The following is a 52,728-nucleotide window of genomic DNA, read 5'->3' as shown; positions in this document are numbered from 1 at the left end:
GGGCTGGGCGTTTTTTTTACCCGCTCGCGGGCTTCCAGCGTCAAACAACCACTCACGCGCTGCCAAGTGCCATCGGCGGTCCACTTGCCGAAATAATAGTACACCGTAGGCCAGGGAGGAAAGTCTGCCGGCACGTCGCGCCACACACAACCGTTTTTGAGCACGTAGAAGATGCCATTCACCACCGCGCGCAGCGGCCACTTACTCGTGCGCTGCACCACGAATAAGGGCGCTAACTTCCTCCACTGACGCTCCGTTAAGTCTGAACTATACCGCTTCTGCTGCATCAAGCAAAGCTAATCCCAGCTGATTAACTTAAACAGCTTCTTAGAGCCTGTAACTTTCACTTCATATCATTTCAGTATGCATAAACTTTTACTTTCATTTGTGGCTGCCTCATCATTGGTTGCGGCTACTACCAATGCCCAACAACATCGTGTCTACCCTGTAACTGGCAATGCTCCACATCCCGCACAAGCGGGGGGGGGGGGGTGGGGGGGCACACTGCCTTCACCTGCTGTCTTTGACGCTCAAATGCGGAAGTGGGCTTTTCTGCCTGTTGGTCTGAGCTTTTCCAATCCCAAACAGGTCTTTCCCATCCCGAATGCACCCAATACTAACAGCCTAATTGCGGTTTGTTGGAGAAACACCTGAGGTTTTTCCTTTCCCTTTGAATCCAGAATCTTTGTTACTTAATGACATTGCTTTAGCGGCTTCATTAGGGTCTGATTATTTTGCTCAGCCAAGCTCCCTCTTCCAAACATTCAGAATTACACTTGTTCTAACAAACGAGTGCGGCGATTCTCAGCCATTTGTAGGTTACTTCAAACCTATATCGGATATGTACAGGAATACAAATTCCTCCGTTTATCCCAACCCAGTGGAAGGAGACAAAAGCTTTATCACGTATAACCTACCCCGAGCGCAAAAAGTAACTATCCGCATCCTAGATGCGCTTACAGGACAAGAGAAGATGAAATTAGTAGATAACAGTGAACAATCCGCAGGCAAACATATCATACCCTTTGACGCCTCCTCATTACGGAGTGGTACTTATATCTATCAGGTTATTTCAGATAAGGTTTCTACCGGGAGAATAACATAGACGGAATAACCATTTATCCTGCCCAATTCAACCCGTCCAATGATAAGAAAACTATTCCTCCCCATTCTGCCCGGTTTGTTCTCGCTGCCGGGGCTTGCGCAGCCTACGCTTACGACCCTGCAGCCCAGCGCTGCCCCCATCGGCACGACTGTAACCATCACGGGCACGGGCTTCGCACCTGCTCCCGCCCAAAACCGGGTGTTTTTCGGGCCGGTAGCTGCTACTGTCACGGCCGCTACCGCCACGCAGCTTACCGTGGCGGTGCCGGCGGGCGCTACCTCCGGCGCGGCCGTCACGGTCACCAACCTAAGCACCCGGCGTACCGTTTCCTCACTCACGTCGGGCACACCTGCCTTTCGGGTGACCTTCGCGGGCGGCACCATCCGGGCTACCGGCTACCGCCGGACCGACGTGGCAGCCGGCTTCGCGCCCGAACAACTGGCCGTGGGCGACTTCAACCGCGACGGCCGGCCCGACGTGGCGGCTACCTCGCGCACCCAAGGCACTAGCCGCCTCGCCGTACTCTACAACCAGGGCAGCCGCACCTTCTCGGCCCCGCAGCTCGTGGATGCCAACATTGTGCCGGTAGGTGTGGCTACCGCCGACCTCAACGGCGACGGCAACCTGGACCTGGTAGCCACCAACGACCTGAGCCGCGACGTGTCGGTGATACTGGGCGACGGGCAGGGCGGCTTCGCCACGCCCACCAATTATGCGCTAACCAGCCGGGGCCGGGGCGAGCTGCTGCTGGCCGATGCCAACGGCGACGCGCAGCCCGATATTCTCACCATTGATGGCAACCAGGCCGTGGTGCTGCTCAACCAAGGCAACGGGCAGTTTTCAGCTCCCGGCCAGCTAAGTGCCGCGTCGGCCTCCGGCAGCCCGCTCAGCTTCACGGCCGCCGACTTCAACGCCGATGGCCGGCTGGACGTGGCTTACACGGATGTGCGTGGCGGGCAGGCGGGCGCGGTTGTCCGGACCCGGTTGGCGGCCGGTACCTACCAGGATGTGTTTCTGGCGGCACCCACGCCGTTTCCGCTCGCAAACCTGCGTGCCGCCGACCTGAACAACGACGGCCGCGCTGACCTGCTGGCCAATGATGCCGGGGGTCTGCTGGTCTGGCTGCGCAACGCTGCCAACACCGGCTTTGCCGCACCGGTCAGCACCTCCCTCGTACCTTTTCAGCGCACCGATGTGGCCTGCACCGACCTGGACGGCGACGGCACCCTGGACCTGCTGACCACTGCCGGCAACTCGCCCATCGAGCTGCTACGGGGCCTGGGCACGGGCGCTTTCGCCCAGCCCGGCACGGCGGTTGCCAACCCCAATGGCTCCCGCGCCCTGGCCCTGGGCGACGTGGATGCCGACGGCTACGCCGATTTTCTGACGGCCAACGACTTCAACGCGGGCTTTTCGCTGTTTACTTATCTGCCCGGCACTACCGGCACCACCAACCCGCCTACGCTGGACTTCATTCCTGACCAGACCGCCGACCGTACCCGCCCCGTGCAGACGGTGGCGCTGACCGGCATCAGCGGCGGGGGCGGCGTGGGCCAGTTTATCACAGTAACGGCCACGAGCAGCAATCCGGCTCTGGTAACGCCGCCTACCGTGGCCTACGCCAGCCCGGCGGCCACCGGTAGCCTCTCCTACACCGTGAGTGCCACGCAGGGAGGCACGGCCACCATCACCGTGACGGTGAGCAACGGCCAGACCACCAACGGCACCTTTAGCCGCAGCTTTCTGGTAACGGTGCCGGGCACGCTGGGTACCAGTCCGGCCAAGGGTGCGGTGGCCCTGGCCCTCTACCCAAACCCTTCCCTGGACGGCTGGTTCCGGGTAGATGCCAGCCGACTGCAAGCCGCTGGTACCCTTACCGTGCTGGACCTGACGGGCCGGCTGGTGCTGTCCCGCCCCGTTGAGCCGCGCCGGGAGCCGGTACCGGTGCAGCTGCCAGCAGCCAGCGCCGCCGGTGTGTATGTAGTGCGCCTGGTAGCCGCGGGCCAGACCTGGACCACCCGCCTTATTCTGAGCCGATAATTTCTCTTTTTCCGCTGTATAGTCTGCTATGAAAACACTGTTGCGCCTGCTTGCTCTTGCCCTGCTGCTGGGAGCCGACTACGCACCTGCGGCACTGGCCCAGACGGTGCTGCCTGCCAAGCGCTGGGACCGGCGCTTTGGGGGTACTTACTATGATGGATTGGTCAGTGCCATTCCTACCGCCGACGGCGGCTATTTGCTCCTTGGCTTTTCTGCTTCCCCGACCGGGGGCGATAAGTCGCAGCCTATTATTGGTACACTCGGGGATTTTTGGGTGGTGAAGCTGGATGCGGCCGGCACCAGGCAGTGGGACCGGACCATTGGGGGCTTGGGCGAAGACATGCCCGAACGAGCCATACAGACTCCGGATGGTAGCTTTGTGCTGGTCGGCTCTACCTCCTCCGGCCCCGGCAACGACGTAAGCCAGCCCGGCCGGGGCTTTACGGACTACTGGATGGTAAAGCTGGACGCTACCGGCACCAGACTCTGGGACCGGCGCTTCGGCGGCAGCGGCACCGATCAGCTGGCCGATGGCATCCAGACTGCTGACGGCGGTTTTCTGCTGCTTGGCACGTCCGATTCGGGCGCCGGGGACGACAAAACGCAGGCCTCGCAAGGGGGCGAAGACTACTGGCTGGTGAAGACCGATGCCACGGGCACCAAACAGTGGGACCGGCGCTTCGGGGGAGCCGGTTCCGACGGCGCGGCCTGCGTCCGGCAGACGCCGGACGGCGGCTTTCTGCTGGGCGGAACTTCTAGCTCAACCGTTTCCGGCGACAAAACCCAGCCACTTACTCCCGGCTCCCTCAGCCCCGACGCGCTGGATTTCTGGGTTCTGAAGCTGGACGCGGCTGGTACCAAGCAGTGGGACCGGACCATTGGCGGTACCTCTGACGACGGATGTGAGCTGCTAGCCCTTACCGCCGATGGCGGCTATCTGGTAGCAGGCTCTTCCTTTTCCGGCGCGACCGGCGACTTCACGCAGCCCCCTCGGGGCCAAGTGGACTGCCGGATAGTGAAGCTGTCGGCCCAGGGAGTACCCCAATGGAATGCCTGCTTCGGCACAACCGCTACGGAATACCCTACCGACCTTATCGCAACCGCCGAGGGTGGCTTCCTGCTCCTGCTGTCAACCAACGGCGGAGCCGACGGGGATAAATCGCAGCCTTCCTTGGGCGGCTCCAGTGATTACTGGATGGTGAAGCTGAACGCGGCCGGTACCAAGCAGTGGGACCAGACTTTAGGAGGAAGCGGAGAGGATAAGCCCGTATCCATTCAGCAGCTGGCGGACGGGGGGTTCTTCGTAGCCGGTAGCTCCAACTCCGGTATCAGCGGCGATAAGTCGCAGGCCAGCTGGGGAGAAGAGGATTACTGGGTACTGCGCCTTGGGCCGGCCGGGCCGCTCAGCAACACGGCTCCTTCCTGGGCCGCCGAGCTAAGCATCTATCCCAATCCCGCGCACGAAACCTGCACCGTGAAACTTCCCAGCAGCCTCAGCACATCGTCATGCACCATTTCGGTGCTTGATATCTTGGGCCGGCCACTCAGCAAACAAGCAGTCACTGCCGCCGGCCGCCGGGAGGTGGTGCTGCCTTTGCACGGGCTAGCAGCCGGCAGCTACATCGTGCGCGTAGAAGCTGCCACCGGCAGCGTAGCACACAAAAAACTTACGATTCGTTAGATGTCGGTTTAGTCTCTCGGGTTTCATAGTTACCTACTTTAAAAGCAGATTAGCTAAGGCTATAATACAAACGGGCCGCGAGCTACGCCAAATGGCACTGCTCGCGGCCCGTGATACGCCCGGGGCGGGGTATACTCTCTCCCTATTCCCTACACGCCGGGGGCGTATACCTTTAGCGCATCCTTCAATTCCTTGCGGGCAATATGGATGCGGTTTTTGACGGTTCCGATTGGGATTTGCAGCTTTTCCGCAATTTCCAGGTACTTGTAGCCGATGTAGTACATCATAAACGGCGTCCGGTAGTCGGCCGACAAACCGGCAATAGCCTGGTTGATGTCGGTTACTACGAAGTCGGAGGTTGCTCCGTTGTGCGTAATGTAGTTTTCATCGGTATTGAAGTACTGGAAGTACTCGGTACTGTCGATGTTACTGTTGCGCTTCGTTATCTTATTGTAATTGTTGATAAACGTGTTGCGCATGATGGTGTACAACCAGGCCTTCAGGTTGGTACCGGCTTTGAACTTGTCCTTGTTGAGCAATGCCTTGAGCAGGGTTTCCTGCACCAAATCTTTAGCATCGTCAGCGTCGCGGGTCAGGTTCATCGCCACTGGCTTCAGCGAGTAGGAAATCTTCTGTACTTGATTGGTGAATTCCAAAGAGGTCATGCTGTTTAGCTTTTCGTGGCAAAAAGTTAAACAAATATACGAGGGTTTTCGAAAGTAGACCGATTGTGCCCCAAGTATTTTTTGACTTATTCTAAACAACTCCTAAGGCCCGACATCCCACTACGAATCAGTTGATTATCAGGGCTGTTTTACCCCGATGCCATTCGGTGCACGCCCCCAAACGCACGGTGAACTATGCCTTTTGCCCGTTCAAAAATATCGGGAATTATGCGGCTGGCGGGACATTATGTATGTACAAACATCAATAAGCACGGCAAACCATTGTGCCCGGCCTGTTTAAGCCGGCACTGCCATGCTCACCCGCATCTGGTCGGCGAGCATGAGGAAGTCTGTAATCAGCTGCAGGCGCACTGTGTTGGGCGGCAACACCAGGGCTTCGTGCTGCGCCACTGGCCCGCTCAGAATCACCGTTGTGTCGGGGCAGCAACGGCATAGTTCGTCTACAAACGGCTGGAGCTTCTCCCGCTCCGGGGTGGCAGTCAGCACCGTACAGATGGCATAGGGCCGGTAGGCGGCACACACCTGCTTCAGTTCGGCCACCGGCAGGTTCTGGCCCAGGTACAATACATGATGGCCACGTGCCCGCAGCGCGTAGTTCATAAACAGCAGCGCCAGCTCGTGCATCTCGCCTTCCGGCAGAAACAGTACCCACCGCCGCGCAGCCGTAGCCGACACAGCCGGCAGCCCATCAGTAGCCGCCATCATCTTCTGGCGCAACAGATGCGTCACCAGGTGCTCGTGCGCCGGATTGATAATACCAACCTGCCACATTACCCCAATCCGCTGCAGAAAAGGATAGCCCACATGAATCAGAGCCTGCTCGAACCCGAGCCGCTTGATAGCGCGGTTCAGCAGGCAGTTGAGCTGCACTTCATCCATGGCCAGCATGGCGGCCATCAGCGCATGTACCTGCTGGCAATAATCGTTGGCATCGTCGTGGCAGGAAATAACAGCTTTGGAGATTTCCTGCTCACTGAGCTGTGCTATTTTGGAGATGCGGTGGCCCCGGCCACAAAGCGTCGCCACATTTAGCAAACGCCGGAGGTCGTCGTCGCAGTAGGTGCGGATATTGGTGGCTGTGCGGACGGGGCGCAGCAGGCCATAGCGCTGCTCCCACATCCGGATGGTATGCGCCTTGATGCCCGAAAGCTTTTCTAAATCACTGATGGAATAATTTCCCACGGTTATTCTCCTCCCTTCTTGTCCTGCGATACAAATGCCCGGGGCCGCAGCGTACGGTTTGGGGCAGGCTGCCGCAGCGCCAGCGTGAAGTATTTTGGTGACACCCACAACAGCCCAAATTCTTCAGAGCCGTGGCGGGTGGTGGCCTTATGGTGCATTTTGTGGGCCATGTTCAGCGCACGCAAATACGCGTTGCGCGATTTTCGCCAGAAGCGCAGCCGGCCATGGATCAGCACATCGTGCACAAAAAAGTACAGCGTGCCATAGGCCGCAATGCCTACGCCGGTCCAGAAGCGCCAGTCTTTGGCCGGGGAGCCATATATGATGAGCAGCGCCGACAACGAGCCGTAGAACAGGAAAAACAGGTCGTTGCGCTCGAAGCGGTGCGGATGGCGCACATGGTGCGAGCGGTGCAGAAACCAGAGCGGCCCGTGCAGCACGAAGCGGTGCATGAACCATGCAACAAACTCCATTCCCAGAAAAGTAGCCGTCGTGGTGGCTACGGCTGCCAACGTTGTCATGGGAAGCTAACCACTAAGAAGAAGAGAAGTTTAAAAGCTGAGCGGTTTGAAAGTTACACAAATCGGCCGGAGACAGCACAACCTTATGCAGTTTCCAAGCACAACCGTGTTGAACCGTAGCAGCGTCCGGTTATCACACCAGCTTATGGCACCTTGCTTAGTTCTCCCAGGTGATTTTTTCTTTGGCCAGGAAGGCGGCAATACCGCGCCGGCAGTCGTGGGAGCCCCGGGCTTCGGCGTTCATCTGGGCGGCGTAGCGCAGGCTGTCCTCGAGAGGCATTTCCGGGATGCGGGCCAGCATTTCCTTGATGGCCTCCATGCTCTGGGTTGAATTTTCGACGCACAGGCGGCGGGCAAAGTCGTGCACGTGGCCCGCCAGCTCGGCCGGAGCCAGCACGCTGGTTACAAGCCCCAACTCCAAAGCCCGCTGAGCGCTGAGTACGTCGCCGGTAAGCAGCAGCTCCTTGGTGCGGCCCTCCCCTATCTTGCGCAGCAGAAACACGCTGACAATAGCGGGCAGAAAGCCAATCTTGACTTCAGTGTAGCCAAAACGGGCTTCGGGAACGGTGAAGGCAAAGTCGCAGACGGTGGCCAGGCCGCAGCCGCCGGCCAGCGCGTGGCCCTGCACCTGCGCAATTACTACTTTCTTGAGCGTGTAGATCTGGTGAAACAGCTGCATCAGGTGCGTGGAGTCGGCCAGATTATCGGTGTAGCCAAACCCCTGCAGCTCCTGAATGTAGGCCAGGTCAGCGCCGGCGCAGAAGGCTGCCCCTTCGGCGCGCAGCACTACCACCTTGCAGGCGTCATCTTCCTCAGCAAACTCAAAGGCCATTTTCAGCTCCGACACCATATCGGCGCTGAGGGCATTGCGTTTTTCGGGGCGGTTGAGGGTGATATAGCCAATGGCATCGGCAGCCTCATAGCGGATAAAGCGCAGGGCTTCCAACTCTTGCGTGGGCATGTTGTCCATAAAATACTGGAGTTGCAACGGTGAGCAGCGGCGCGGGACTGGCTCTGCACAGCAGAACGGCCGGGCGCCACTAAATCAGCAGACAGCAGAATCAGGTCGGCACTAGCCAAACCTAACAAAAATGCGGCGCTAAGTAAACTATATAGCGCGCCAAGCGTGTGCTGAGTTGCGACTATGCCCGGGTTTTACTTGGCCGCCGGCTGCAACGGCCGGATGAAAGCGCCCTGCAGCGTTACATCATGCGTCTGCCAGCCAGCCAGTTGCAGCTTTTGCTGCATGGCTGCTACGTACCATGACTTGCACGACGAATCGAACACTACCGTGGGGGTTTTGCCGAAGCAGGCTTCCAGATCTTCGGGCCAGACCCGGGCATTGCGGCGCAGTACTACTACCTCAACCGGCACCGGGGCCTTGGAGCGCGCCAGGCGGCCCGCCACAAACGCCACCCGTATGCCGCGCCACACACTCAGTACCAGATTGGTGCGGGCCGTTGTGTCGGCGGTGGCCGGCACGGGCGCGCTGCGCCAGCCGGCGTGGTAGCTGACGTCGTGGGCGTCGCGCTGAATAATGCCGGGCACGATGCGGTAGGTACGCTCGGTTTCGGTGAGCGGCAGCGAGTCGGCGCTGACGATGTGGGCGGCCGCGCCCTGCCAGAAGCCCACCACCGAGCGGCGCGGAATACTGTAGACGATGAGCCGCTCGTCGGGCGCCAGCTTGTGCGCGGCCCACACGCGGCTACCTGCAAACAAACCCAGCAGCGTACACGCCAGCCCCATCCAGGCCAGGCTTTTCAGCCGGAAGAAGGCCAGCAGCGCCAGAATTACCCCGAATATCAGCCAGGCCTGCGGCGCCGTCACGTGGATGCCCGAAAGCAACGCGCCCGGCATGGTGCGCCCGATCCAGAAGATGTATTCGTTGAACAGCCAGATCATCCACTCAAACACCCGGGCAATGAGCTGCGGCGCCAGATCGAACGTGGCGGCGGCGCCCGGCAGCAGCCAGCCGAGCCCGGCGGCCAGCAGCTTCACCAGCAGCAGGGCCAGCCCCACGTACACGGCACCGCTGGAAATGGGCACCGCTACCAGGTTGGAAAACAGGAAGCTGAGCGGAAACTGGTGGAAATAGAACAGCCCCAGCGGAAACGTAGCTACCTGCGCCGCCAACGACAGGGCCGTAGCCTGCCAGACTGCATTGAAAAACCAGCTGCTCCACTTCCATAGCTTCTGCACTGCTTTGGACTGCCAGGGGCGCTGTTTTTGCAGGAAATACTCTTTCACATCCAACCAGGCCACGATGCGCGGCTGCAGGTACACGATGCTGATAACGGCCAGAAAAGACAGCTGAAACCCCACGTCGCAGACCAAATACGGGTCGTAGCAGAGCAGGCAGAACGCGGCTACGGCCAGCGTATTGAACATGTTGGTCTGCCGCTGCGTGGCCCGCGCCACAATGATGAACGTGAACATCACGGCCGCCCGCAGCACCGACGCCGACAGGCCGGTCAGGAAGGCGTAGCTCCAGATAACGGCCAGCCCCAGCGCCGCCGTCACGAACCGGAACAGCGGCCCGCGCCGGCCTGGCAGCAGGCCCAGCAGCCACGTTACGGCCCCAAACAGCAGCCCCACCTGCAGCCCCGACACCGCCATGATATGCGTGGTGCCCGTGTTAGCGTAGGCCTGCTTGGTTTGCTGGTCGATGTCATCTTTAAGCCCAAGCACCAGCGCCGAAGCCAACGCATACTCGCGCTTAGCCCGCACGTACTGCTTAAAGAGGCTATCCAGCACGCGGGCGGCGCGCATCGCAGCGGCTTTCAGGTAGCTCGGGGGCGCAGTGGCTATTTTTCGGTACTGGTCGGGGTGGATGAACTGCTGATGGTACACCTGATGGTACTGCAGGTAGCGGCGGTAGTCGAACTCGCCGGGGTTAAGCGGCGCTTTGCTGGGTGCCGGCGCACCCCGCACCAGCCATACGTCGCCGTACTGCGGGGCCGCCACGCCGGAGTCGCGCGGAACAGATACCCGGATACCGCCCAAAGCCGGCTGCCACTCCCCGGCCACCCGCACCGCCGAAACCCGCACGGTAGTGGCATACGTGGCGGGCCGCACCACAGTATAGTCGTCCACCACGGCCCGGTAGTACTCGATGCGGCTGCCAAAGCGGTAGAGGTGCGCCGCATCCCGCGACTCAGTGGCCTGCTGGGTGAGGGCCGCGCCCGTCACGTACACGGCCAGCAGCGCCACCAGGCCGGCGTTGTCGGCCGAAGCCGGATTCCGACTGTGCCGGCTCACTACATGTACAACGAAGAACAGCCCGACAATTCCGGCCAGCGGCCACCGCAAATCCGGCAGCGCTTCCCCAAAATACAGGAAGGTCAGGATGCCGGCCACCAGGGCCAGCGTGAGGCGCACAAAGGCATAAGAAGCCCAATGAATCATAGCTACACGAGTGATATAGTATTATTTCTCAATATAGATACTGGCGGGCAAGCCCCATCACAAAGCCCTTCCGATTTTCCATCGGAAGGGCTTTTTTTACATCAGAGGCTTCTTTGTTAGGAGCGTTGCCATACCATCTTGCAGTGCTGCAGGCCGCCTTCCTCAAACATCTCGCCCACTTTCTCAAACCCGTGCCGCTCATAGAAGCGCACGGCGGGCAGCTGCGCGTTCAGGTACACAGTAGCCTGCGGATGGGCCGCCTGCACATCCTGCAGCACCTGCCGGAGCAGCGCGGCCCCGGCCTGCTGGTTGCGGTAGTCGGCCAGCACGGCAAAGCGCTCCAGCTTCACGCCGTTTTCCGTGACACGCCAGCGCGCCGCGCCGCAAGGAGTGCCATCATCAGCCAGGGCCAGATAATGGGTGGCGTCGGTGCGGTCGTGGGCGTCATTTTCCAGGTCGGCGGGCACGTTCTGACCCAGCACGAACACTGTGTGCCGGATGGTAAGCGCCGTCTGCAGGTCAGATTCGCTGGTTATTCGATGAGCATTCATAAGGCCTTATATTATTTCGAATCAATCGGGAGAAATGGGTTCCGCAGCAAGCGGCCATCGGAAGCAGCTACCGTATGGCAGCGCAACACCCGGAAACACCAGAGCCGCCACCCGGCTGGGCAACGGCTCTGGTTTTTCGGCACCGGCTTTTACAAACCTGGCTGCCTCAGCTCAACGGGTCTAAATCTGCTCCTGGTTCACGGGCAGGTCGTGCATCCCATCGTCTTCGCGGCGGGCATCGGGGTGCTTGCCGGGGTCGGAGCCAGCATTGCCGGGTTTGTTGGGACGGCGGTAAGACTGGTATTCGCGGATGGGACGGTTGGCCTGGTTGGCTTGCTCGTGCTGCATTTCTACGTCGAATTTGTCGTAGGCCTGCACGATTTGCTTCACGAGGCGGTGGCGCACCACATCTTCAGCCGTCATTTCCACAAACCCAATGCCCGGCACGTCGCGCAGGATGTCCAGGGCCTGAATCAGCCCGGATTTCTGCTTGGTGGGCAGGTCAATCTGGCTCCGGTCACCGTTGACCATCACCTTCGCCGAGGGTCCCATCCGGGTCAGAAACATCTTCAGCTGCGAGGGAGTGGTGTTCTGCGCTTCATCGAGCAACACAAACGCATTGTTGAGCGTGCGGCCCCGCATGTAGGCCAGCGGCGCTATTTCAATGGTTTTGTTTTCGAGGTAGAACTTGAACTTCTCGGGCGGCAGCATGTCCTCCAGCGCATCATAGATGGGGCGCAGGTAGGGGTCTACTTTCTCCTTCATGTCGCCGGGCAGGAACCCGAGGCTTTCGCCGGCTTCTACCACGGGGCGCGAAATGATGATCTTCTTGACTTCCTTGTTCTTGAGGGCCCGCACCGCCAGCGCTACCGAAATGTAGGTTTTGCCGGTACCGGCCGGCCCCAGCGCAAATACCAGGTCATTTTTGAGCACGGTATCGACCAGCCGCTGCTGATTGGCCGTTTTGGCCTTGATAACGCCGCCTTTAGAACCGAACAGAATCACGTCGGGCGAAGCGGCCAGCATGCGGTCCTGCTGGTCCTCATCTGCCGAGGACAGGTACTGGGAAATGGTTTTGTCGGTTATTTGCCCATACTGGTGATAATGCTCCAGCAGCGCCGACAGGATATCGTTGATGCGGCTGATAACAGGGGTCTGGCCCTGAATTTTAATCTCGTTGCCGCGTGAAATAATTTTGCTGCCCGGAAAAGCCGCTGCAAGCTGGCGGATATTCTGGTTGTCGGGCCCCAGGAAATCTACCAGGGACACGTTTTCGAGCGTGATGACTTTCTCGACCAAATCGTGGGGGTTTTGTAGCTAGGGAGTTAGGAAAAAGGCACCTCCTGCAGAGGCAGCGGTTCGGCTAAATAGCCTACTTTTGCCGCCTCCAGGGCACCCAAACAATAGTACGAAGAACTCAGGATTTCCGGCAATGGGGTTGATTACGTTTCTGTCTGACTTCGGCTACCGCGACCATTATGTGGCGGCGGTGAAGGCGCGGATTCTCCAGCTGGCACCCTCCGTGCCGGTTCTGGACATCACTCACGCCGTCGAACCCTTCAACATCGCGCACGCCTTACACGTTCTCCAAGCCGTGTTTCGGGATTTTCCCGAAGGAACCGTGCACTTGGTTGGCGTCAATGACCTGGGTGGGCCACGGGCCGCCTGGCACGCCGCCAGCTTCCAGGGGCACTACTTTGTGGCCGCTGATAACGGCCTGCTGGCGTTGCTCTGCGATGGGCAACCAGATGAACTGGTAGCGCTGGGCACCGCCACACCTGCTACCTCCTCCCCTACCCGCGACCTGCTGGCTCCGGCAGCCGTGCACTTAGCGCAGGGCGGCCTGCTCCAGGATCTGGGCCCGGTTACGTCGCAGCTGTACTCGCTGCTCAACCGCCAAGTACGGCTGCAGGACAACCGCATTACGGGCCATGTGGTGCACGTCGACCACTACGGCAACCTCATCACCAATATCACTCGCCCGGCGGTGGAAGTCATCGGGCGAAACCGCGCCTGTACTATTCATTTTGCCCGCGAAACCGTGCGCGACTTCGCGGCGCACTTTCAGGCCGCTGATCCGGGCGAAATCGTCTGCATTTTCAACAGCCAGGAGCAGCTTTGCATTGGCATCAACCAAGGCAATGCCGCGGAGCTGCTTGGCCTCCATTTCGACTCGCAGGTAGATATCCGCTTCCCGGCTTAAGCGCAAAACATGCGCCTGGCGGCCATAAAAGGCATTTTTGACTTTGTTTATTTATTATGTTAAGTACATTCATATCATTTCCTGCTCTAAGCTCTTCCCATTTTCAACTCCTGCCTTCTATGCTGATTCGGATTGTGCGCATGACGTTTGCGCCGGAAAATATCGGTGCTTTTCTCGACCTGTTTCAGAACTCTGAGGACCAGATTCGGCAGATGCCGGGCTGCCACTTTCTGGAGCTCTGGCAAGATGCTGACCAGCCCCACGTCTACTGCACGCATAGCCACTGGGAGTCGGCGGACGCCCTCAACAACTACCGGCGGTCAGCTTTATTCGGGCAGGTTTGGCCAGCTACCAAAGCGCTTTTCAGTGCTCCTCCCCTGGCCTTCTCTGTGCAGCCGGCTACAACCATTTGAATCTTCAGCTGCTACGGCTTTCTGAGTTGCCGGCGTGCACTAGTCCGGCCGTTCCCGTATAGCATTCAGATCTTTCTGTTGGCTCTTTACTCTTCGCCTGCTTATGACACTTGATTATTTTGAGTTTTACCAGTTGCCGGAAACCTTCCGCCCTGACGCTAAAGCCCTCAAAAGCAAATACTACGCTCTCAGCCGCGAATATCACCCCGACTTCCATGCCACGGAAAGTGCTGAGCGGCAGCAGGAAATTCTGGCGCTGGCCACGCTAAACACCAACGCCTACCGCACACTTGCTGACGAGGACCACCGCATGGCCTACATTTTGGGCCGCCATGGACTGCTGGAAGAAGGAAAACAGGAGATGCCAGCTGATTTTTTGATGGAGGTAATGGAGCTGAACGAACAACTTATGGAGCTGGAATTCGACCCCGATCCGTCGGTTGTTGAGCAAGTAGAAAGCGAGGTCAATGCTCTAACAGCTACCCTGGAAGCCGGCATAGAACCCGTATTGGCCGGGTACGAGGGCTTGCCGGCGGAAACCCGGCCTCAGGCCCTGCAGCAAGTCCGCACCTACTATTTGAAAAAGCGCTACTTGTTGCGCATTCAAGAAAGTCTGGCTAAGTTTGCCACCCGTTCCTGAGTTGTGGGAGCGAGATGCCCAGATGGCGGAATCGGTAGACGCGTCGGTCTCAAACACCGATATCGAAAGATGTGCCGGTTCGACCCCGGCTCTGGGTACTTGGAATTACTGACGGAAGGCCCTAAAACCTGCTTCACACTACGCAAAAGCAGTTTTTAGGGCCTTTTTGCGTCCGGGGCTTTTTGGTTTTGCACCCATTTGCGGCCGCAATTGTGTCACCAAATCTGTCACCAAAAATGACCGTCAAATTCGTCCTCCGGGAAGACAAAACCGACAAAAACGGGCTGGTTCCGGTATTCATCGATGCCATATTTGAGGGGCTGCGGCTGCGCTGCTTCACCCGCGAAAAGTGCCTGCCCAAGGAATGGAACGCCGACAAGCAGCGGTTCCGGAAGGGAAAAACCGGGGCGGAAGAAGCCAACAATGTGCTCGAGGCCATGGCCGAACGGGTGCAGAAGCGCTACCGCGACCTGCGTACGGCGGGCACCCCTCCTACCCTGGCGCTGCTACGGTAAGTGATAAACCCGGCGGCCGTCAAGCCGGAGCTGAGCATGGCGGAGGCCATGACGGCCTTTATCGAGGTGCTGCGCGGGCGGGGGTACGCCTTCCACACACTGCGGCATTACGGCACAGCCCGCAACCACCTGGCCGCATTCCTGGCCACGGGCCGGCGCCGCAAAATCAGCGTGGCCGACTATGACGGGGACGTGCACGATGACTTTGTGAAGTACCTGCGCACCACGTGCGGGCTGGGGGCCAACGGCATTTACACGGTGCTGAAGGACGTGAAGACCTTTCTGCGCCACGCCCAGGACGAGCGGCAGCAGAAGCTGGAGCTGAAGCGGGTGGAAGTGCGCTATGCCGATCAGGCCAAGACCTACCTGACCGGGGCCGACCTGGCCGCGCTGGCGGCCGTGCAGTTGCCGCAGACGCTGGAGCCGGCGCGGGACGTATTCTTGTTTTGCTGCTATACGGGCCTGCGCTACTCCGACGTGGCAGCGCTGCACGGCGGCAACCTGCACGCGCTGGGGGCCAATGGCGACGGGGACCGGGTGCTGCGGCTGGTGCAAACCAAGACGCGGGCGACGGTGAGCATCTACTTAAGCCGACTGGCAGCGGAAATCCTGGACCGCTACGCCGCGGCGGAACGCACGGGGGAAGGCGCCCAACTGCTGCCGGTATTGGCCAATCAGCTGATGAACCGCTATCTGAAGAAAATAACCCAGCTGGCGGGCCTGACCCGATTGGTGGAAGTGGTTAGCACGGCCGGCGGCAAGGTGGTGAAAGGGGCCGTGCCGCTACATGAGCTTGTGACCATGCACACGGCCCGGCACACGTTTGCCGTCCAAAGCCTGTTGCGTGGCATGCCGGTGGCCGTGCTGCAGCGGGTGATGGGCCACGCCAAGATTCAGAACACCATGAAGTACGCCCAGGTGGTAGAGGAACTGCAGCACCAGGCCATGCGGGCCGCCTGGGATGGACCTGCGACTACCAGCAACCAGGCAGCCCCCGATGGCACTGTCTGCTCGGTGCTGACAGCAGCTTAATATAGCGGCTGCCTACCTGGAAAAGCCCGGTCGGGGACTACCCCGCCCCGGGCTTTTTTATATACACCAACCTGGGTTGGTGGTGCCTTTATCCTGCCTTTATCCTGGCTGGAATTTAATGTGTGGGCCATCTATTCATTGCTAATCATTCACTGCGACAAAGTGTGCTTTTTAAGGAAGATTTGGTAATCATTCAGCATGGCCGCGGGAGGGTTTCACCCAAGCGCGGCGGAGCCAGGGCAATTTGGTAGCTTGGTAGCCTGATTGATTCGTTGCCGCGTTCATGTCTGATTTCGCTTATACATACGCCCGACCCTCGGCCCTGGAGCAGCGCCCGGACGGCAACGCCCTGCTGCTTTCCGCATTCGCCGAGGAGGTCCAGACTGACACCTCCTGCTTTTTCTGGGGACGCCTGCGAAACTCCTGGCGCGGTGCGCGCCCCAATTTTGCGCGGGTGGCCAGCGCCGGGGACGTGCGCGTGGGCGGGGCTTCTCGGGCGAGGATTACTCCTACTTACTTCCTCCGTTCATCTACCGATTATCTTAGCTGATGTCCTCTGTCGATACGTTCGAACTGATTATCCGCCGCCAGAATGCCGACCAGCTCGTGCCTTTTCTGTTGGCCCTCGACAAGAAAGACGTGGTAGCCGTTCGCGCCAAAACCAAGGCCCTGCGCCGGGAGCTAACCGAGATTCGGCAGCTGGGGATATCCACGTGGGGGCGTACCGGCACAGAGCCCCAGCTGGTCATGCTTCAACTGGCGGGGGTGGCGACGTACACGCGCAAGGAGATGACGGGACTGAACGAACGCCTGGGCATACACTGGGGCGAAGGTGCTATTCGGGCCGCCAACGAAGCGTATTTCTTCACCGTGGCCGAGCATGCCCGGCCTAATTGGTTGGCCGAATGGCTGGAGCGCCAAGGCCAGGGCGGCCCGTGGGGCCTGCCCGACTACCGGCTACTGCGGGAGCTGGAAGCCCGGCAGCTCGTGGCCTACGAGCCGGCGTTCTTTGCCCGCACGCTGGCGAACTGGCTTACCGAGCAGAGCTACCACCGCCGCGAAAAGCAGCCCGTGCCGCACTCCGGGGAAAAGCTGCTGCGCGAGTGCGAAGAGTCTGCCGACACCTTCCGCCGGGACCTGCTGGCTTTCTTCGACTACGACACCTCCGTGGATTCTTCCCTGGCCTACACGGGCGTGGCCCAGCAGTACGTGCGGTGGCTCGACGTACTGCAGCACCTGGTGGCGGCGGGTCGCCTGGACCGGGCCGACCTGCTCACGCGCACCCTGGCAGCTATGCGGCGGGACTTTCGCCGGCCGCTGCTGACCTGGTTCAAGAACCTGTTTCTGGCCCTGCAGCCCACCGCGGAAGAACGCCTGGCCCGGCAGCAGGAGCTAGTGGAATTGCTGGCCCACGCGCAGCCGCAGGTGGTCAACTTCGCCCTGGACCAGCTAAAGGCGCTCTGGCTGCACCCCGAGTTCGAGCCGGCTCCGCTACTGGTGTACGCGGAGTTGCTCGTGACGCGGCAGGACCTCAATACGGCGCAGCGCACGCTGCTGGGCAGCTTCGAGAAGCTGCTCAAGCGGGCTCCCTCCCTGGCGCCGGACCTGGGCCGGCTAGCCGTGGCCGCCCTGGCCAGCCCCGATTCCGCGGTGCAGGCCAAAGCCGGCAAGCTCCTCGTAGCTATTCTGCAAGCCAAGCAGCCGCTGCTCACTCCCGAGCAAGCCACGGATTTGACGGACTCGCTCGGCTTGTACGCCGACCTGCTGACCGCGGAAACCCGCCAGCACTTGGTGGGATGGCTCAGCCCGGCCGCTGCGCCCCAGCCCACCGAGGCCGTCGCCTACGCGCCGAACGCCGCGTTTGTGCCCGATTTGTCAGCCGCCAACGCGGTGGCACCCGTCGCCGACTGGCACGAGCTGCTGTTTCTGACCGGGCAGGTGCTGCGCTACAACGACGTGCTAGCTTTGGAACGCTGGGTGGATGGCCTGCGGCGGCTGCAGCTCCGGTACCCGGAAGACTACGGCCAGCAGCTGCTGCCCTACCTAGTGCAGGTGCGGTCGTCCCTGAAAGGCAAAGTGGATGAGCAGACCGCGGCCATTATTGCCAGCAACGGCCTGAGCGGGCACCGCGGTCTGGTCGAAGCCCTGCTGCTGAGCTGGGCGCAGGGCTTCATTGTGGCGCGCGTGGAGAAGGTGAACGTGCGCCACGACCAGGATGCCTCCGACCCGCTGGTGCTGGTGCAACAGCGCCGCTTCGTAGCGGCGGAATACCACTTGCGCGCCCGCTCGGGCCTGCCCCTGCTCAGCACGCCCTCGCACGCCCCGCACTGGTTGGCGCCTACCACCCTGGTGGAAAGGCTCCTGACCTACGAGGCGGCGCACACCGAGCCGGACCCGGCGGACCTGGTCGTGGCCCTGGCCCGCACCGCCTACGCCGACGCAGCCGATGCGCAAGCTGCCCTGACCCAACTGCCCCGGCTGCAAAGCGCCGAGCTGCGGGCGCTGCTGCAATGGCTGCTGGCCCCGGCCATGCAGCCATTGCCTCTGTAGCCTGAGCACAAGCCCTCCGTGCTCAAACACCTGACCACGCGCCTAAGCCAGCTGCTGCCAGGCAACGCTATTTCTTCTTCCCTGGCTGACGCCTGGCCCTGGCTGTGGGCCGTGGCCGCCCGCACCCGCCAGCCCGAAGGCGTGTTTGAGGAGTTGACGGCAGTGGTGCCGACGGATTACATCGGCGTTGTTCGTCCCTGGGTACCCGGGTGGCACTTCGAGGTGAAAACCAACACCTGGGTGGAGCAGTGGAAGCCGGGCAAGCCCACGGTCACGCATCAGTACACGGTGCTGCAGTTTCCGAGCAAGTACACCAGCCAGACACCCCCGTCGCCGTTGCTGCTGTATTCGCAGCACGCCCGCTTCGCGGCCATGCAGCACGCTGGCTGGGTGCTGCCCCTTGACTACCGGTTCGTGGCCAGCCTGGTGCCGCACAACCCAGCGCCCCTACACTGGCACGTAGTCCGTACCGCCGCCTGGGCCGATGGTTTGGAATCTTTGGAACGGGACGTAGTGCAGGCCGCCTTGCAGGAGCTGCTGGCCCGCGGCCCGGCCTTCACGGAACCTACCACCTTGCTGCTGGCACTGGGGCTGATGCACAAAGTCCCGGCGTGCCGGGCCCTGGCCCTGGAAGTATTGCTGGCGGCCTGCGCTACGGGTCGGCTGGTGCCCGCCACCCTGGGTACAACGCTGGGCCGCTTCCTGGCCAACGAGTTTGTTCCCGTGCAGCGCCTGGCCGACAACCTGCAGCAAGCCCGCGCCATTGATGCCGCCACGGACGACGCGTTGCAGCAAGTGTTGGATGCCCTGTTGCCTGAACTACCCGTCGCGCCACTGCGCAATACCAAGAAGCTGGTTGAACTGTATGCCGAGCTGGCCAGCCGTAGCGGCCGACTGCCAGCAGAGGCTGCACAACCCAATTTGCGCCATTGGAAAGCCACTGCCACGCTGAAAAAAGCCATTGGTGAGCTGGTGTAACGCAGCCAGGCAGTACACCTGAGCCTCTTAACGACCGGCGACTCAGCCGTGCGTAGCCCTACTATGCTACGAGCGACCTTCGAGTACGGACGGAGGTGGCTGGAGCTGGACTTATTTCCTATTCAATGCAGCGGACACTTCAACAGTGTCGAGGCCAGTGTAAGCGCAGAAGTCCTGCACGGTGACCAGGGCGCCTTGCGGTTTGCCGGCGGCCTGGCGGGCGCGGCGCAGCAGGCGCTTAGCGGCGTCGTAGCTGCGGCCGGTGAGGGTGGCTACGTCTTTGGGATAGAGGCAGATGCGTGGCATGGAAGTATAGTGGGGTATGCGGGGTTAATTGGGGCAGCAAGCGAATATCAGCAAAAATAGTTGCACAACTTTGGTATACACCAGCGCCGATATACCTGCTGCGCGGCTTTGGTGAGCAACTTTTTTTCACCCTAACCCTGCTTACAACAATGGCACAACAAACCGGAATTCTGGGGTTGCGCGGCACGGTGGGTGGGTTGGTGTTCCGCAAAGACGGTTCGGTGGCCCAAAAGCCGGCGAGCAACAAAGCGGCTTTCGCCAACAAGGCCAGCATGGAGCGCACCCGCGAAAACGCCAACGAGTTCGGCTTGGCGGCCAAGTACAGCAAGCTGCTGCGCGACGCGCTGCGGGTAGCCATTTCGGCGGCCAGCGACAATCAGGTGGCGGCCCGCCTGACCAAGGTGATGCGTGAGGTCATTGCACTGGATGAAACCAACGACCGGGGGCAGCGTGTGTTCGACGCAGCCAACTCGGCCCCGCTGCTGGGCTTCAACTTCAACGCCGGGGCCGTCATCGGGCAGACGATGTACTTCCCGTTTGAGGTGACGGGCAACGGCGCGGACGTGACGCTGAGCATCCCGGCGCTGAACCCCGTCAGCGACATTGCCGCGCCGCAGCGTGCTACCCACTTCGAGGTGGTGTTTGCCGCGGCCGAGCTGGACATGGAGACGATGACCTTCACGGGAGCCCGCGTGGCGGCTCTGCTGGGGGTGCTGCCCATCAACACGGCCCCGCTGGCCAACCAGCAGGTGGTGGCCACCTTCCCGGCCGCGCCGGCCGCGGCTTCCCTGGTGGTTGGTGTGGTCGGCATCAACTTCTACCAGCAGGTGAACGGCAAAAACTACCCGCTCAATAACAACAGCACCAACCCGCTGGCTATTGAGTACGTGGCGTAAAGGCGCCGCAGCATAGGAGAAGCGGCCGGCTGGCAACGGCCGGCCGCTTTATTATTCAACCCTGTAACGCGTTTTCTTATGCCTCTGACGGCGTATCAAACCCAATACAAGCGGCGCATGAAGCGCGCTATCCGCCTGCGGGCTTTGGCCGATAAAAAAGCCCGGCGCTACGCGCAGCTGCTGGCCGACGCCCTCACGCTGGGCAGCAGCGCGGCCGCGCAGATGAACGCGCTGAACCAGCTTTACAACGTGGACGTGAGCACCAAAACCATTCTGGTGCACGACCTGCAGCAGCTGGTGACGCCGGCGTAGCTGACCGGCACCCTGGCGCAAAGTACCCCGGCGGAAGAAGTCGTGTTGTTCAACCAGGTGCCGGACGGCAATGCCGGGCAGCCCCTGCCCGATAACCCGGTGTTTGGGGAGTTGATAACTGGCTTGTCGTTTCCACTCTCTACTCCGCCAATTAAAGAGCCAACCATGAAGGCGGCATCTGCACCCGGTGCGCCTGTAGGGGAAAGAACCGTTCAGGAGGCGGAAACAGGGGTTCAACCTCATCCATAAGACGGAAACGAAGGAATATGAGAAAATTCTATGCAGGTGTAGGCACCATGAGATAATACTACGCTACCTAGTAATCCAAGCTGAGATTGTACGCTATTTCCGCTTTCAACCGCTCATAGGCAATATCCCGCAACAGTTGATTGTTGCGTACGGCCAAGGCCGCCAACGCCCCACAGGCTTCGCCGGTAGCCGAGGAAGTAGGCATGATGCGGATGGCGCTGTGGCCTTCCCGGGTGGAAGAGATGCAACGGCCAGCCACCAGCAGATTGTCGGCCTGCTGCACCAGCAGGGCGCGCAGGGGCACCTCATAGTACTCCCCTTCTTCTACGTGCTCCAGCACGGAATCCTCGCCCTTCTGCCCGTGAATGTCGATGCCGTAGCTGGAGCGCGCCACCGGATCCGGGAATTTGTGCATGTTGCGTACGTCGGCTCCGGTTACGGCGTAGTCGCCGACGGCGCGGCGGGTTTCGCGCACGCCGACCTGCACGGCGGTTTCCACGAGGTAGGAGTTTTCAAAACCGGGTAGTTCCTGCTGAATCAGTTGCACCAGCTGGTTTACCTGATTGCGGCCGGTGAGCTCGGCGGCTGTAAGGTCGGGTGAGGAGGAGCCATCGAGGCCGAGCACATTGCTGGTATTGAAAGAACCTTCGCCGGAGCCCGGCAGGGTAGTGAAAAAGATATACTCGATTTCCGGGGGCAGGCGCTTTTCGGCGATGGCGCGGCGCACGTTGCTCCAGTAGCCCGCCACCGACACGATTTTCGAGAAGTCGAAATCGTAGGTCATCCAGTCGAAGAAGTCATGCTTGTTGGCCTGGACGTAGTCGGTGGCCCGCTGAATATCGATACCGCCCATGCGAAAAAACAGTGTCAGGGCCTGCAGCAGGCCGGTTTTTTCGTCGCCCTTTACCCACGGAAAGTTGCCCAGAAAAACCAGTTGCGCGTCGCCGGTGGTGTCAATAAATACGTCTCCGGCCACTGTCACTTCGCGGCCATCAACGAGAACATCGAGGGCGGCGAGGCGGTTGCCTTCGCGCTGCGCCCGCGCAATTTCGCCGTGCAGCAGCACCGTAACACCCGCCGCCCGCAGCAGCTCGTAGGCCGAGGAGCGGAACGCACTGGCATAGAACCCGTTGTCAATCATACCGTTCTGGCGGCGCATACCGTTTTCCAGGTCCTCGAACACCCCCCGCACCAGCGGCAGGCCGTGTACGGTGTGCTTCATGAACGGGCCTACCATCCCCGCGGTACTCATGCCGCCCACGAAGCCGTAGTGCTCCACCAGCAGCACCGAAGCGCCCATCCGCCCGGCCTTCACGGCTGCCGCAATGCCGGCAATACCAGCCCCAGCCACAATCACATCGTATTTTTGCTTCAGCTCCATAAGGAAAAGTCTCGTCTTAGGGGAAGGCCGTTACTGGGCGTTCCATCTTTCGGCATTGGGTTGGTTACTGAACTGCTGGCTGCGCGGCTTGAGCGGCCACGACGGCAGCCTCCAGGTCGGCAGCGCGCTGCAGCCACTGGTGAGGCGCATAAGCGCGGCCGGGCAGCAAATCGGCGGCGCAGCTGAAGTAGCCACTGAAATCGGCTGGCGCAGCTTCATAAAGCAGCTGGGTTTCGGCCGGCACAATCTGCAACCGGGCTTGCAGCGGCGCCAGCACGGCAGTCAGGGTATCCAGCATATCGTTAGCCGTGGTTTCAACAAACGTGGGATGCGCAGCGGGCAGGCCCAGAGCCAGCCAGTAGCGGCCATCGGACAGGCGTACGGCCTGCTGCAGGCCCGCCAGGGCCTGGATGGTAGCGGCGGCAGCTTCCGGCACGGGGCTGGTGAACACGCACAGCCGGGCCCCAGTGAGCTGGCCGGTGCGGCGCACCAGGCGCGTAAGGTGGCCGGCATCGGTGGCATCGAAGACGCGGCGCGTCCGCACGATGAATTCACCTTCCTTGCCAATCAGGCTAAGTGTGGCGTAGCCATCGGCGTCGGCCGGGGCCAGCGCGCGGGCCTTCACGTGAAACAGCAGCGCCACCGACGACGCTTCCAGCGCATGCTGCAAGCTGATTTTGAGAACTTCCGGGTTGAGCACGCAGCCCTCCGGCCCTTCGTGCACCAGGGCGTAGGGATTGGCCAGCAGCGGCCCGAACAGCTGCCGGGCGTGCGGCGTGGCCGCCTCAGGCCGCTGCTGCAGGCAGCTCAGGCTTTCCGTGACGCTGCCGCCGGGAAAGCCGTACGCGTTGAGCACCAGCACGTCGTAGCCGGCGGCCGCGTAGTGCAGCGCCAGCAGAATCCCGCCCACCGAGGCCCCGTACACGACGTAGTCGTAGGGCTGCGAACGATCCAGCGAATGAATTTGCATAGAGAAAATGAAAAGCGGCCCGAAGGACCTAAAGCAGCGTTAGAGCGCGCCAGAACTGCTGCTACAGACCAGTGAAAGATGAATTTCCCCTAACTCCCGGTCCAGCCAGCCAGGGTTTTTACTAAGTCGCGTGAGGGCTCCGGTCCATCGTGCTTCATCTGGCGTCCGCCAAGCCGAAGCATCTCTATCACACCGGTTGGTTAGCATTGCAACGAAGCAGTAGGGATGTTTCGGCAAGCTCAGCATGACATTTATGTAAGCTTTAAGTGAGTTTCCAGATGCAGCTTGGCGGCATTATTTGGCCTGCATATCTACCGGCACCAGCGTGATGGGCGTGGGCAGGCACGAGGCACCAGGCGGCGAGTACGTAAGGTGAATCAACTGCTCCTGGCCGTCGGCGGGCGGGGCAAAAACCTGGATAACAACCGCCTCGGGCTCCTTTTTGGTGGCTGCTTTGTCGGAGGGCAGCTTCACAATGCCGCCGGGGTGCAGGCCGGCACTGACTACCACGCTGGTGGCCATGGCCCCACACCAGTTGTTGTTGGGTCCGCCGCCGCGGGCGTTGCGCGTGAGCAAGGCCAGGCCGCGGCCATCGGTGCTGCGCCAGCGGATGTTGATGTCGTAGAGCACGCCGTAGTTGCCCTTGAGCACGGCCGTTTCCGGAGTGTGGCTGGCGGTGCCCTCCACCCACGGGTCGCGCTGGCCATCGGCCACGGTGATTTCGGCCGCGCCGTGGCGGGTGTCGAACACCGAGTCGGGCTGCACGCGGTAGTTGCTCACGCCAAACACGCCGCGGCCGGCCCCGCTCTTGCTTTTGCCGGGCAGCACGGTGGGGTTGCGGGCCAGCGCCGTGGGGCCAGGAGTGCCGGGGCTGGTCTGCAGCACCGTGATTTCAGCGGGCTGGTCGATGAGAAACTCGTAGAAGCCGTGCACCAGGTCATCATAGCTGACGGTGGTCTTCTCCCATTTCTCGTCCAGGGCTACGGCCTGTCCGGCTTTCACCTGCCGTACCTTCGGGCTGGGCTGCGAGGCAAAGTAGTCGGCCAGGCCCTGGCTGCCAATCTTCAGGTAGTCGCCGCCGGGCGGCTGCGCTGAATACTTCAGCATCTGCAGGCGCATGGGGCCGGAACCCAGGTTTTTGATAAGGGCCGTGATTTTGCGGTCCATCTTCTGGGGCTCCTTCACGCCGTTCACGTTGTAGAGGTAGAAGCGCACGGTGCCGGGCAGCACCCGCTCCCGAAATACCGCCGCCTCAGGCACCCGGATATACTCCGGGTCGTCGCTGATGAGAAACTGCGGGCCTGGCAGCACCAGCTTGCGGTAGCTTAGCTGCCGGGACTTCTGAAAGGCAAACTCCGGCAGCTCCACGCTGGCGCCAGCTTTGGCCTGCAGAATCCGGGCGCTGGTAGAATCAGGCGGGACGGGCCGGGTGGCCTTCACCGAAACGATGGCGCCGGCCAGCAGCACCGCTAGGCTTATTTCCTCTTTCCAGATGTTGAAGGAAAATTTCATGGCAAAAATTTGGATGGGAAGGGAAAAACAGGGCAGTAAAAAAAGAAGAGAAACCAGGTTCCTCTTCTTTTTCGACCTAAAGTAAACGTGGCGGCCGAAGCATATCCTTCGGCGCGCTTGCTGTCATAACTTATTATCAGATAGATTATTGAATCATAATTTTACGTACACCAACGCCGGCCGGGGCCTTCACCTGCAGCAAATACACGCCGGCGGCCAGTTGCGGCAGCGCCAACTGCTGGCGGCCCGGTTGGGCAGTGCCCTGCGCCACTACGCGGCCCTGCAAATCCTGCACCTGCCAGGTCTGCACGGTACGGTCCTGGATGTCGAGCGTGAAAGAGCCGGCGCTGGGGTTGGGGTGCACCTGCATGGCGGCAGTAAGGGCGGCCGAGCGGGTGCTCAGCACGGTGGTAGCCGTGGCTGTGGAAGCGGCTGACAGCGCTTCGCGCAACGCGAAGGCCTTGATATAGTAGGTGGTATTGGCGCGCAGGCCGGGAATATTGGCCGTGACGGTGGTGGTGCCGGCGGCCGGGCTCAGTACCTGCACGCGCCCATAGTCGGGGGTATTAGCCGTGGCCGTAGGGTTGAGGCCGAAGCTAGCGCCGCTGGTGCTATAGTACACCTCATAGGCAATTTCATCGGCCCCATCCGTGAAGCTCACGTTGAGGCTGGTGCCGGCGGCCGTGGCCGTCAGGTTGGCGGGAGCGGCCAGCGGGGCGGCAGCCGTAGGGGTTGGGTCGAAGGTGAAGCTACGGCGCTGGGTGGCGGTGCTGCTGGTGAGGGCCAGAATGGGGCCGGCGGCCTGCGCATTCACCCCCGAGAAAGCCGCCACGTTGTAGCGGGCCTCCGGAATGCTGGTAGCCACGTAAATTGTGTTGTAGGTGGGCGGCGTGGTGGTAGCATCTACCTTGTGCGTGATACCCACCTGAAAGCCCTTATTGGCCCCCGTAGAACCGATGCTCATGCTGCCGTACACGTACTCGATGACGTTGCTGGTTTCGTAGAAGCGCATCTGGTAGGTGGCATCTACGGTGCCGCTGTTGGCCAGCACGCCCAGGTTCAGGTACTCCACCACCAGCACGCGGTTGGGCGCCGTGCCGGTAGTTTTGTAATGAATCTTGCCCGTCGACGACGGCCCGATGGTGGCCACATCGGCGGCGGCAAAGGCCCGGTGAAAGGCCGCAAACCGCTCCAGCCCGCCCGTGAGGGTGGCGGCTACTACCAGGTTTTCCTCGGCCAGGCTTACCAGGCCAGTGGTGGTGGCGCTGAACTGGCTGAACCGCTGCCCATAGAACCAGAGGTCAAACCCGATGGGCTGAAACGTGGAGCCGGGCACGTTGGTGGCCCCCGGCCCGAAGAGCTGGGTGGTGCCCGTGCTCATGTCGATGGCGGCGCCGGTGCGGCTGGTGGCCAGGCTGGCGGCCGTACCGGTGGTCCAGCGGTAGCGGTTCATGTCCAACTGGGCCTGGGCCGAGTGCGACGAAGCGGCCAGCAGCGCGGCCAGGGCCGTAAAGCGGACCAGTCGCTTGGGAGCAGCCTGGTGCAGAAGAGTAGAAAGTGACTTCATAGGAGGTGGGAATTGGAAGGTGAGAACTACATGATAACTGGCAAACGCGAAGGACGCTAGCGGCTTAGCTGGACGTTGGCGCTGAGCCACTGCCCGCTGGCCTGGCGGGCCTGCACCACGTACTGGCCCGTGGGCAGCGCAGTGCGCAGCTGCACGGTGTAGGCGGCCCCGGCCGCAAGGCGCACCGGCTGCTCGAACACCACGCGGCCCAGCTGGTCGGTCACGCGCACGGCCGTCAGGGCGGTTTCGGCCCGCACCGAGAAGGTGCCTGGGCTGGGGTTGGGGAAAGCCTGCAGCTGGCTGCCGGTAGCCTTGCGCGACTTGCGGGTGCTGAGCGGCGCGGCCCGACCATCAAGGCGGCGGTTGCGCACCAGCAGCACTGCGTCGGCACTCACGAAGCGGCCGGCGGGGGTGTTGTCGGCACTCAGGCGCACCACGCGCTGGCGGCCGGCGCGCAGGTAGAAGTCGCCGAGCTTCACGAAGCCGGCATTGCCCACGCGGGTCTGGTCTACCGTCACGGTGGTGGCAGCGCCGGTGGCGTCCGTCACCTGGAAGGGTGCGGCGGCATTGCGGTTGCTGGAAACCACCTGGTAGGCGTACACCTCGTACCAGGCATCAGCGGGCACGGTGAGGAAATAGTCCAGGGCATTGCCGGCGGTGTTGTCGGCGTAGAGGCTGGGGCCGCTGTAGCCGGGGTTGTTGCTGGTCAGCCAGGTGCCCGAGCGCACGGCATTGGCGGCGTCGGTGATGGGCACCAGCGTCCGGAACGTGCGCCAGTCGGCGGGCGCAAACGGCGCGGTGGCCGGCGTGGCGAAGCGCGTGCGGCTCAGGTAGCGGAAGCGCCCGGCCAGATCATCAACAAACCAGATGGCGCTGCCCAAAAAGCCTTTGCTGCGCGCCAGGTCCAGGTAGCTCACCAGCTGCTGATTGGTGAGCACCACCGACGAGCCGGGGCTGACGGCAAACGACGGATACACTTTCGTGGGGTCGTTGACCAGGTTTTTGGCGTAGGTGATGTAGCCGTCGTACACGGCCTGGGTGCTGGCGTAGCTCTGCACCTGCACGTTGTCGACCTTGTTATTGTCGACCCACCACTTCCAGTCCTGCAGGTACTGGTTGTAGGCCGTGTAGGTGCTGGAGCCGTACTGGCTGGGCGCATTCGACACAATCAGGCGCGGATTCACGGCCTTGATGCTGTCGTACACGCGGGCGTGGAAGGCGTTGATCTTGTCGGCGCGCCAGCGCATCCAGGCCGCGTCGTTGCCGGCCGTGGGCGGGGCCGCGCCGTTGTGCTCCTGCCGGTAGAGGCCGACGGTGAACGGGTCGTAGCCGTAGTCGAGGCTGGCGTAGCGGATGCGGTCCAGCTGGATGCCGTCCACGTCGTAGCGGCGGCTGATTTCAGTGGCCAGGCTGATGAGAAAGTTCTGGGCGGCGGGGTTGCTCTGGGCCATCCAGTAGAAATTGCTGGCCGGGTCGAGCTGCTGGCCGCTGAGCTTGGTGGCGGTCCAGTCGGGGTGCACGTCCAGGATGGGGCCGCGCACGGCCCCGGGCGCCAGGTTGCCGGTCCAGCCGGCCACAAAGCCGTACTCAAACCAGGCCTCCACCCGCAGCCCCACGCGGTGGCCTTCGGCAATGGCTTCGGCCAGAATGTCGCGGTCGGCGTAGGTGGGGTCGGTGCGCAGGCCGGTCTGCTGGAAGAAGCTGGTGCTCTGAAACAGCGGATAGCCGCGGCTCCACACGTTCACATACACCGTGTTGAAGTTGGCCGAGGCCAGGCTGTCCATCTGCTGGGCAATGGCGGCGCGGCTGCTGTACTTGGTGCGCGTGAGCCAGGTAGCCCGCAGCTCCTGGGCCATAGTCGCGGCGGGCAGCAGCAAGGCCAGCACGGCGGTGAGGAAACGTTTTTTCATGGGAAGACAGTCGGCAGTAAGCGGCCCCGCTGCCGCTTACTGCCGCGGGGTGTGTGCTTACAGACCTGTTTTCAACCTGAATCCCCTAAGAGTGCGGGAATTATCTGCGGGCCCCGACCACCACCTCGTCCACCATCAGGAACGCCGCGCCGCCGGCACCGGGGTGGCCGGGCGGGCACACGCCCACGCTACGGGCCTGAATGCGCACGTAGCGTACGGCCCGGCCTGGGCCGGCCGCGTGGTAGCTGCGCCGGAGTGGCCCCACCGCGCTAACCGGTTCGGGCGTGGTGGCTTCGGGTCCCGATGTATACGTCTGACCATCCGAAGAAAAGCTTGTCTGCACGGTGCGGGGCAGGAAAATCCAGGAGTTCCAGTCCTGCAGAAACGCTACCCGCACGGTATCCAGCAGCTGACGGCTTCCCAGGTCCAGGGTCAGGTCGAGGTCGGTGCGCTCAAACCCCTGCCAGGCGCCGTCGCGGTAGTCGAGGCTCCCCAGGCGGCCATCGGTGAGGGCACCCGCGCCACCCGCGGAGTAGGTCGGATGGAACGGCGCCGCCAGTGTCAGGGCCGCGCCCAACGCCGCGTGAGGCTGGAGCTGCACGGCTGGCAGCTCGGCCAGCACCTGTCCATCACGCAGCGCCAGTACCCGCAGCCGGGCCGGCGTTTCGACCATCAGCGGCGCCGTGTAAGGGGCTGAAGCCGGTGTGGGTGTGGTGCCATCCATAGTGTAGCGCAGCCCGATGCCGGGGCCGCCGGCCGTGAGCGTGGCCCGCAGGCCGGTGGCGGCAGGCTCGGTGGTAACGGCCAGCGGGCGGGTTTCGAAGCCATACTGTACGCCTAAGGCTGTCAGGCGCGGATAGTACTGCCGGGTGCGGTTCAGAAACTCCGGGTAGGCGCGGGCAGGAGCCGGGCCGCGCCAGAGCACTTCGGCCAGGGCCAGCAGGCGCGGGAATATGGCTTGGTCGAGCTGTGCCGGCAGCAGCCGCTCCGTCCAGACGGCGGCCTCGCCGCCCAGCACCCGGCTGCGCGCCGCCCCCGCCAGCCCGGCCGGCCGCGGATTGAACTGGTAGACTTTCGCCAGTTCCAGCAGGGTGGTGTTCTGGTCGAAATAGGTGAAGCTGCCCGGCGAGGCAACCACCGGATAACCGGCCTGGGCTGCTGCTGCTACGGGCCCGAGCCCGTGCCACGCCTGCACCACGGTGCCGAGGGGCGGGCGCAGGGCCAGCGCCTCATCCCAGACGATGCCGCGCCGCCCGCGCCGGGCCAGCACCGCCGCCACCTGCCGCAGGAAATACCCCTGCAGCTCCCGCTCCGACTGTAGCCGCTCGCGGCGCATCAACGCCTGGCACTTTGGGCAGGCCTGCCAGCGGGCCACAGGCGTTTCGTCGCCGCCGACGTGCACAAGCCGGCCCGGAAACAGGTCCATTACCTCGCCCAGCACATCAGCGGCAAATGCCGCGGTGCGCGGATTGCCCACGCACAGCACGTCCTCGTGCACGCCCCAGTCCGTTGCTACGGCCAGCGGCCGGCCCCGGCACGACAGCTCCGGGTAAGCAGCCAGGGCGGCCCGGACGTGGCCCGGCATATCCACCTCGGGCACCAACTCGATGTGGCGCTGTCGGGCATAGGCTACCAGCTCACGTAACTCGGTTTGGCGGTAGAACCCACCGTAGGGTTGGCCATTGGTCCCGCGCCGCCAGGCCCCCACGCTGGTCAGGCGCGGCCAGGTGCGGCTTTCCAGGCGCCAGCCCTGGTCGTCGGTCAGATGCAGATGCAGGCGGTTGAGCTTGTGCAGGGCCAGCAAATCCAAGTAGCGCCGCAGCTGCGCCGGCGGCACAAAGTGGCGGCTTACATCCAGCAGGAGGCCCCGCCACTCAAACGCCGGCCAGTCGTGGATGCGCACGCCGGGCACCGGCAGCGGCCCGGCAGCCGGCCCTGGATTTTCCAGTGCGGCGGGCAGGAGCTGGCGCAGTGTCTGCGCAGCCCGAAACAGGCCCGTGGCCGTGGAGGCCCGCAGCCAGATGCCGCGCGGCGTCACGCGGAGCTGGTACTGCTCCCGCAGCGAGTCGGGCACAGTGCCGGGCGCAATGATAAGATGCACACCGGTGCTGGTCGTGTCGGCGCTGAAGCGCAGCCTCCCCCCTATTTGCCGGCGTTGCAGCCAGGCGGCCAGCTGCTGGCTGGTTTCAGCAGCGGTAGTGTCGGTGCACGGGGCTGTGAGGAAGAGCCGGGTGCGGGCACTGAGCGTAAACCCGGCGCCGGTGTACTGCACTATTTGCGGCCGGGGCAGCAAAGCGGTAGGTGCCACTGCGGCCTCCGCCTCAGCCAGCTGCGGCCGTCGGCTGCAACCCGACAGTGCGGCCAGAGCCAGCCAGAGCACAGGGAGCAGAAATGAGCGGGCGGGCATCAGCAGCAGAAAAGAGCAAAAAGTGGGTAGCCGCACCGGGTCTCCCGGCAGAGCACCTGGCAGACCCTTGGAGCTGCAGCCTCAGCAACCGCCAGCTGACCAGGACCGGTGGCGTTTTCCGTCATTAGTTATGGCACAAGATGTGGCTGCACCAATCGGGTCCATAGCTCGTAGCCGGCGCGGGTCATGTGCAGACTGTCGGGCTGGTAGAGCGCAGGACGGGGCCGGCCATCGGGGCCAAGCATGGGCCCGCTGACGTCCACGAACTCCACGCGGCGGTGCCAGCGGGCGTAGCGCCGGATGCGGCGGTTGGCCTGCTGCATCAGCGGATACTGGGCCCAGCGGGCCGGGCTGGGCTTGGTGCTCAGGTACGTGAGTTGGGTGGCAGGCAGCTCGCGCCGCAGCCGCCGGGCAAACGTGCGAAACGAGGCGAAGACGTGTGCCGGCGGGTAGCCGGCGGCAATGTCGTTGTCGCCGGCGTAGAGCACTACCTGCCGCGGCTGGTAGGGCGTGACCAGCTGCGCGAAATAGTAATTCACGTCGGTGAGGCGCGCCCCGCCGAAGCCGCGGTTTAGCACGGGCTGCCCCGCGAAATCAGCGGCGAGGGTGCGCCAGCCCCGGACCGACGAGCTGCCGACAAAGACAATGGGCTGTCGGGGCGGCCGGGCGCTACTGTCCTGACGGGCGAAGGCGGCAACTTCCGGGGCCCACAGCTGCGGGTTGGCGGGCTTGGGGACAGCGGGCAGCTGCGCCCACGCAAAGGGGGCGGCTGCCAGCCCCAAAGCCAGCAGCACGCCCCCACTAGCATAGCGCATCATAGTGCAAGACACAAGGAATTGGCAGATAGTAATCAGATGGAAGTAGGGCCGGCGGCCCGCTTAGCGCACCCAGCGCTACTGCTTGTCCCACCAGATGCGGGTGGTCATCAGGTCGGGCCCCTGGCGGCCGAGGGCCTGCTGGTAGCCATCAGGGTTTTGTCGGGCTTCATCTGGTGCATAGCGCATTCGGCGCGGTACCTGACCATTAGTCTCGCTACTCGTATTCGGAATCTGCTGGAGCACCGGGAAGCCCGTGCGGCGGTACTCGGCGTAGGCCTCGAAGCCGTTGTGGCCGAACAGCGACAGCCACTTCTGGGTGCTGATTTGCTGCTGGGCCTGGGCCGGGTTGAAGCGCACCAGCGGACCATTCAGGTAAGCCGTGATGGCCGCCCCGTCGGTTACGCCGGCCAGGGCCATGGCTTCGCGCACGCCGGTTTCGTACCAGCTCTGGGCCGTGCCCGTGTTGTCCCAGCCCCGCAGCGCGGCTTCGGCCCGCAGGAAGCACACCTCCGAGTAAGTCAGCAGGTTCTGATCGTTAGCAGAATTCTTATACCGCGCCCCGCCCTGCGAGAAGTTGGCCGGGGCATACTGGGGCTGGGCCAGCTGGGTAGCCGACAGCCCGTTGGGCAGGCCCACGCGGGCGGGGTTGCTGCTCGACACCGGATCTGCAAAAATGTTCAAACGTGGGTCATTGTAGCGGGTCAGGTAGTCTACCAGCGTGGCACTAACACGTTGATCACTAACGAAGGTTAGCACTACGGATAAAGGGTTCTGATTAATGCGGATGCTACCCCCCGTGTTTTTCATAATAGCCGACTCGGCGTTGCTGTTCATCACGCCGCTGGCCAGCGCGTCGCGCACCTGCTGCTCGGCCAGGGCGGGGTTGGCCTTGCTCATGCGCATGGCCACGCGCAGCCGCAGCGAGTTGGCGAAGCGCCGCCAGCGGTTGTTCACGGCCGGTAGGCTGGTGCTGGCCGCGTGCGAGCCAGCGTTGCCAAACAGCAGGTCGGCCTGGCCGTAGTTGCCCCGCTTGGTGTCGTCGATGGCCGCGCTCGCCTCTTTCAGCTCCTTCACGAAGTCCTCGTAGATGGCTTGCTGCGGGTCGTAGTTGGGCCGCACGTTGCCATCCGAAAGGCCTTTGAAGGCGTCAAAGTACGGCATGTCGCCCCAATAGTCGGTCATGCGCTGAAACAGGAACACGCGCCAGATGCGGGCCTCGCTGAGCTTGTTTACTTCCTCCGGCGAGTTCTCCACGTAGCGGATGGCCTGCTGCAGGTCCATGCCGTACCCCGAATAGAAGGTGTTCCAGAAGCTCTGTACCCAGTCCAGCCGGCCAGTTTCATAACGGTCCGTTGGAAAAGCAGCGTTGGAGTTGGCAAAAAACTGCACCCACATGTTAGCGTGCAGGTGCTCGCCCAGTTGATAGTCGTTGTCGTAGAGGGTGCCGTACTTCAGGGCCCGCGAGAAAAGCAGGTTGGCCGGCACGTCCACGGCCTTGGTGGGGTCGGTGTTGATTTCCTCGAACCGGTCGGTGCAGGCCGGGGCCGCGAGCAGCAGGCCCAGGCTGGCCAGCAGCGGCAGCATCCGGCGGCGGGAATAGCGGAAAGTCTTCATACAAAGTCAGGCGAAGCCGCCGTTAAAATTCCAGGTTGAGGTTGTAGCCCAGGCTGCGGCTGTTGGGGTAGCCGCCCGATTCCAGCCCCTGGGCCCGGCTCAGGTTGTAGCCCGATTCCGGGTCGAAGCCTTCGGTATCGCGCCGCAGAAACGCCAGGTTGCGGCCCACGATGGAGAAGCTGGCCCCACGGATGAACTTGGCCTTGCTCAGCAGCGCCGATGGCAGCCGGTAGCCCAGCGCCACCTCGCGCAGCTTGATGAAGGTGGCATCGTACACGAATGGCTCCGACACCGTGCCCAGCCGCGCCCAATACGATTCCGGGTTCACAAAACCGGCTTTAGGCGTAAACGAGCCGTCGGCGTTCTTCACTACTCCTTCCACGTACACGCCGCCGGTGGGCGTCCAGTTGGCCGGGGTGGCGCCGGCCGCCAGCCGCGCCGTTTCCGACTCGTACCAGCCCTGCCGGCCATCCAGCGTCTGCCTGGCATTGCCGCGCACCGAGGCCACCTGCTGCGACACCGAGTAGATCTGGCCGCCCCAGCGCGCATCCAGCAGCACACTCAGGCTGAGTCCTTTGTAGCTGAACGTGTTGCTCAGCCCCCCAAACCAGTCGGGCTGGAAGTTGCCGAGCTTGTTGTTGTTGCTGGTGCTAGCCAGCGGAAAGCCGTTGGCATCCACGATCAGCTGCCCGTCGGGGGCGCGCTGCAGCACCGTGCCGAAGATGTCGCCGAAGGGTTTGCCCACGGCGGCCACCACCGACACGTTGTTGCTCTCATTGCCGAGGAAGTACGACACCCCGCCCTCGTTGAGGGCTACTACCTTGGATTGGTTCTTGGCCCAGTTAGCGGTCAAATCCCAGCGGAAGCCGTTTTCCAGCTTCACCGGCGTCACAAGGCCCACAATTTCCAGGCCCTGGTTCTGAATGTTGCCGGCGTTGATGAGCTGGCTGCGGAAGCCCGAGGCCGCCGTTACGCCGATGCTGGTTACCTGGTTGAAGGTGTTGGTGCGGTACACGGTCAGGTCGAGGCCGGCGCGGTCCTTGAAAAAGCGCATCTCCGAGCCAAACTCAATGGAGCGCGTGGTCTGGGGCTTGAGGTTAACGGCGGGCAACTGGTCCTGCAGGTTGGCAAAGGCCTGGCCCAGGTGCGAGGAGCCCACGCCCGGCCCGTTGGCAATGCCCGAGCCCAGGTCGTAGAGCGTGGTCAGCTCGTAGGGGCTGGCTCCCTTGCCCACACGGGCCCAGGAGGCACGCAGCTTGCCCAGGCTCAACACTTTAGAGTCCAGCTTCAGCAGATCGGTGTAGGCCACAGCCAGCGAGGTGCTGGGGTAGAAGTACGACCAGTTGCCGCGCGGCAGCGTGGAGTCCCAGTCGTTGCGGCCGGTGGCTTCCAGAAACACCGCGTTGCGGAAGTTCAGCTGGGCCCGCCCAAACAACGACTGCACTTCGGAGCGCGAGAAGTTGTAGATGGGCACGCGGGCCGCCCCGTTGTCGATGGTGAACAGGTTGGGCACGTTCAGGCCCTGCGTGGACGCGCCGGCCTGCTCGTTGCGGCGCTGCAGCAGGTTGCCAAAGGCCTGGGCCGTCAGCTCGAAGTCCTCGCTCAGGTTGCGCGTGCCGCTCAGGATGAAGTCCATGTTGGTTTCCTTCACCCGGAACGTGCTTTCCGACAGGCCGCCCCGGTCGGGCACGGCCGTGGTGTTCCAGCTGGTCCAGCTGGCGTAGCGGTAGCCGGAGCGCGAGGTGTAGAAGTCGGTGCCGCCGCGCACCTGCAGCCACAGCCAGGGCAGGATGTCGTAGCGGATGGCCACCGAGCCGTTCACCCGGTCCTGGCTCACCTCGTTGGTGTTTAGGTAAGCGGCCCAGAACGGGTTCTGGCGCTGGGTGCCGGAGGCCAGTACGCCGGCCGCCAGCTGGGTGTTCAGGTTCCAGAGCCGGGGCTGCAGCGTCACCGGGTCGCGGTAGTCGCGCAGGTCGTCGATGTACACGCTGCGGGGCATGTACAGGAACTGCGTCATCACGTTGTCGGGGCTGGCGCCTAGCGTGGGGCGGTTAAAGGTGCGCTGAAACGTATAGTTGAGCTTGGTATCCACCGAGAGCTTGTCGCCCAGCGAAGTGGTGCCGCGCAGCGTCACGTTGTCGCGCACCAGCCGGCTGTTGGGGTAGGTGCCTTTGTTGCGCAGGTCGCTCAGCGACACACGCAGCGTTGACTTTTCAGTGCCGCCGGTCAGGGCTACTGTATTGGAGGTGGTATAGCCGGTTTCAAAGAAATCCTCGATGTTGTTGGGCTGCGGGCTGTAAGGCTTGATTTCGCCGGTCCAATGGCGAACCTGCTGCCCGTCCATGCGCGCGCCCCAGCTGCCGATGTTCTCGCCCGCCTGCTGCAGCTGCGGGAAGCCGTCGGCCGTCAGGATGGGCTGGCCGGCGGTGTTGCTCAGAAAGCGGCCCTGCGTGCCCTGCCCGTACTCGTTCTGGTAGTCGGTGAGCACCTGCACCCGGTCGAAGGTGGTGTTGGAGTTCAGCGACACACCCAGGCCCTGGTTTTTGCGGCCCTTCTTGGTAGTCACAATCAGCACGCCGTTGGCGGCGCGGTTGCCGTACAGGGCCGCCGCGTTGCCGCCCTTCAGCACCGAGATGCTCTCAATGTCTTCGGGGTTGATGGTGGAGAGGCCGTCGCCGGAGTCGAAGCCGCCCAGGCGGCTGGCCTGCTGCAGGTTGGTGTTGTCGATGGGTACGCCGTCTACCACCACCAGCGGGCGGCTGTCGCGGGTGAGCGAGGTGTAGCCGCGGATGATGATGTTGGTGGAGCCGGCCGGGCCCGAGCCGTTGCGGTTGATTTGCACGCCGGCCAGCTTGCCGCTCAGCGAGTTGATGATGTTGGGTTCGCGCGCCACCACAATTTCGGCGGCTTTCACGTCCTGCACCGAGTAGCCCAGCGACTTGCGCTGCCGCTCCAGGCCGAAGCCCGTCACGACCACCTCCGACAGGGTTTTGGTGTCTGCGGCCAGGGCCACGGCCAGCGTTGTCTGGCTGCCAATCTCCACTTCCTGGGCGGCAAACCCGATATAGCTGAACACGAGCGTGGTAGCACCCTCCGGAACTTCCAGCGTGAAAAAGCCTTCGGCGTTGGTGGCCGTGCCGACTGTCGTGCCTTTCGCTACCACGTTCACGCCGGGCAGCGGGCCACTGCCGTCGCGGGCCGTTACGGTGCCGCTCACGGTGCGGGCCGCCGTCAGCCGGCTCACTACCGGCGCGGGCGGGCCCGACAGCGCCACCAGGCTGCCGTTGGCCGGCGTCAGGGGCGCCGCTCCCGACGAGTCGGTGCGGCGGGGCGTGAGGATGATTTGCTGGCCCACAATGCGGTATTCCATGCCCAGCGGGCGCAGCACTTGGTCGAGGGCCGTTTCCAGGGGCACATTGGCCAGGCTGACAGTCTGACGGCGGCGCTTGTCGAGGCGGTTGTCGCTGTAGATAAAGACGTAGCTGCTCTGGCGCTCGATTTCGCGCAGCAGATACGTGACCTCCTTATCCTTAGCCTTGAGCGTGATGGTGGCGGCCGTGGCACCGCTGGGCGCGGCCTGCAGCTGCGCGCCGTTGCCGGCCGACAGGTTAGCCAGCAGCAAAGAGCTGGCCACCAGCAGCGCCTTGCCGGCGGTGCGGGGGGCGGGGTGCCGGCGAAAAACAGAATCCGGGAGTAGCCTTGGGGTCATGTGGGGGGATTGGCGGGAAGGTGGGAAGCAAAACAGAGGACACACCAGGCGCGCACGCAGGCCATAGCATGTTATCAGATGGTCAGGCGCTCAGGGGCTTCACTGTCGCAGCCAAGGCCCTTAATGAGCAAGGAATTGTTATGCAGTTCAAAATCGAAGGCGCGGGTCATTTCAATCAGGCGCAGCACTTCGCGCAGCGACTGATCCTTGAAGCGGCCAGTGAGACGGCAGTTGCGCAGCCGCTCATCCTCGAAGCGCACAGTCACGTTGTATTGCCGCTCCAGCGTTTTGGCTACTTCCGCCAGCGGCGTGGCCTGGAAAATCAGGGAGCGTTGGTTCCAGGCGGCATAGTCGAGTCCGTTGACCTGCTCTACCCGCAATTCGTGGCTGGCTTTGGAGTACACCACCTTCTGGTCGGGTACCACGTAGATGGTGTCGCGCTTGGCCGCAGCAGGCAGAGCCGCGCGAATAAAGGCCACACGGCCCGTTACGACGGCCGTTTCTACGGCGTCGTCGTCCTGATAGGCCTTCACGTTGAAGGACGTGCCCAGCACGCGCACCTCGTGGCGGCCCACGTGAATGACGAAGGGCATCTGCTCGTTGCGCTTCACGTCGAAGAAGGCTTCCCCTTCCAGGTACACCTCGCGCCGCGCGCCGCTGAACGTGGCCGGAAACCACAAGTGGCTGTCGGCGTTCAGCCACACGGCCGTGCCATCGGCCAGCAGCACCTTGGACTTGGTGCCGCGCGGGTTGGTGCGCTCCTCGTAGCTGAGCGGGGCCGCACCGGTGTGCGCCGCTGCGTACTGGCGGTAGGCCACGGTGCCGCCCGTTGCCAGCACAGCCACCGAGGCCGCTGCCAGCCACAGGCGCCGCCACCGCGACGCACGCGGCATGGCTACTACCCTGCCACCAGTTTCGTCGGCTTCGGTAGCCTGCGGTGTGGGCTCACCAGCCGGGGCGGGTTGCTCTGCCTCGTCGATGCGGGCGAGCAGGCGGTCGAAGGCCCGGGCCGTGTCGGCGGGGTTGGCAACGGGCTTTGGCCCCTGCCAGAACAGCCTAATTTCATCGTAAACGAGGCGCTCCTCTTCTGTAGCCTGGGCCAGCCAGGCGTGCAATACTTCGCGCTCCACCTCAGAGAGTTCTCCGGCGAGTTCTTTCCCGATAAGATCGTATAGTTCGGAAATCTCCATCCCGTATTTACAGCTCAAATGACGTGTTTGATTTTCTAGACATGAGTGCGGCCCACATCCCCTAATTTCCCGGTAAAATTAGGCTGATACCGGACACCCGTACAGCAAAAAGGCGCGACCGGGGCCGCGCCTTGATAGAGGCTGACAAGTAATTTGCGGCACCTGCTTTAGCTAGCCACTCCGGCCAGCAGCAGCGGAATCAGGGCCTGAGCGATACGCAGCACGCGCGGCGGAGCCTGCCGGGCCGTGAGGTGGGCCTGCAAGTCCACGCTGATTTTCTTGATGGCAATGCCGATCTGAACCTCAATGGTTTTAGTGGAAATCCCTAATATTTCGGCTACCTCCTTGTACTTGAGGCCATCTTCGCGGATCAGCTTGAAGATGATCTTACACTGCGGCGGCAGCTTGTCTACGGCCCGGTGAATCTCGGCCTGCAGCTCCGATACCAGCAGCGTGCGCTCCGGGGTGAGGGTTTCCACGCTCAGGTAAGCCGGCAGATCTTCCAGCGGAATAGCAGGCTGATTTTCTGCTTTCTGCAGGTAGTTCAGTGACTGATTTTTGATGGAAATGTAGAGGTAGCTATCCATGTGCTTCACCTCCGGCAGCGTGGCGCGCTTCTGCCACAGCTTGAAAAACACATCTGACACTACCTCCTCTGCCAGTTCCCGCGACTTCACGTAGAAGTGGGCAAATTTCAGCAGCCGCGGGTAATACAGGGTGAAGAACTGCTCGAACGCCCGCCGGTCGTCGGCGGTGGCAATCCGGTGAAGAAGCAGAGCGGTGGACGGGTGGGAGGAATCCATCAGAATCGTTTTGTTAAAAATGCCGGTTCCCCCGCGCCAAACCAAATTTCTTTACAAAAACTCTGTTTTTTTTCTCAAATCTGGCCGTCAGGGGCTGTTTTTGCGCGACACCGACGAGAAAGCAACGCTTTTGCGCTTGTCGGCTGAAAATCACAGTTGACACACCTGCACCACTACAATCAGCAAAAAACGCCGCTGCCGGCAACCTGCACCGGCGGCAGCCGAGTGAGCTTCCGGCCATACTGACTGCGCTAAAAGCCAAGGCAGGAAAACAGAAAGGACGCCGCATGTATGCGGCGTCCTTTTGCTAGAATTTCCAGCGCACGAAAGCCTCAATAGCTTCGTACTCGGGCAGGCCGAGCTGGTCATAGAGCTGGGCGGTGGTGCGGTTGCGCTCCTCGGCCCGCTGCCAGAACTCGCGCTGGTCGGCCCCCGGAAACAGCGGCCGGTCTTTCTGGCTTTGGTGCTTGAAGATGGCGCGGCGCTTGCGCGTAAGCTCCTCCGGGCTCAGGGGCACAGCCATTTCAATTTCGGCCACGTCCCACTCCTGCCAGGCCCCGCGGTAGAGCCACACCCAGCAGTCCTGCAGCCAGGGTGTACCCGCCGCTTTCAACCGGCGCACGGCCTCGAAGATGGCCGCCAAACACACGCGGTGCGTGCCGTGCGGGTCGCTCAGGTCGCCGGCGGCGTAAATCTGGTGGGGCTGCAGGCGGTTGAGCAGGTCGATGGTGAGCTGGATGTCGGCTTCGCCGAGCGGCTTTTTGCGTACCCGGCCGGTTTCGTAGAACGGCAGGTCCTGGAAGTGGGCGCGGGTGTCGGGGTCGAGGCCGGCGTAGCGCAGGGCGCTGCGGGCCTCGCCGCGCCGGATGAGGCCCTTAATCTGCTGCACCTCGTCGGAATCGACCTGGCCGGGTTGCTTGCTTTTGAGCGTGTCGGCCACGCGGCGGTAGATATTATCGCCGGGCTGCTCGCCGGCCATGTTGAAGGCTTCATCATACTCGGCCACAAAATCCGCAAAGCGGATGGCCTCGTCATCAAACACGGCAATGTTGCCGGACGTCTGGTAGGCCACGTGCACCTCGTGGCCCTGGTCCACCAGCCGCAGCAGCGTGCCGCCCATGCTGATAACGTCGTCGTCGGGGTGGGGCGAGAAGATGAGAGCCCGCTTGGTAAAGGGCATGGCCCGCTCGGGGCGGTGCGTATCGTCGGCGTTGGGCTTGCCGCCGGGCCAGCCCGTGATGGTGTACTGCAGCTGGTTGAACACCTTGATGTTAATGTCGTAGGCCGCGCCCGACTCGGCCAGCAGGTCGGACAGGCCGTGCTCGTTGTATTCCTCGGCCGTGAGCTTGAGGATGGGCTTTTGCAAGGTGCGCGCCAGCCAGGTTACGGCTTTGCGCACCTGCGCATCGTCGTGCCAGTGCTGGTCCAGGCCTACCAGCCAAGGCGTTTTCACGCGGGTCAGCTCGGCGGCGGCGGCCTCGTCCAGGATGACGTGCACGCTGGCGTGCTTCTGCAGGTAGGTGGCCGGCACCGAGTCGGTCATGTCGCCTTCCACCATGCGCTTCACCACGGCGGCCTTGCCTTCGCCCCAGGCCAGCAGCATAATTCGCCGGGCCTCGAGAATGGTGCCCACGCCCATGGTGATGGCGCGGCGCGGCACGTTTTCCTCGCCGTAGAAGTCGGAGGCGGCGTCGGTGCGCGTGATGTGGTCGAGGGTGATGAGGCGGGTGCGGGAGGCGGCGCCGGAGCCGGGCTCATTGAAGCCGATGTGGCCGGTGCGCCCGATGCCCAGCAGCTGCAGGTCGATTCCGCCGGCTTCGCGAATCTGCTCTTCATAGCGGCGGCAGAACTCGGCTACCTGGTCGGCGGGCACGGTGCCGTCGGGGATGTGCACGTTTTCGGGCCGGATGTCGATGTGGTCGAACAGGTACTCGCGCATGAAGCGCACGTAGCTCTGCAGCGAGTCGGGCGCCATCGGGAAGTACTCGTCGAGGTTGAACGTCACGACATTCTGAAAGCTCAGCCCCTCCTCCTGATGCAGCCGCACCAGTTCCTCATACAGGCGCGTGGGTGTGGAGCCGGTGGCCAGGCCCAGCACGGCCGGACGGCCTTCCCGGGCGCGCTGCCGGATGAGGGCAGCAATTTCCCCGGCCGCAGCAATAGAGGCCTGCTCCGAATCGGAGTAGATGGTGGTAGGGATTCGCTCGGCGTGGAGCACGTCAGCAGCAGTCATGGTTAGGGGAAAGGCAGGTGAAACGTGTCTTATCAGGAAAATCGGGCAGTGCAATTCCAGCGCGCCGGCCAGTGGGCCAAGCAAAAGCAAGTGGGCCCAAGCCGGACCGTCAAAAAAGCTGGGTTTCGCTGCTAAAGACGCCTGCGGGTTGACTACCCCTTAATAATCCATCGAAAATTTCCTGAAAAAAAGCGGCAGCCCGCTACCAGCCGCCAATCATCCGGCGGGGCCTGCTCCCGCTTAAGTCCAACTAGCTGCATGAAGCACTATTCCCGTACTCTCCCCTGGCCCGCGCTGCGCGGCGGCCTCATCGTGTCCTGCCAGGCCGAAGGTGACTCGCCCTTTAATAGCCCCGAGGGCGTTGCCCTGTTTGCCCGCGCCGCCGTGCTGGGCGGGGCCGTAGGCATCCGCTCCGAGGGCCTCGATAAAACCCGCCGCATCCTGACAGAAGTTACTGTGCCGGTCATCGGGCTGCTGAAGTCATCCTTCGCCGATGGCACCGTGTGCATCACGGGCACGCTGGCAGGCGTGCGGGCCCTGGCCGAAATGAGCTGCGCTATAGTGGCCATCGACGGCACCCTGCGCACGCGGGAAAACCTGAACGGCCCCGACTTCATCCGCCAGGTGAAAACCGAGGTGGGCTGCCTGGTAATGGCCGACATTGCCACCGTGGCTGAAGGTGAAGCCTGCGTGGCGGCCGGCGCCGACTGCCTTTCCACCACCCTCAGCGGCTACACGCCCGAAACCGCGCACCTGAACGCCGCCGGCCCCGACCTGGCCCTAGTGCGCGAGCTGGCCGCGCGGGTGCGCGTCCCGGTTTTTGCGGAGGGCCGCCTGAATACACCCGCCGACGCGGCGGCGGCGCGGCAGGCCGGGGCCTGGGCCGTGGTGGCGGGCTCGGCCATCACCCGGCCCACGCTCATCACTGAATGGTACGTGCAGGCGCTGCAGGCCGGGCCGGCAGCTTAAGGGAACGGGCCCCAATCCGGGTCTATCCGGCTACCACACTTCTTCTCCTGTCTCCCTCTCTCTTCCTGCTTCGGATGCAGACTCTCCAATTGCTGGCCCTGGTGGGCGTATTTGCCCTAATGGCGCTGCTCATGTTTCTGCGCAAGCTGCCGGCGCTGCTGGCCTTGCCACTCATGGCCGTGCTGGTGGCGCTGCTGGGCGGCATCCGGGTGCCCGACGTGCTGGAGCACGTCATCGGAGCCGGGGCCGTGAAGCTGCACGGAGCCTACACAGTGGCCATCTTCGGCAGTATGCTCAGCGTGATGCTACAGAAGACACGTGTGGTGGAGAGCTTCGTGAAGAAGGGTGCCGAGCTGTCGGGCGACAACCCCTGGATTATTGCCGTGAGTATGCTGGCCATTATTGCGCTGCTGTTTACTACCGTTACGGGGCTGGGAGCCATCATCATGGTGGCTACCATCGTGCTGCCCATCCTCTCTTCGGTGGGGATTGGGGGGCTGACGACGGTGGGCATCTTTCTGTTCGGGCTCAGCATCGGCGGCACGCTCAACGCCACCAACTGGGCCGTGTACGTGAGCGTGATGGGCCTTCAGCTGGAGCAGGTGCGGCCGTTTGCGCTGCTCATGTTTGGGGTGAGTACCACGGCGGCGCTCATCTACATCACCGCGCAGCTTTACCGCGACGGGCAGGAGCTGAACCTGCGCCGCATCATCACGGGCAGTCTGCTGACGCTGGCTGTGGTGGCGGGGCTTATCGGCGGCTACCACTACGGCCTGACGCCGGCCGCGCAGCAGCAGCTGGGCACGGTGGCCGGGCGGGCCGGCACGGGCCTGAAATGGGCCACGGCGGCCGGCCTGGCGGCGCTGGCGCTGCTGGTAGCAGTGCGGGCCGTGCTTAGCGACAAAACAAAAGCTTCCGGCGAAGTGCACTGGTCGGCCTACTTCTCGCCCCTGATTCCGCTGCTGCTGATTCTGCTGTTTGACGTGAATTTTATTGCCGCTTTCATTCTGGGGCTGTTATACGCCTTTGCCAGCACTTATCGGCGCGGCAGCCTCAACCTGCTGGTGCAGGCTGCGCTGGAAGGCGGGGCGGTGGTAATGCCGGCCGTAGTGCTCATGTTCGGCATCGGCATGCTGCTGGTGGCCATTATGGGGCCGGGCGTGCCGCTGGCAGCTTACCCCGACGGCTGGCCGGTGCTGGGGCTGCTGCGGCCGCTGCTGGCGGTGGTGCAGCCCCAGCACGCCTGGTCGTACGTGCTGATTTTCACGCTGGCGGCCCCGCTGGCGCTCTACCGCGGCCCTCTCAACGTGTGGGGCATGGGCTACGGGTTGGCGGCCGTGTTCCTGGCATCGGGCTTCAACCCGCTGGCCATTATGGGCCTGCTCATGGCCGTGGGGCCCATCCAAAGCATCAGCGACCCCACCAACACCCAGAACGTGTGGCTGGCCAACGAAATGCGCGTCGACGTGCAGAAAGTGCTCTGGAATACGCTGCCCTATACCTGGGTGCTGGCTTTTGCCGGCCTGGCGCTGGCGGCGCTGCTGTTCATGTAAAAAAACCGTAGAATGATGCCGACAAGTGAGTTGAAGCACGCCGTGGCGCTGCGGGGTCGCGGCCCGGTCCTGGCGCCGGCTCCGCAGGTGCGCTGGCAGCTGACCCCCGAGGGCTGGTTTGAGGCCACCTTCGACGTGCCCCTGCCGCCCGGCGCGGCCTGGAACGTGAACCCTGCCTACTCGCGCACCCGCTACCGCGACAACTGGGGCCTCTGGGAGCACGACGTGGTGGAGCTGTTTCTGCAGGCCCGCCCGTACCCAGACGTAACCTCCGGGCCGTACCTGGAGCTGCAACTGTCGCCGCTGGGCCAGCCGTTCGCGCTGGTGGTAGAGGAGCCTGCCCGGCGCTATGCCGCCCCCGAAATGCTGGCTTTCCTGCACGAAAATGTGCCGGGCGAAGCCAGCTGGCGGGTGCGGGTGGCCGTGCAGGTACCCGGCTACGCGCCCGGGGCGCCCCTGTTTGGCAACCTCACGGCCTGTCTGGGGCCGGCGGAGGCGCGCACGTATTGGGGCCTGCAGCTGAACGCCGGCCCGGAGCCGGACTTTCATCGCCCCACCGATTTCAGGCAGCTAATCTGATGTTGGCTGAATGATGGCTCCTCTCCCCTGCTACCTGCTGCTCGGCGACTCCCTCACGGCCGGCTTCGACGTGACCCGGCTGCTGCCGGAGCTGGCCATCCGCAACGAGGGCGTGTCGGGCGACAGCACCGTGGAGTTGCTGGAACGCCTGCGCCCTGACTGGCTACTGACGCCCGGGCTGCGGGCCGTATTCGTCTGCATCGGCACCAACGACCTGGCCCGCGACCGAACCGACCACTTCATTCTGCAGCAAATCACCCGCTTGGTGGCTGCTTTGCGCCCGGCCGCGGGCCCGGCCCGGCCCATTTACCTCACCTCGCTGTTTCCCACCCGCGACAACGAACCCCGCCCCAACCCACGCATCGTTGGCTTCAATCGACAGCTGGCGCTGCTGGCCACGCAGCTTGGCACCCGCTTCCTGAACCTGCACCCACACTTTGCCGATGCCGCCGGCCAGCTGTACGCCTGCTACACGGAAGACGGGCTGCACCTCACCGAGGCCGCCTACGCGCAATGGGCCCGGCTGCTGCAAGCCACCATCGACGCCGACTTCCGCACCTAGCCGACCGCTTCAGCGGGCGCTGCCCCCCGGTGGCGGCCCCGCCAAGCTAGCGGCAAAAAAAAGCCCTCCGCAGTGCGGAGGGCTTTTTCAATTCCCACATTTTTTGGTTACCCACCTTTATAAAGTCACGTCAATCAGCAGGTCCACGGCGGCATGCGCCGCTACGTCGATAAAGTTTCCGGCCACTACCACGCCATTCACGCGCATCTCGCGCACGCCTTGGTTGCGGCCGTGGGGGTTGGCAACCGTCAGTTTGAGGCGCTTGCCGCGGAACACCCGCTCGGCCGTGAACGAGGGCCAGGCCGCCGGAATGCGCGGGTCGATGGTGATGCCGTCCAGCGAGGTGCGGAAGCCCAGGATGTAGTCGAGGCCGATACGCAGCATCCAGACGGCCGTGCCCGTGAGCCAGGAGTGGCTGGCCTGGCCTTCGGTTTCGTGGTCGGGGCTGGTCACGTACTCGGCAAACACGTAGGGCTCCACCTCGTAGCGGTCGATGCGGGCCGACGAGTTGGGCGGCAGCATGCGGCGGTACACGTCGAAGCCGGTTTCGATGTCGCCGTTGAGCAGCGCAGCCAGCGCGAACCACGACGAAGCATGGTTGAAAATGGCCCCGTTTTCCTTTTTGCCGGGCACGCAGCGGCTGATGAGGCCCATTGTCTCGTCTACTTCCGTGAAGCTGGGCCAGCAAATCTGGATGCCGTTGTCGCGGCCCAGCAGCTTGTAGGTGGAGGCCAGGGCCTGGTTGCCGCGCTCGGTGGGCGCCAGGCCCGAAATCACCGACCAGGTCTGGGAGTTGATAAATATCTTGCCCTCTCTGTGCGCGTTTGAGCCCACCGGGTCGCCACTATCCTTGAAGGCGCGGATATACCACTCGCCGTCCCAGGCCACGGCGTTGGTGACTTCGCCCAGCTTGTCGTAGGCGGCCTGCCAGCGCTGGCGGGTGGCTGTATCGCCGCGCTTTTCCAGCAGCGGGAAGCACTTGCGCAGCGCGTAGCCCAGAAAAAAGGCGCCCCACACGGTTTCGCCCTTGCCTAAGGGGCCAATCTGGTCGAGCGTGTCGTTCCAGTCGCCGTTCATCATCTTGGGCAGGCCCCGCTCCGTCGTCGCCGACAGGCAGAAGTCGAGCGAACGGACGATGTGCTCGTAAACCGTGGCCGGCTCGCCGCCGTCGTAAAACGGCACCAGCTCATCCAGCAGGCTGAAGTCGGCGGTTTCGTTGAGGTATTCCACCACCCCGAAGCTCAGCCAGAGCGGGGTGTCGGAGTGGTTGGTTTTTTCGCCGTTGTTGGTGAATTTAAAAAAGTTGTGCAGCGTCGAGCCGTCCTGCAGCTGGAAGCGCAGGGCGTTGAGCAGGCGGGCCCGCACCCGCTCGGGGTGGGTGATGACCATGCCCAGAATGTCCTGAAACTGGTCGCGGATGCCATTGCCGAACAGCAGCCCGCCGTGGTAGTAGCCCGAGTTGCGGGCCATGTCGAACGTGACGGCCGCCTGGTAGGGGTTCCACACGTTGAGCATGGTATTCAGGGCCGCATCCGGCGTCTGGGCCCGGATGTGGCCCAGGTAGTCATCCCAGTAGGCACGCACGGCGGCCAGCTTCTTATCCAGTACGGCCGTATCGCGCAGCTCCTCCCAGCGGAAGGCGGCATGCTGGCGCACGTCTTCGTCCTTCTTCACCACGGCCATCACGGCGGCAAAGTCCACCGCCTGCCCGGCGGCCAGCGTGAGCTTGCTTTGCAAAGCCGCCACCGGGTCGCCGGCCGTAATTTCGGAGTTGTGCATGCGGCCGGTTTCCACGCACTCGGGGTTGGCCTCCGAGCGCCAGCGGCCGATAAACTTATCCAGGCTGCCGTCGAAGCCCGTCACGGGCAGACTCAGCGTGAAGTACAGATTGTAGTCCCAGCCGATGTTAGGCTGGGCCACCGACACTTTCTTATTCAGCACCCAGTAGCGGCGCGTGCACTCCAGCGCCTGCAGGTCCTGCTGAAAATGAATGTCGGTGAAGTGCTTGTCGTTGGGCTGGTTGATGATGTCGTTCAGGGCATTGCCCATCATCAGCTCGGTGAAGGCGTACACCTCCAGCGCCCGGTCGCGCCCGCTCAGGTCAGTAAGCTTCACGCGCCACACTTCGGCATTCACGTCGGTGGGCACGAAGTAGGTCAGCTCGCCGCGCACGCCGTTTATTTCGGTGACGATGGTGGTATAGCCCTGGCCGTGGCGGCACTCGTACTTGTCGTAGTGCAGCTCGATGGTCGGGGCCCAGCTCAACGACCAGTACTGGCCGGTTTCGGCATCCTTCACCAGAATATAGCGGCCCGGCCGGTCCCAGGGCAGGCAGTTGTAGCGCATGCGCGTGAGGCGGTTGTCGCGCGGCGACTCCAAAAAGCTGAAGCCCCCACCGGTGTGCGAGATGAGGCCGGCGTACTGCTCGTTCCACATGTAGTTGAACCAGGGGCGGGGCGTGCGCGGGTCGGTGATGATGTACTCGCGGGCGTCGGGCGAGAAGTGGCCGTAGGCCGAGCCAGGCGGCGTAGCGGCCGGCGCAATGGTTGGAGCAGCGCTGGGCGCAGTCAGGTCATTCATGACAGGGAGGTAAGCGTAAGGGGAGCAAAAACAGAGGTGTCAGGCCGATTGGAGCAGCTCTTGCCCGGCAGCCAGCAGCGCCGCCACCTCGGCCGCCGACTGCCCTTCGGCGTAGAGGCGCATGAGCGGCTCGGTTTCGGAGGCGCGCAGCAGCAGCCAGCGGGTGTCGCCCGCCAACCGGAATTTCAGGCCATTCACCACCCCGCGCGAGCTGTAGAAGGCGGCGGTGTGCGCCACCGCAAAGCCGGCCACTGTGGCCGGCCCGGCCGCGTGCAGGTCGGGCAGCCGGGTGAGGCGGTCGGCGTGGGGATAGTGCAGGTCGATGCGGTCGTAATGAATCGGGCCGAACTGCGCCCGCTTGGCCTGCACCAGCGCGCTCAGCGTGCGGTAGCCCGAGGCGGCCAGCATTTCCAGCACCAGCAGGGCCGAGAGCAGGCCGTCGCGCTCCGGCAAGTGGCCTTTCAGGCCGTAGCCGCCGCTTTCCTCGGCCCCGAAAGCCACATCGTGCGCGAGCATAGCCTCGCAGATGTACTTGAAGCCTACCTGCACGTCGTGCACCCGGCGCGTGGGCGTGGCCAGGGCCAGCAGCTTGTCCGTTACCGAGGAAGTCTTCACCAGGTCGCCGCCGAGACCCTTGCCGTTCACCACGAAATCGGCCAGCAGCAGGATGGTTTCCTGGGCACTGAGCCACTCGCCGGTTTCGAGCAGCACGCCCAGGCGGTCGGCGTCGCCGTCGGTGGCCACGCCCAGGGCGTAGCGGCCGGGCGCGGCGATTAGGGCGTCGCGCAGGGGCGTCAGGTTCTTCTCAATGGGCTCGGCCGCGCGGCCGCCGAAGTCGGTGCGGGCCTCGCCGGCCAGCGTGTCGGCGGGGCAGCCGTGGGCGCGCAGCAGCTGCTCCAGCAGGCGCTGCCCGGCCCCGTGCATGGAGTCGATGAGCACCGGCAGTTGGGCGGCCCGGATGCGCGCCATATCGACCAGCGTGCTGAGGTGGGCGAGGTAGGGCGCGTTAAAGTCCTCTACCTGAATGTTGACGCTGCTTTGCCTGCGGGGCGAATGGTCGAGCAGCAGTTCCACGCGGTGCGTGTCTTCGGTGAGGAAGGGGCCGCCGTAGCTGGCCTTGAACTTGAGGCCGTTGTAATCGGCCGGGTTGTGCGAGGCCGTCACCATCACGCCCACCTGCAGGCCCTGGGTGCGCACGGCGTAGGCCAGCGCGGGCGTGGGCACGATGCTATCGACCAGGTGCACGGCAATGCCGTTGCCGGACAGGATTTCGGCCAGCAGGCGGGCAAATTCCGCCGAGCGGTGGCGGCCGTCGTAGCCCACGGCAGCCGTACGCGGGCCGGGTGTGGTGCGCAGGTGGTCGGCCAGGGCGGTGGCCACGCGGGCCACGTTGGCGGCCGTCATGTCCACGTCCAGCAGGCCGCGCCAGCCGTCGGTGCCGAAAGCAATGGGCACAAAGGGGGTAGTAGCGGAGGTTTCAGCACTCATTTTTTCTCGGCAGCAATCACCACTACCTCATCCGTAGGCAGCAGCTTGTGTAACTCAATGTCCACCAGGGCCATAATCTGCGACTCCTGAATCAGGCCGGTCAGGTCCACCACGCGGGCGTCGGTGAGCAGAAAGATGTCGGGCACCAGGGCTCCGGCGTCGCCGAAGCTGGTGAGTTGCTCCACCAAAGAGCGGATGGTATTTTTCACGCCACTGCTCGCGTTGGTCGCCACCAGGCAGTCGGAGAGCTGCAGCCGGATGGTGCCTTCCTGGTCGATGACGCGCAAAGGCTGGCGCTGCTGGCGCACCAGGCCCAGCCAGGCGCGGTGCTCGTGCCGGTGCGCCACGGCCCACAGCGCCCGGGTGCGCCCGGCTACCGTCAGGGCTGCCGCCTCGCAGCGCAGCGACTGGGCGCAGCGGGCGAGCAGGGTTGCTTCGGGCAGTGTTTCGGTGGTGGCTTCACGGGCCCGCAGCTCGCTGGCGCCCATGGCCGTGGCAATTACCTTCTTGTTTTTGCTGTCAATCTCGATGGTTACTTCCACCGTGTCGGGCTCGGCGCCCATGCTTACTACTGAGGCCACGGCCTGCTGGCGCAGCGCAATCAGGTCGGCTTCGGTAGGGTTGAGGATGTTGCGTTCCACCGAGTCCCGAATCATAGCCAGGGCCGCGCCGATGGCTGAAATCACCTCGCCATTATGGGTGATGGTGTGCTCCACGCCCAGCGCCTGGGCTGCAAACGGCACGATGGCCGAAGCCCCTCCCCCACCGCCCACAAACTGAATCAGGGTTGGGTCGAGCTTGTACTCGCGGCTGAGCTGGCGGATGACAGGCCGGATTTTGTCGCTGGCCAGGGTCAGCAATTCGGTGGCCAGCTCGCGGGGCGGGCGCTGCAGTACGGCGCCCAGCGCCGCGAAGCCGCTTTCCACGGCCTGCTGGTTGGCCTGCCCGTGTCCGACGTCCTGCACCAGACCCAGCAGGTTGGAAGCACAGGTTGGCGTGAGCGTATAGTCGGCGCGGGCATCCTTGGGACGCTGCAGGGCCAGGTAGTCGGCGGGGTCGCCGGGCAGGGGCTGCACGGCGGTAGTCTGCAGGCCGCTGAAGTCGGCCTCGTTGGCAAAAGCCACATAATGCAGATGGGCAATGTGGGCGCTGCGTGGGCCCACATCCACAAACTTGCTGCCCTGCAGGCGCGGCACCGAGCCGCCGGCCACGCCCAGCGTGCGCACGTCCAGCGTATTCAGGTAGAGGCGGTGGCCGCCAATCTGGGCGGTTTTAATCTGCGCCTTGCCGTTTTTGATAACTGAGATGTCGGTACTCGTGCCGCCTACTTCCAGGAAGATGCCGTCGGAGATGCGCGCATACATCAGGGCCGCTGCCACACCCGCCGCCGGCCCCGAGAGCATGGTCAGGATGGGCCGTCGGCGCATCTCGCTAATGTCCATGATGCCGCCATCGGAGCGCATAATCATCAGCGGCACTGTTATGCCAGCCTGGCGGATGCTGGCCTCGGTCATATTAGCCGTTTCCAGCATTTTGGGCATCATACTGGCGTTGATGACGGCCGTGCGGGTGCGCACCCGCAGGCCGTAAAGCTGCGAAATGCTGCTGGCGGCCGTGCCCAGCAGCCCCATTGCAGCTGCCACGCGTACCACCGTATTCTCGTTCACCGGGTCATCCACGCCGAAGGCTTCGGAGGCGACAATTACCTGTGCCCCCTCAGCCACCAGTGCCTCAATGGCCGCGCGGGCCTGGGCTTCGGTCACCGGCTGGCGGGTGTTGAGAAAGCGGAAACGGGTGGGCAGCAGCTTACCTGGTGCCAGCTGCACCTCGCGCAGATTAGTTTCGCTGCGGGCGCGGCGCCCTTCCAGCCCGTTGCCCATCCCGATGATGCCCACCGTGGCCACGTCGCCTTCCAGCAGCGCATTGGTGGCCTGGGTGGTGGAATGCGCGATGAGGATGACTTCAGACGGAGCAATTTGCGCCGTCTGAAGCAGCGCTTGCATCGACTCTACCACGCCGCGGGCCACGCCTTCAGCAGCGCTGTGCGTGGTAGGCACACAGGCTTTGCCCACCACCAGCAGGCCGTTTACGTCCAGCGCCACGGCATGCGTGAACGTGCCGCCTACATCAATCCCGATTTTGATTTTGCGCATAGAGCCTTACCCGAGGCCGCGGGCTATGACGAGCTGGTACCGGACCTCTGCTGCCTTAGACCTGTTTTTGCCTTAGTGCCCCTAAACGGCGAGCAGAACAGGCCAGAAAAAGAGAGGACTGAAAGCTGACGCGCAGGAGCTGCGCCGGGAGCAACAAGAGTTTGACTCGACCAGCGTCTCGTATCTGGTGCGCAGGCCAGTAAGTAGCCATCCAGTTTGCTCGTACGGGTAGTGGGGCTGCCCATCGCAACGCCACTCTACAACGTGGACGTGAGCACTAAAACTATTCTGGTACACGAACTGCAGCAACTGGCCACGCGTGTGCAGCTGACGACCACGCTGGCCGCCAGCACGCCGGGCGAGGAGCTGGTGATTTTCAACCAGATTCCGGACGATAACGGCGGGCAGCCGCTGCCAGGCAACCCGCTGTTTGGCGAGGCGGTGGCCACGCCTCCGATTGTTATCGTGGTGCCTAGGTGTATAGTCCCAGGATGTGATGGTGTATTTTCCGGTCTGGAATTTCGCACAACGTTATGGGACAGATACTCCACGGCAGCGCCCGCACAACTCAGGCAGTACGGACTGCTATCCAGCGTAGTCAGGAAAGCCTACAACCGTTAGCCAAACGCCACGGCATCAACCCGAAGACCGTCGCCAACTGGCGGAAACGCCCGACGGTACAAGATGCCCGAATGGGGCCCGTGGCGGCCTCGACGGTGCTCACGGCCGAAGAAGAAGCCGTGGCCGTGGCCTTCCGCCGGCACACGCTCTTGCCCTTGGACGACTGTTTGTATGCCCTGCAAGCCACCATTCCGCAGCTCTCGCGCTCGGCCCTGCACCGCTGCTTTCAGCGCCACGGCATCAGCCGCCTGCCGCTCACCGAGGACGGGGCAAGCGCGCCCAAAAAGCGGTTTCGGGAGTACCCCATCGGCTACCTGCACGTGGATTTTGCCGAAATGCAGACCGAAGAAGGCCGCCAGTAGTTGTTTGTGGCCATTGACCGTACCAGCAAAGTCGCCTTTGCCGAGTTGCAGCCCCAGGCCACCAAGCTCGCCGCGGCGGAGTTTCTGCGCCGGGTCTTGGCCAAGCTGCCGTACCGGGTGCACACGGTGCTGACCGACAACGGCATCCAATTTGGCAACATGCGCCACCAGCCCTGGGCGTTGCCCCACCTGTTTGACCGCGTCTGCACCGAGCACGGCATCGAGCACCGCTTCACTAAGCCCGGTCATCCCTGGACCAATGGCCAGGTCGAACGCATGAACCGCACGATTAAAGAAGCGACGGTCCAACGCTACCATTACCAGACAACCCACGAATTGAACGAGCACCTGCAGACCTTTCTGCTGGCCTATAACCACGCCAAACGACTCAAGACCTTGCGCGGCCTGACACCGCATGAATTCGTCTGCGCCCAGTGGCAGAAAAATCCCGTTAACTTTAACCAGGACCCGACCCACCTCAC

Annotated in this window: 42 protein-coding genes, 1 tRNA gene and 1 pseudogene; 20 read left to right on the top strand and 24 right to left on the bottom strand. The window is 63.1% G+C overall.

Going from position 1 to position 52,728, the window contains the following annotated elements:
- A partial coding sequence (locus tag BUE15_RS18265) for a transposase (protein ID WP_170865296.1) occupies positions 1–221 on the bottom strand: 221 nt, incomplete at its 3' end.
- A gap of 449 nt (positions 222–670) precedes the next feature.
- On the opposite strand from BUE15_RS18265, the gene BUE15_RS21775 reads away from it, so the two are divergent.
- Genes BUE15_RS21775 through BUE15_RS18250 form a run of 3 tightly spaced genes read left to right on the top strand, consistent with a single transcriptional unit; the run spans position 671 to position 4,826 of the window.
- A complete protein-coding gene (locus tag BUE15_RS21775; protein WP_139252412.1) occupies positions 671–1,105 on the top strand; it encodes a T9SS type A sorting domain-containing protein in 435 nt (144 codons plus the stop codon).
- A 39-nt stretch (positions 1,106–1,144) separates the two neighbouring features.
- A complete protein-coding gene (locus tag BUE15_RS18255; RefSeq protein WP_084549167.1) occupies positions 1,145–3,145 on the top strand; it encodes a T9SS type A sorting domain-containing protein in 2,001 nt (666 codons plus the stop codon).
- A gap of 28 nt (positions 3,146–3,173) precedes the next feature.
- Positions 3,174–4,826 carry a T9SS type A sorting domain-containing protein gene (locus tag BUE15_RS18250; protein ID WP_073288253.1) on the top strand — a complete coding sequence of 551 codons (1,653 nt, stop codon included), beginning with the start codon at positions 3,174–3,176 and terminating at the stop codon, positions 4,824–4,826.
- Between the two features lie 149 nt (positions 4,827–4,975).
- Here the strand turns inward: BUE15_RS18250 and BUE15_RS18245 are convergent, their stop codons facing one another.
- From BUE15_RS18245 to BUE15_RS18215, 7 genes are all read right to left on the bottom strand, one after another.
- Complete coding sequence (locus tag BUE15_RS18245; protein WP_044013390.1) at positions 4,976–5,491, bottom strand: sigma-70 family RNA polymerase sigma factor; 516 nt, start codon at positions 5,489–5,491, stop codon at positions 4,976–4,978.
- Positions 5,492–5,788: 297 nt separating this feature from the next.
- Complete coding sequence (locus tag BUE15_RS18240) at positions 5,789–6,694, bottom strand: MerR family transcriptional regulator (protein WP_073288251.1); 906 nt, start codon at positions 6,692–6,694, stop codon at positions 5,789–5,791.
- Between the two features lie 2 nt (positions 6,695–6,696).
- Complete coding sequence (locus BUE15_RS18235) at positions 6,697–7,215, bottom strand: sterol desaturase family protein (protein WP_073288250.1); 519 nt, start codon at positions 7,213–7,215, stop codon at positions 6,697–6,699.
- Positions 7,216–7,372: 157 nt separating this feature from the next.
- Complete coding sequence (locus BUE15_RS18230; protein WP_084549165.1) at positions 7,373–8,185, bottom strand: enoyl-CoA hydratase/isomerase family protein; 813 nt, start codon at positions 8,183–8,185, stop codon at positions 7,373–7,375.
- A 185-nt stretch (positions 8,186–8,370) separates the two neighbouring features.
- Positions 8,371–10,620 carry a ComEC/Rec2 family competence protein gene (locus BUE15_RS18225; protein WP_073288248.1) on the bottom strand — a complete coding sequence of 750 codons (2,250 nt, stop codon included), beginning with the start codon at positions 10,618–10,620 and terminating at the stop codon, positions 8,371–8,373.
- 116 nt (positions 10,621–10,736) lie between these two features.
- A complete protein-coding gene (locus BUE15_RS18220; RefSeq protein WP_073288246.1) occupies positions 10,737–11,171 on the bottom strand; it encodes a GNAT family N-acetyltransferase in 435 nt (144 codons plus the stop codon).
- Between the two features lie 180 nt (positions 11,172–11,351).
- Complete coding sequence (locus tag BUE15_RS18215) at positions 11,352–12,470, bottom strand: PhoH family protein (RefSeq protein WP_084549164.1); 1,119 nt, start codon at positions 12,468–12,470, stop codon at positions 11,352–11,354.
- A 133-nt stretch (positions 12,471–12,603) separates the two neighbouring features.
- Between BUE15_RS18215 and BUE15_RS18210 the strand changes: the two genes are divergently transcribed.
- From BUE15_RS18210 to BUE15_RS22685, 9 genes are all read left to right on the top strand, one after another.
- On the top strand, positions 12,604–13,374 hold the full coding sequence (locus tag BUE15_RS18210; RefSeq protein WP_073288244.1) for an SAM hydrolase/SAM-dependent halogenase family protein: 771 nt from the start codon (positions 12,604–12,606) through the stop codon (positions 13,372–13,374).
- Positions 13,375–13,493: 119 nt separating this feature from the next.
- Entirely contained in the window at positions 13,494–13,787 is a 294-nt protein-coding gene (locus BUE15_RS18205; protein ID WP_073288242.1) for a putative quinol monooxygenase, read from the top strand.
- Positions 13,788–13,890: 103 nt separating this feature from the next.
- Positions 13,891–14,427 carry a Fe-S protein assembly co-chaperone HscB gene (hscB, locus tag BUE15_RS18200; RefSeq protein ID WP_073288240.1) on the top strand — a complete coding sequence of 179 codons (537 nt, stop codon included), beginning with the start codon at positions 13,891–13,893 and terminating at the stop codon, positions 14,425–14,427.
- Between the two features lie 16 nt (positions 14,428–14,443).
- Positions 14,444–14,525: transfer RNA gene (locus BUE15_RS18195), tRNA-Leu, on the top strand.
- Positions 14,526–14,663: 138 nt separating this feature from the next.
- A complete protein-coding gene (locus tag BUE15_RS22395; protein ID WP_244535977.1) occupies positions 14,664–14,942 on the top strand; it encodes an Arm DNA-binding domain-containing protein in 279 nt (92 codons plus the stop codon).
- Positions 14,943–15,974: a tyrosine-type recombinase/integrase gene (locus BUE15_RS18190; protein ID WP_244535976.1), complete on the top strand. Its 1,032-nt coding sequence runs from the start codon at positions 14,943–14,945 to the stop codon at positions 15,972–15,974.
- Positions 15,975–16,257: 283 nt separating this feature from the next.
- Complete coding sequence (locus BUE15_RS18185; protein ID WP_073288238.1) at positions 16,258–16,524, top strand: hypothetical protein; 267 nt, start codon at positions 16,258–16,260, stop codon at positions 16,522–16,524.
- Positions 16,524–18,524 carry a DUF6493 family protein gene (locus tag BUE15_RS18180; RefSeq protein WP_073288237.1) on the top strand — a complete coding sequence of 667 codons (2,001 nt, stop codon included), beginning with the start codon at positions 16,524–16,526 and terminating at the stop codon, positions 18,522–18,524. Before BUE15_RS18185 ends, BUE15_RS18180 begins: the two co-directional genes overlap by 1 nt.
- Before the next feature lie 18 nt (positions 18,525–18,542).
- Positions 18,543–19,502: a DUF7825 domain-containing protein gene (locus tag BUE15_RS22685; RefSeq protein ID WP_073288235.1), complete on the top strand. Its 960-nt coding sequence runs from the start codon at positions 18,543–18,545 to the stop codon at positions 19,500–19,502.
- Between the two features lie 111 nt (positions 19,503–19,613).
- Here the strand turns inward: BUE15_RS22685 and BUE15_RS18170 are convergent, their stop codons facing one another.
- The gene (locus tag BUE15_RS18170) at positions 19,614–19,808 is read right to left on the bottom strand and encodes a hypothetical protein (protein ID WP_044013412.1); all 195 of its coding nucleotides are present in this window, start codon (positions 19,806–19,808) and stop codon (positions 19,614–19,616) included.
- Between the two features lie 149 nt (positions 19,809–19,957).
- Here BUE15_RS18170 and BUE15_RS18165 point away from each other — a divergent pair, with 149 nt between their 5' ends.
- Both BUE15_RS18165 and BUE15_RS21770 read left to right on the top strand, forming a co-directional pair.
- A complete protein-coding gene (locus BUE15_RS18165; protein WP_073288233.1) occupies positions 19,958–20,704 on the top strand; it encodes a hypothetical protein in 747 nt (248 codons plus the stop codon).
- A gap of 78 nt (positions 20,705–20,782) precedes the next feature.
- Complete coding sequence (locus BUE15_RS21770; RefSeq protein WP_073288232.1) at positions 20,783–21,016, top strand: hypothetical protein; 234 nt, start codon at positions 20,783–20,785, stop codon at positions 21,014–21,016.
- A gap of 316 nt (positions 21,017–21,332) precedes the next feature.
- On the opposite strand, the gene BUE15_RS18155 is transcribed toward BUE15_RS21770, so the two are convergent.
- The 12 genes from BUE15_RS18155 to nagB form a co-directional block, all read right to left on the bottom strand.
- Positions 21,333–22,646 (bottom strand): FAD-dependent oxidoreductase, encoded by a 1,314-nt coding sequence (locus BUE15_RS18155; protein ID WP_073288230.1) that lies wholly within the window; start codon positions 22,644–22,646, stop codon positions 21,333–21,335.
- A 64-nt stretch (positions 22,647–22,710) separates the two neighbouring features.
- Positions 22,711–23,616, bottom strand: a complete 906-nt coding sequence (locus tag BUE15_RS18150) for an FAD-dependent oxidoreductase (RefSeq protein ID WP_073288228.1) — start codon at positions 23,614–23,616, stop codon at positions 22,711–22,713.
- Between the two features lie 294 nt (positions 23,617–23,910).
- Positions 23,911–25,128 (bottom strand): copper amine oxidase, encoded by a 1,218-nt coding sequence (locus BUE15_RS18145; protein WP_073288226.1) that lies wholly within the window; start codon positions 25,126–25,128, stop codon positions 23,911–23,913.
- A gap of 145 nt (positions 25,129–25,273) precedes the next feature.
- Complete coding sequence (locus BUE15_RS18140; RefSeq protein ID WP_073288224.1) at positions 25,274–26,695, bottom strand: T9SS type A sorting domain-containing protein; 1,422 nt, start codon at positions 26,693–26,695, stop codon at positions 25,274–25,276.
- Positions 26,696–26,751: 56 nt separating this feature from the next.
- On the bottom strand, positions 26,752–28,605 hold the full coding sequence (locus tag BUE15_RS18135; protein WP_073288223.1) for a family 10 glycosylhydrolase: 1,854 nt from the start codon (positions 28,603–28,605) through the stop codon (positions 26,752–26,754).
- Between the two features lie 100 nt (positions 28,606–28,705).
- Complete coding sequence (locus BUE15_RS18130; protein ID WP_073288221.1) at positions 28,706–31,012, bottom strand: glycoside hydrolase family 20 protein; 2,307 nt, start codon at positions 31,010–31,012, stop codon at positions 28,706–28,708.
- A gap of 128 nt (positions 31,013–31,140) precedes the next feature.
- Positions 31,141–31,830: an SGNH/GDSL hydrolase family protein gene (locus BUE15_RS18125; protein WP_073288220.1), complete on the bottom strand. Its 690-nt coding sequence runs from the start codon at positions 31,828–31,830 to the stop codon at positions 31,141–31,143.
- A gap of 75 nt (positions 31,831–31,905) precedes the next feature.
- A complete protein-coding gene (locus BUE15_RS18120; RefSeq protein ID WP_073288217.1) occupies positions 31,906–33,444 on the bottom strand; it encodes a SusD/RagB family nutrient-binding outer membrane lipoprotein in 1,539 nt (512 codons plus the stop codon).
- 22 nt (positions 33,445–33,466) lie between these two features.
- Entirely contained in the window at positions 33,467–37,153 is a 3,687-nt protein-coding gene (locus BUE15_RS18115; protein WP_073288215.1) for a SusC/RagA family TonB-linked outer membrane protein, read from the bottom strand.
- A 74-nt stretch (positions 37,154–37,227) separates the two neighbouring features.
- On the bottom strand, positions 37,228–38,343 hold the full coding sequence (locus tag BUE15_RS18110) for a FecR family protein (protein WP_073288213.1): 1,116 nt from the start codon (positions 38,341–38,343) through the stop codon (positions 37,228–37,230).
- A 167-nt stretch (positions 38,344–38,510) separates the two neighbouring features.
- Entirely contained in the window at positions 38,511–39,146 is a 636-nt protein-coding gene (locus BUE15_RS18105; RefSeq protein ID WP_139252410.1) for an RNA polymerase sigma-70 factor, read from the bottom strand.
- A 307-nt stretch (positions 39,147–39,453) separates the two neighbouring features.
- Complete coding sequence (nagB, locus tag BUE15_RS18100; RefSeq protein ID WP_073288209.1) at positions 39,454–41,379, bottom strand: glucosamine-6-phosphate deaminase; 1,926 nt, start codon at positions 41,377–41,379, stop codon at positions 39,454–39,456.
- Between the two features lie 258 nt (positions 41,380–41,637).
- On the opposite strand from nagB, the gene BUE15_RS18095 reads away from it, so the two are divergent.
- The 4 genes from BUE15_RS18095 to BUE15_RS18080 all read left to right on the top strand — a co-directional run bounded on the left by BUE15_RS18095 (position 41,638) and on the right by BUE15_RS18080 (position 45,042).
- A complete protein-coding gene (locus BUE15_RS18095; protein WP_073288207.1) occupies positions 41,638–42,348 on the top strand; it encodes an N-acetylmannosamine-6-phosphate 2-epimerase in 711 nt (236 codons plus the stop codon).
- Positions 42,349–42,422: 74 nt separating this feature from the next.
- Positions 42,423–43,901, top strand: a complete 1,479-nt coding sequence (locus tag BUE15_RS18090; RefSeq protein WP_073288205.1) for a citrate transporter — start codon at positions 42,423–42,425, stop codon at positions 43,899–43,901.
- Between the two features lie 12 nt (positions 43,902–43,913).
- Positions 43,914–44,480 carry a DOMON domain-containing protein gene (locus BUE15_RS18085; RefSeq protein WP_073288204.1) on the top strand — a complete coding sequence of 189 codons (567 nt, stop codon included), beginning with the start codon at positions 43,914–43,916 and terminating at the stop codon, positions 44,478–44,480.
- A 10-nt stretch (positions 44,481–44,490) separates the two neighbouring features.
- Positions 44,491–45,042, top strand: a complete 552-nt coding sequence (locus BUE15_RS18080) for a GDSL-type esterase/lipase family protein (RefSeq protein WP_073288202.1) — start codon at positions 44,491–44,493, stop codon at positions 45,040–45,042.
- A gap of 117 nt (positions 45,043–45,159) precedes the next feature.
- Here the strand turns inward: BUE15_RS18080 and BUE15_RS18075 are convergent, their stop codons facing one another.
- The 3 genes from BUE15_RS18075 to BUE15_RS18065 are packed head-to-tail and all read right to left on the bottom strand — an operon-like array spanning position 45,160 to position 51,263.
- The gene (locus BUE15_RS18075) at positions 45,160–47,622 is read right to left on the bottom strand and encodes a glycoside hydrolase family 94 protein (protein ID WP_084549162.1); all 2,463 of its coding nucleotides are present in this window, start codon (positions 47,620–47,622) and stop codon (positions 45,160–45,162) included.
- A 39-nt stretch (positions 47,623–47,661) separates the two neighbouring features.
- Positions 47,662–49,110 carry a phosphohexomutase domain-containing protein gene (locus tag BUE15_RS18070; RefSeq protein ID WP_211617687.1) on the bottom strand — a complete coding sequence of 483 codons (1,449 nt, stop codon included), beginning with the start codon at positions 49,108–49,110 and terminating at the stop codon, positions 47,662–47,664.
- Positions 49,107–51,263, bottom strand: a complete 2,157-nt coding sequence (locus BUE15_RS18065) for a hydantoinase/oxoprolinase family protein (RefSeq protein WP_073288200.1) — start codon at positions 51,261–51,263, stop codon at positions 49,107–49,109. The genes BUE15_RS18070 and BUE15_RS18065 overlap by 4 nt, the downstream gene beginning before the upstream one ends.
- A 216-nt stretch (positions 51,264–51,479) precedes the next feature.
- Between BUE15_RS18065 and BUE15_RS22080 the strand changes: the two genes are divergently transcribed.
- Together BUE15_RS22080 and BUE15_RS21385 are read left to right on the top strand one after the other, a co-directional pair.
- Entirely contained in the window at positions 51,480–51,884 is a 405-nt protein-coding gene (locus tag BUE15_RS22080) for a hypothetical protein (protein WP_170865310.1), read from the top strand.
- Positions 51,797–52,728: pseudogene (locus BUE15_RS21385) on the top strand (IS481 family transposase); the annotation flags it as partial. The gene BUE15_RS22080 and the pseudogene BUE15_RS21385, both read left to right, overlap by 88 nt.

The organism is Hymenobacter psychrotolerans DSM 18569, assembly GCF_900142395.1.
Classification (GTDB): Bacteria; Bacteroidota; Bacteroidia; order Cytophagales; family Hymenobacteraceae; genus Hymenobacter; species Hymenobacter psychrotolerans.
Note: the sequence above shows the minus strand (reverse complement) of the source record. Positions and strands in the feature narration are given on the sequence as shown.

Coding starts and splice junctions, on each gene's coding strand:
- BUE15_RS18080 (WP_073288202.1), top strand. CDS start 44,491: ATGATGGCTCCTCTCCCCTGCTACCTGCTGCTCGGCGACTCCCTCACG.
- BUE15_RS22395 (WP_244535977.1), top strand. CDS start 14,664: ATGACCGTCAAATTCGTCCTCCGGGAAGACAAAACCGACAAAAACGGG.
- BUE15_RS18225 (WP_073288248.1), bottom strand. CDS start 10,620: ATGATTCATTGGGCTTCTTATGCCTTTGTGCGCCTCACGCTGGCCCTG.
- BUE15_RS18135 (WP_073288223.1), bottom strand. CDS start 28,605: ATGAAAAAACGTTTCCTCACCGCCGTGCTGGCCTTGCTGCTGCCCGCC.
- BUE15_RS18235 (WP_073288250.1), bottom strand. CDS start 7,215: ATGACAACGTTGGCAGCCGTAGCCACCACGACGGCTACTTTTCTGGGA.
- BUE15_RS18140 (WP_073288224.1), bottom strand. CDS start 26,695: ATGAAGTCACTTTCTACTCTTCTGCACCAGGCTGCTCCCAAGCGACTG.
- BUE15_RS18125 (WP_073288220.1), bottom strand. CDS start 31,830: ATGATGCGCTATGCTAGTGGGGGCGTGCTGCTGGCTTTGGGGCTGGCA.
- BUE15_RS18155 (WP_073288230.1), bottom strand. CDS start 22,646: ATGGAGCTGAAGCAAAAATACGATGTGATTGTGGCTGGGGCTGGTATT.
- BUE15_RS18085 (WP_073288204.1), top strand. CDS start 43,914: ATGATGCCGACAAGTGAGTTGAAGCACGCCGTGGCGCTGCGGGGTCGC.
- BUE15_RS18245 (WP_044013390.1), bottom strand. CDS start 5,491: ATGACCTCTTTGGAATTCACCAATCAAGTACAGAAGATTTCCTACTCG.
- BUE15_RS18180 (WP_073288237.1), top strand. CDS start 16,524: ATGTCCTCTGTCGATACGTTCGAACTGATTATCCGCCGCCAGAATGCC.
- BUE15_RS18210 (WP_073288244.1), top strand. CDS start 12,604: ATGGGGTTGATTACGTTTCTGTCTGACTTCGGCTACCGCGACCATTAT.
- BUE15_RS18145 (WP_073288226.1), bottom strand. CDS start 25,128: ATGAAATTTTCCTTCAACATCTGGAAAGAGGAAATAAGCCTAGCGGTG.
- BUE15_RS18255 (WP_084549167.1), top strand. CDS start 1,145: ATGATAAGAAAACTATTCCTCCCCATTCTGCCCGGTTTGTTCTCGCTG.
- BUE15_RS18095 (WP_073288207.1), top strand. CDS start 41,638: ATGAAGCACTATTCCCGTACTCTCCCCTGGCCCGCGCTGCGCGGCGGC.
- BUE15_RS18065 (WP_073288200.1), bottom strand. CDS start 51,263: ATGCGCAAAATCAAAATCGGGATTGATGTAGGCGGCACGTTCACGCAT.
- hscB (WP_073288240.1), top strand. CDS start 13,891: ATGACACTTGATTATTTTGAGTTTTACCAGTTGCCGGAAACCTTCCGC.
- BUE15_RS18205 (WP_073288242.1), top strand. CDS start 13,494: ATGCTGATTCGGATTGTGCGCATGACGTTTGCGCCGGAAAATATCGGT.
- BUE15_RS18105 (WP_139252410.1), bottom strand. CDS start 39,146: ATGGATTCCTCCCACCCGTCCACCGCTCTGCTTCTTCACCGGATTGCC.
- BUE15_RS18170 (WP_044013412.1), bottom strand. CDS start 19,808: ATGCCACGCATCTGCCTCTATCCCAAAGACGTAGCCACCCTCACCGGC.
- BUE15_RS18230 (WP_084549165.1), bottom strand. CDS start 8,185: ATGGACAACATGCCCACGCAAGAGTTGGAAGCCCTGCGCTTTATCCGC.
- BUE15_RS18110 (WP_073288213.1), bottom strand. CDS start 38,343: ATGGAGATTTCCGAACTATACGATCTTATCGGGAAAGAACTCGCCGGA.
- BUE15_RS18070 (WP_211617687.1), bottom strand. CDS start 49,110: ATGAGTGCTGAAACCTCCGCTACTACCCCCTTTGTGCCCATTGCTTTC.
- BUE15_RS18090 (WP_073288205.1), top strand. CDS start 42,423: ATGCAGACTCTCCAATTGCTGGCCCTGGTGGGCGTATTTGCCCTAATG.
- BUE15_RS18250 (WP_073288253.1), top strand. CDS start 3,174: ATGAAAACACTGTTGCGCCTGCTTGCTCTTGCCCTGCTGCTGGGAGCC.
- BUE15_RS18130 (WP_073288221.1), bottom strand. CDS start 31,012: ATGCCCGCCCGCTCATTTCTGCTCCCTGTGCTCTGGCTGGCTCTGGCC.
- BUE15_RS18075 (WP_084549162.1), bottom strand. CDS start 47,622: ATGAATGACCTGACTGCGCCCAGCGCTGCTCCAACCATTGCGCCGGCC.
- BUE15_RS18165 (WP_073288233.1), top strand. CDS start 19,958: ATGGCACAACAAACCGGAATTCTGGGGTTGCGCGGCACGGTGGGTGGG.
- nagB (WP_073288209.1), bottom strand. CDS start 41,379: ATGACTGCTGCTGACGTGCTCCACGCCGAGCGAATCCCTACCACCATC.
- BUE15_RS18120 (WP_073288217.1), bottom strand. CDS start 33,444: ATGAAGACTTTCCGCTATTCCCGCCGCCGGATGCTGCCGCTGCTGGCC.
- BUE15_RS18185 (WP_073288238.1), top strand. CDS start 16,258: ATGTCTGATTTCGCTTATACATACGCCCGACCCTCGGCCCTGGAGCAG.
- BUE15_RS18150 (WP_073288228.1), bottom strand. CDS start 23,616: ATGCAAATTCATTCGCTGGATCGTTCGCAGCCCTACGACTACGTCGTG.
- BUE15_RS18220 (WP_073288246.1), bottom strand. CDS start 11,171: ATGAATGCTCATCGAATAACCAGCGAATCTGACCTGCAGACGGCGCTT.
- BUE15_RS18115 (WP_073288215.1), bottom strand. CDS start 37,153: ATGACCCCAAGGCTACTCCCGGATTCTGTTTTTCGCCGGCACCCCGCC.
- BUE15_RS21770 (WP_073288232.1), top strand. CDS start 20,783: ATGCCTCTGACGGCGTATCAAACCCAATACAAGCGGCGCATGAAGCGC.